44 protein-coding genes (2 of these 44 cut by a window edge) are annotated in these 57,671 nt (G+C 61.9%); 28 read left to right on the top strand and 16 right to left on the bottom strand.

Translation table 11 applies throughout. The annotated features are described in order from the left end of the window. Both rpiA and phoU read left to right on the top strand, forming a co-directional pair. On the top strand, nt 1-75 hold the 3' end of the coding sequence (gene rpiA / locus DNK49_RS09300; protein ID WP_110524065.1) for a ribose-5-phosphate isomerase RpiA. Its footprint begins 588 nt before the window's first position; only the last 75 of its 663 coding nucleotides appear in the window; its start codon lies beyond the left edge, outside the window; the stop codon is at nt 73-75. A gap of 60 nt (nt 76-135) precedes the next feature. Continuing rightward, nucleotides 136-837 (top strand): phosphate signaling complex protein PhoU, encoded by a 702-nt coding sequence (gene phoU / locus DNK49_RS09295; protein WP_110524217.1) that lies wholly within the window; start codon nt 136-138, stop codon nt 835-837. Nucleotides 838-916: 79 nt separating this feature from the next. On the opposite strand, the gene DNK49_RS09290 is transcribed toward phoU, so the two are convergent. From DNK49_RS09290 to DNK49_RS09270, 5 genes are all read right to left on the bottom strand, one after another. Next, nucleotides 917-1,189 carry an oxidative damage protection protein gene (locus tag DNK49_RS09290; protein ID WP_110524064.1) on the bottom strand — a complete coding sequence of 91 codons (273 nt, stop codon included), beginning with the start codon at nt 1,187-1,189 and terminating at the stop codon, nt 917-919. A gap of 143 nt (nt 1,190-1,332) precedes the next feature. Then, entirely contained in the window at nt 1,333-2,724 is a 1,392-nt protein-coding gene (locus tag DNK49_RS09285) for a sensor domain-containing diguanylate cyclase (RefSeq protein WP_243632294.1), read from the bottom strand. Nucleotides 2,725-2,779: 55 nt separating this feature from the next. Beyond that, nucleotides 2,780-4,102, bottom strand: coding sequence for an amino-acid N-acetyltransferase (argA, locus tag DNK49_RS09280; RefSeq protein ID WP_243632293.1), 1,323 nt, complete (start codon nt 4,100-4,102; stop codon nt 2,780-2,782). Nucleotides 4,103-4,341: 239 nt separating this feature from the next. Continuing rightward, a complete protein-coding gene (gene pap, locus DNK49_RS09275) occupies nt 4,342-5,829 on the bottom strand; it encodes a polyphosphate:AMP phosphotransferase (RefSeq protein ID WP_110524061.1) in 1,488 nt (495 codons plus the stop codon). A 45-nt stretch (nt 5,830-5,874) separates the two neighbouring features. Continuing rightward, nucleotides 5,875-6,597: a 16S rRNA (uracil(1498)-N(3))-methyltransferase gene (locus DNK49_RS09270; RefSeq protein ID WP_110524216.1), complete on the bottom strand. Its 723-nt coding sequence runs from the start codon at nt 6,595-6,597 to the stop codon at nt 5,875-5,877. A 162-nt stretch (nt 6,598-6,759) separates the two neighbouring features. On the opposite strand from DNK49_RS09270, the gene DNK49_RS09265 reads away from it, so the two are divergent. The 8 genes from DNK49_RS09265 (at nt 6,760) to DNK49_RS09230 (ending at nt 15,909) form a co-directional block, all read left to right on the top strand. Further along, entirely contained in the window at nt 6,760-7,569 is an 810-nt protein-coding gene (locus DNK49_RS09265) for an inositol monophosphatase family protein (RefSeq protein WP_110524060.1), read from the top strand. Nucleotides 7,570-7,636: 67 nt separating this feature from the next. After that, nucleotides 7,637-7,891, top strand: coding sequence for a hypothetical protein (locus tag DNK49_RS09260; protein WP_110524059.1), 255 nt, complete (start codon nt 7,637-7,639; stop codon nt 7,889-7,891). A 23-nt stretch (nt 7,892-7,914) separates the two neighbouring features. After that, nucleotides 7,915-8,790, top strand: coding sequence for a phosphoribulokinase (locus DNK49_RS09255; RefSeq protein WP_110524058.1), 876 nt, complete (start codon nt 7,915-7,917; stop codon nt 8,788-8,790). Between the two features lie 91 nt (nt 8,791-8,881). Further along, nucleotides 8,882-10,882, top strand: coding sequence for a methyl-accepting chemotaxis protein (locus DNK49_RS09250; protein ID WP_110524057.1), 2,001 nt, complete (start codon nt 8,882-8,884; stop codon nt 10,880-10,882). 138 nt (nt 10,883-11,020) lie between these two features. Beyond that, nucleotides 11,021-13,042 (top strand): transketolase, encoded by a 2,022-nt coding sequence (tkt, locus tag DNK49_RS09245; protein WP_110524056.1) that lies wholly within the window; start codon nt 11,021-11,023, stop codon nt 13,040-13,042. A gap of 98 nt (nt 13,043-13,140) precedes the next feature. Then, entirely contained in the window at nt 13,141-14,154 is a 1,014-nt protein-coding gene (gap, locus tag DNK49_RS09240) for a type I glyceraldehyde-3-phosphate dehydrogenase (RefSeq protein ID WP_110524055.1), read from the top strand. Between the two features lie 21 nt (nt 14,155-14,175). Next, nucleotides 14,176-14,664, top strand: a complete 489-nt coding sequence (locus tag DNK49_RS09235) for a hypothetical protein (RefSeq protein WP_207806930.1) — start codon at nt 14,176-14,178, stop codon at nt 14,662-14,664. A 60-nt stretch (nt 14,665-14,724) separates the two neighbouring features. Further along, the gene (locus tag DNK49_RS09230; RefSeq protein ID WP_110524215.1) at nt 14,725-15,909 is read left to right on the top strand and encodes a phosphoglycerate kinase; all 1,185 of its coding nucleotides are present in this window, start codon (nt 14,725-14,727) and stop codon (nt 15,907-15,909) included. Between the two features lie 96 nt (nt 15,910-16,005). Here the strand turns inward: DNK49_RS09230 and aqpZ are convergent, their stop codons facing one another. From aqpZ to DNK49_RS23915, 7 genes are all read right to left on the bottom strand, one after another. Next, complete coding sequence (gene aqpZ, locus DNK49_RS09225; protein ID WP_110524214.1) at nt 16,006-16,701, bottom strand: aquaporin Z; 696 nt, start codon at nt 16,699-16,701, stop codon at nt 16,006-16,008. A gap of 64 nt (nt 16,702-16,765) precedes the next feature. Then, a complete protein-coding gene (locus DNK49_RS09220) occupies nt 16,766-20,935 on the bottom strand; it encodes an OmpA family protein (RefSeq protein WP_110524053.1) in 4,170 nt (1,389 codons plus the stop codon). Further along, on the bottom strand, nt 20,932-28,827 hold the full coding sequence (locus tag DNK49_RS09215; RefSeq protein WP_110524052.1) for a DUF7933 domain-containing protein: 7,896 nt from the start codon (nt 28,825-28,827) through the stop codon (nt 20,932-20,934). The genes DNK49_RS09220 and DNK49_RS09215 overlap by 4 nt, the downstream gene beginning before the upstream one ends. A 408-nt stretch (nt 28,828-29,235) precedes the next feature. Next, nucleotides 29,236-30,069 carry a response regulator transcription factor gene (locus tag DNK49_RS09210; protein WP_165843297.1) on the bottom strand — a complete coding sequence of 278 codons (834 nt, stop codon included), beginning with the start codon at nt 30,067-30,069 and terminating at the stop codon, nt 29,236-29,238. 114 nt (nt 30,070-30,183) lie between these two features. Next, nucleotides 30,184-32,220: a CHASE2 domain-containing protein gene (locus tag DNK49_RS09205; protein WP_165843296.1), complete on the bottom strand. Its 2,037-nt coding sequence runs from the start codon at nt 32,218-32,220 to the stop codon at nt 30,184-30,186. Continuing rightward, a complete protein-coding gene (locus tag DNK49_RS09200; protein ID WP_165843295.1) occupies nt 32,181-33,755 on the bottom strand; it encodes a FecR domain-containing protein in 1,575 nt (524 codons plus the stop codon). Before DNK49_RS09200 ends, DNK49_RS09205 begins: the two co-directional genes overlap by 40 nt. A 238-nt stretch (nt 33,756-33,993) precedes the next feature. Next, the gene (locus tag DNK49_RS23915) at nt 33,994-34,404 is read right to left on the bottom strand and encodes a hypothetical protein (protein ID WP_133255099.1); all 411 of its coding nucleotides are present in this window, start codon (nt 34,402-34,404) and stop codon (nt 33,994-33,996) included. 223 nt (nt 34,405-34,627) lie between these two features. On the opposite strand from DNK49_RS23915, the gene pyk reads away from it, so the two are divergent. The 4 genes from pyk (at nt 34,628) to DNK49_RS09180 (ending at nt 38,514) form a co-directional block, all read left to right on the top strand. Next, nucleotides 34,628-36,082 (top strand): pyruvate kinase, encoded by a 1,455-nt coding sequence (pyk, locus tag DNK49_RS09195; RefSeq protein WP_110524048.1) that lies wholly within the window; start codon nt 34,628-34,630, stop codon nt 36,080-36,082. Between the two features lie 175 nt (nt 36,083-36,257). Continuing rightward, complete coding sequence (gene fba / locus DNK49_RS09190) at nt 36,258-37,322, top strand: class II fructose-bisphosphate aldolase (protein WP_110524213.1); 1,065 nt, start codon at nt 36,258-36,260, stop codon at nt 37,320-37,322. A 104-nt stretch (nt 37,323-37,426) separates the two neighbouring features. Further along, on the top strand, nt 37,427-38,092 hold the full coding sequence (locus DNK49_RS09185; RefSeq protein ID WP_110524047.1) for a hypothetical protein: 666 nt from the start codon (nt 37,427-37,429) through the stop codon (nt 38,090-38,092). After that, entirely contained in the window at nt 38,089-38,514 is a 426-nt protein-coding gene (locus tag DNK49_RS09180) for a gamma-glutamylcyclotransferase family protein (protein ID WP_110524046.1), read from the top strand. Before DNK49_RS09185 ends, DNK49_RS09180 begins: the two co-directional genes overlap by 4 nt. A gap of 20 nt (nt 38,515-38,534) precedes the next feature. Here DNK49_RS09180 and DNK49_RS09175 read toward each other — a convergent pair whose 3' ends face one another. Continuing rightward, complete coding sequence (locus DNK49_RS09175; RefSeq protein WP_110524045.1) at nt 38,535-39,455, bottom strand: LysR substrate-binding domain-containing protein; 921 nt, start codon at nt 39,453-39,455, stop codon at nt 38,535-38,537. Between the two features lie 92 nt (nt 39,456-39,547). Here DNK49_RS09175 and DNK49_RS09170 point away from each other — a divergent pair, with 92 nt between their 5' ends. From DNK49_RS09170 to DNK49_RS09125, 10 genes are all read left to right on the top strand, one after another. Continuing rightward, nucleotides 39,548-41,014 carry a form I ribulose bisphosphate carboxylase large subunit gene (locus tag DNK49_RS09170; protein WP_110524044.1) on the top strand — a complete coding sequence of 489 codons (1,467 nt, stop codon included), beginning with the start codon at nt 39,548-39,550 and terminating at the stop codon, nt 41,012-41,014. Nucleotides 41,015-41,098: 84 nt separating this feature from the next. After that, nucleotides 41,099-41,524, top strand: coding sequence for a ribulose bisphosphate carboxylase small subunit (locus DNK49_RS09165; RefSeq protein ID WP_110524043.1), 426 nt, complete (start codon nt 41,099-41,101; stop codon nt 41,522-41,524). A 31-nt stretch (nt 41,525-41,555) separates the two neighbouring features. Continuing rightward, complete coding sequence (gene cbbX, locus DNK49_RS09160; RefSeq protein WP_110524042.1) at nt 41,556-42,521, top strand: CbbX protein; 966 nt, start codon at nt 41,556-41,558, stop codon at nt 42,519-42,521. 16 nt (nt 42,522-42,537) lie between these two features. Then, nucleotides 42,538-43,629 carry a class 1 fructose-bisphosphatase gene (locus DNK49_RS09155; RefSeq protein ID WP_110524041.1) on the top strand — a complete coding sequence of 364 codons (1,092 nt, stop codon included), beginning with the start codon at nt 42,538-42,540 and terminating at the stop codon, nt 43,627-43,629. A gap of 11 nt (nt 43,630-43,640) precedes the next feature. Then, nucleotides 43,641-44,519 (top strand): phosphoribulokinase, encoded by an 879-nt coding sequence (locus DNK49_RS09150; RefSeq protein WP_110524040.1) that lies wholly within the window; start codon nt 43,641-43,643, stop codon nt 44,517-44,519. A gap of 65 nt (nt 44,520-44,584) precedes the next feature. Next, nucleotides 44,585-46,612: a transketolase gene (gene tkt, locus DNK49_RS09145; protein WP_110524039.1), complete on the top strand. Its 2,028-nt coding sequence runs from the start codon at nt 44,585-44,587 to the stop codon at nt 46,610-46,612. Between the two features lie 26 nt (nt 46,613-46,638). Then, entirely contained in the window at nt 46,639-47,646 is a 1,008-nt protein-coding gene (gene gap / locus DNK49_RS09140; protein WP_110524038.1) for a type I glyceraldehyde-3-phosphate dehydrogenase, read from the top strand. 1 nt (nt 47,647) lies between these two features. Further along, nucleotides 47,648-48,700, top strand: a complete 1,053-nt coding sequence (fba, locus tag DNK49_RS09135) for a class II fructose-bisphosphate aldolase (protein ID WP_110524037.1) — start codon at nt 47,648-47,650, stop codon at nt 48,698-48,700. A 192-nt stretch (nt 48,701-48,892) separates the two neighbouring features. Beyond that, nucleotides 48,893-49,198 carry a hypothetical protein gene (locus DNK49_RS09130; RefSeq protein WP_110524036.1) on the top strand — a complete coding sequence of 102 codons (306 nt, stop codon included), beginning with the start codon at nt 48,893-48,895 and terminating at the stop codon, nt 49,196-49,198. Nucleotides 49,199-49,296: 98 nt separating this feature from the next. Next, the gene (locus tag DNK49_RS09125; RefSeq protein ID WP_110524035.1) at nt 49,297-50,346 is read left to right on the top strand and encodes an RNA methyltransferase; all 1,050 of its coding nucleotides are present in this window, start codon (nt 49,297-49,299) and stop codon (nt 50,344-50,346) included. Here DNK49_RS09125 and DNK49_RS09120 read toward each other — a convergent pair. The 3 genes from DNK49_RS09120 to DNK49_RS09110 all read right to left on the bottom strand — a co-directional run bounded on the left by DNK49_RS09120 (nt 50,343) and on the right by DNK49_RS09110 (nt 55,097). Beyond that, complete coding sequence (locus DNK49_RS09120) at nt 50,343-52,904, bottom strand: hybrid sensor histidine kinase/response regulator (protein ID WP_110524034.1); 2,562 nt, start codon at nt 52,902-52,904, stop codon at nt 50,343-50,345. The two genes, DNK49_RS09125 and DNK49_RS09120, sit on opposite strands and share 4 nt — an antisense overlap. Next, entirely contained in the window at nt 52,901-54,055 is a 1,155-nt protein-coding gene (locus DNK49_RS09115; RefSeq protein ID WP_110524212.1) for a response regulator, read from the bottom strand. Before DNK49_RS09115 ends, DNK49_RS09120 begins: the two co-directional genes overlap by 4 nt. Before the next feature lie 139 nt (nt 54,056-54,194). Next, a complete protein-coding gene (locus DNK49_RS09110) occupies nt 54,195-55,097 on the bottom strand; it encodes a LysR family transcriptional regulator (RefSeq protein ID WP_110524033.1) in 903 nt (300 codons plus the stop codon). A 272-nt stretch (nt 55,098-55,369) separates the two neighbouring features. On the opposite strand from DNK49_RS09110, the gene DNK49_RS09105 reads away from it, so the two are divergent. From DNK49_RS09105 to DNK49_RS09090, 4 genes are all read left to right on the top strand, one after another. Continuing rightward, complete coding sequence (locus tag DNK49_RS09105; protein WP_110524032.1) at nt 55,370-56,230, top strand: DODA-type extradiol aromatic ring-opening family dioxygenase; 861 nt, start codon at nt 55,370-55,372, stop codon at nt 56,228-56,230. Next, a complete protein-coding gene (locus tag DNK49_RS09100) occupies nt 56,227-56,763 on the top strand; it encodes a cytochrome b (protein WP_110524031.1) in 537 nt (178 codons plus the stop codon). The genes DNK49_RS09105 and DNK49_RS09100 overlap by 4 nt, the downstream gene beginning before the upstream one ends. Before the next feature lie 26 nt (nt 56,764-56,789). Beyond that, nucleotides 56,790-57,428 carry a YceI family protein gene (locus DNK49_RS09095; RefSeq protein ID WP_243632292.1) on the top strand — a complete coding sequence of 213 codons (639 nt, stop codon included), beginning with the start codon at nt 56,790-56,792 and terminating at the stop codon, nt 57,426-57,428. Between the two features lie 120 nt (nt 57,429-57,548). After that, a protein-coding gene (locus tag DNK49_RS09090) for a DUF3422 family protein (RefSeq protein WP_110524030.1) crosses the window boundary here: on the top strand, nt 57,549-57,671 show its 5' end (the start). It continues 1,170 nt past the right edge of the window; only the first 123 of its 1,293 coding nucleotides appear in the window; its start codon is at nt 57,549-57,551; its stop codon lies off the right edge, out of view.

Genomic DNA, 57,671 nt, shown 5'->3' with positions numbered 1-57,671 from the left:
CTTTTTGCACACCGGGGGGCTGACGTATTGCTGCTGGCCCGCGCCGACGGTGTCACACGGCTTGCTCGTGACTGAAACATTAGTTTAATGTTGCCCTGCTAGCCTGCGACCTTCATGGATACTGCAATGGCAAAAATGACCGAACACACTTACAAGCAGTTCGATACCGAACTGGAAAAGATCCGCTCGGGCGTACTGCGCATGGGCGGCCTGGTCGAGACTCAAGTCGCCAATGCGCTGGAAGGTCTCAAAACGGGCAACATCGGTCTGCTCGAACGCGTCATTGAGGGTGATCATCGCATCAACCTGCTTGAGATCGAGCTCGATGAAGAATGCAACCAGATCATCGCAAAACGCCAGCCGGCAGCGGTCGACCTGCGCCTGGTCATGACGGTGATCAAGGCCATTGCCGATCTCGAGCGCATCGGCGACGAAGCCAAGAAGATTGCCAAGGCAGCCAAACGCCTGCACTCGGGCGAGATGCCCTTCTCCTTGCGCGTCGACCTCAGCTATGGCGCCGGCCTGGCGCTGGACATGCTGCGCAGTGCGCTGGACAGCTTTGCCCGTGCAGACATCTCTGCCTGGGCAAGGATCGAGAAGCAGGACGAGGAAGTAGATGCCTGCTTCAAGGGCACCATGCGCCAGCTGATCACTTTCATGATGGAAGATCCGCGCACCATTTCCAACAGTCTGGAAGTCCTGTTCATTGCCAAGGCAATCGAGCGCGTCGGCGATCATTCGAAGAACGTCGCCGAATATGTCGTGTTCCTGGTCCAGGGACGCGATGTGCGCTACGCGAAGTCTGTCGCAGCCGAGGGCGGCACCCCACAGAGCTGAACAGCCGGGACACGGCAACAAAAAAGGATGGCCTCAGCCATCCTTTTTTGTTGGGTCACACACGACCATCAAGCCAGGATTACTGGGCCGGCGGAACAAAACCACCAATCTGATCCGCCCCACCTTCAAAGAAGTGCTTCTCCATCTGCTCGGCCAGATACTTGCGCGCGCGAGCATCCATCAGATTGAGACGGTTCTCGTTGATCAGCATGGTCTGGTACTTGACCCATTGCTGCCAGGCTTCCTTCGACACACTTTCAAAGATGCGCTTGCCCAGCTCACCAGGCACCGGCGGCACATCCAGCCCTTCGGCCTCACGTCCAAGCTTGATACAGTTGACCATATGGGCCATCGTTCGATCCTCTCGATTAGGGTTAGCGACACTCCAGACCCGCATTTTAGCAGCCTGTCGGACTTGACACCGAGCAACTACGCAGACGAAAGACGTCATGCACGGCATTCGTCCAAACCCGGCAGCGTTAGCCGCCCAGGCAATCAGCGCTCAGCCAAGGTCCAGCAATTACGGCCCGCCGCCTTCGCGCGATACATCGCCGCGTCGGCCGCTGCCATCAATGACTCACCATCCACGGCGTGCAAGGGATAGCAGGCCGCACCGATGCTGGCGGTGACGCTCGCTGCCTGGCCCGAAAAATGGAACTGCAAGGCGCCGACCCCCTCCACCACCCGCGCGGCGAGTTCGGACAGCGCCTCCGGGGTCGCATCCGGCACCAACACGGCAAACTCGTCTCCCCCCAGGCGGAAGAACAGTTCGTTTCTCCGGATGATGCGTCGCACCCCTTCTGCAAGACCAATCAGCACCTCATCCCCGGCCTGGTGACCGTAGCGATCGTTGATGGGCTTGAAGCCATCCAGATCGAAGGTCAGCAGCCCCACGCCCGAGTCGCGACGCTCACCGTCCGCCAGCAGGCGCTCAAGCTCCTCGTGGAAGCGCCTGCGATTGAACAGGTTGGTCAGGGGATCGCGCTCAGCCAGTGCAATCAGTTGCCCTGCAACACGCTTGCGCTCGGTGATGTCTTCATAAATCCACACCCGCCCAATACCCTGCCCGCCCTCGTCCCCCTCGACCTCGGCTGACAGATCGGTCACCACCCGTTCATCGCGGAACACGATCTCGTAGGGTTCGCTGACCGCCGTCGTGGTCATGACCTGCTCGACATGGGCAAAATAACTTGCCGGGTCGGCCAGCAGCGGAGCCACCCGGCTATGCAGGACCACATCACGCATGCCGATGAGATTCTCGCCGGGTGGAAACCCCCACATGTCGAGCATCGCCTTGTTGTAATAGAGAACGCGATGATCGCGGTCAATGAACAAGATGCCAAGCCGGATGACGTTGAGCAACGCGGAAAGTCGATGACGCTCGTCATTGCTGCGCGTCAGGTAGTGTTCACGCAGCGCCTGGGCACGCCGCAACTCGGCCACCGTTTCGAGCAGCGTGTACTCGGTTTCCTTACGGACCTGGATATCCTCCGCCGACAGACGCACGCCCGATACCACACCGGCGTCGTCGAACATCAGCCGCCAGTGCCCCGCGACCCAATTGATTCTTCCGTCCTGATGCTGGAGACGCAACTCGAAATCACGCCCTACCTGGGTAGAAACGATTTCCTCGATCACCCGCCGACAATAGCTCAGATCCGCGCTATGGACCATCAAGGACAAAGGGTCGTCCGCACACAGGTACTCTGCTGGCGCCCGGGCAGTCAGACGTTCAATCGACGGACTGATCCACTGCAGCCGGCCATCCCGGGTGAAGATCGCCTCGATGCCATGAATCCCTGCAGTCACGTTGCGCAACAAGGCCAGCTCACTTGCCTCGGCTGGCGCCAAGCCCACCGGCGGCTTCCAACGTCGCAGCCAGTTCACGCGTACCACTCCCGGACTTCGGATGACAAGAGCACGCGAATGAATGCTTGCCCAATCATAGACTTTTGATAAATACCTTGGACCGGCGCTGCAAGTTGTACAGATCACGCTTGCGCTGCGGCAATGCATCCGGCCCGGCTTCGCTGAATCCCCGCTCCCGGAACCAGTGGGCAGTGCGGGTGGTCAGCACGAACAGACGTTCGAGTCGCTGCATCCGGGCTCGACGCTCGATACGCCGCAGCAATTGATCACCCAGACCAGCCCGACGGTATTCAGGTACAACCGCAAGGCACGCCAGTTCTGCCACATTTTCTTCACCAAAAGGATACAACGCGGCACACCCCACCAGCATGCCATCGTACTCGACCACGGTGAAGCGTTCGATCTCCTGCTCGAGCAACTCGCGCCCTCGCCGCACCAGGGTACCATCCGCCTCCATCGGCGAGATCAGCGATACCAGCGCGGCCACATCGTCGATATTGGCTTCACGCAACCGGAACAAGGCGTCGCGGGCAACCACGGTGCCGACACCGCTGTGAGTGAAGAACTCCAGCAACAACCCACCATCCTTGTCACGATCGATCAGGTGGCAGCGCGCCACCCCCTTGCGCACTGCGCGGATCGCACACGGCAGGTAGAGATGCAGATCCTCGGTCAGGCCCTCACAGGCATCCAGTTGCCGCTGTGCCTCGTCTGCCGTGACGGACTCGATCAACCGCCCGTCAGCATCGAGCAGGCCGGGCGCATCACACAGATAGATGAGCTTCTCGGCTTTCAGCGCCACCGCGACGGCCTCGGCGACATCTTCCATGCAGAGATTGAAGATTTCACCTGCAGGCGAGACGCCGAGGGGGGTGATCAGCACCACGTTCTGCTGATCGAGATCAGCATTGATCTCTTCGGCAATGATCTTTCGCACCGCACCGGTGAATTGGTAATCCACCCCATCGACCACACCGACCGGACGCGCGGTGATGAAGTTGCCACCGGTCACCCGCATGTAGCTGCCGGCCATGGGCGTATTCGGCAGCCCCTGCGACAACAATGCTTCGACCTCGAACCGGGTGACGGCCATCGCGGCCTTCACGCACTCGAGCGTGGCCGGATCGGTCACCCGCAGACCATTGTGAAAACGGGGCTCCAGCCCACGTCGAGCCATCTCGGCATCGATCTGGGGCCTCGCGCCGTGCACCAGCACCAAACGGATACCCAACGCAGCCAGCAAGTTGCAGTCGTAGGCCAGGCTCTGTGCAAGTTCGCCACCAGCGACCTCGCCGCCAAAGCCCACAACGAAAGTCTTGCCCCGGAAGGCATGGATGTAAGGCGCGGCTCCCCGCACCCAGGCAACGAACTGAGTCGTGGAATCGAACGCCGTCACCACCGGCGGCTCGGGCTCCGGCGACGCGATTGGAGAAGACGAATTGGAAGGCTCTGCAGTCAAGGGGTCACCGCTCGTTCTATGAAGCATGTCATACGCTGACGCTTCATCATGATGTATGTCAGGATTCTAGCGGATAAGCCGAGTCTTTCGTCATAGACAATCGTTTCAGCTTGCCACCGCGCAGTTTAATTCGCACACCATGACAAGCGCCGTCGGCAACCGACCGACGGCAGCATTCAGGCTCCGAGCGCAGACTCCAGCGCCTGACAAAGTGTGCGCAGGATCTTGATCCGGGCAAAATACTTGTTGTCCGCCTCCACCAGCGTCCATGGCGCGATCTCGGTGCTGGTCCGATCAACCATATCGCAGACCGCTCGAGCGTAATCGTCCCACTTCTCGCGGTTGCGCCAGTCCTCCTCGGTAATCTTGAAGCGCTTGTGTGGCTCGGCCTCGCGCGCCTGAAACCGCTCGAGTTGCTCGTCCTTGCTGATCGCCAGCCAGAACTTGACCACGATGGAGCCCGAACGGACCAGTTGATCCTCGAAATCATTGATCTCGGCGTAGGCCCGCATCCAGTCTGCCTCGGAACAGAACCCCTCGACGCGTTCGACCAAGACCCGCCCATACCACGAACGATCAAAGACCACTGCCTTGCCGTGGCCCGGTAGATGGCGCCAGAAACGCCACAAGTAGGGCTGCGCACGCTCCTCCTCGGTCGGTGCCGCAATCGGCACGATCCGATACTGGCGGGCATCGAGCGCACTGGTGATACGACGGATCGCACCGCCTTTGCCTGCCGCATCCGCCCCCTCGAACACCAGCACCAGCGAACGTTGCGCAAAAGCCTCGTCCCGCGTCAGCAGCGCCAGTCGCCCCTGAAGCCGTTCGAGCTGATCGGCATAACTGCGCTTATCCATCTCCTGACGCAACTGCAGCGCGTTGAGCAGGTTCAAGTTGTCGATCTGGGGCGGCAGCGGCGCGGCGGTCTGGCGCGACACCCAGTTGCGCTGAGCGATCGCCAGACGTTTCTGCAAGGCCTCGAGCAGGGTGCGGCCCACAAACAATGCGCGAAAGCGCGGATCACTGCCATCGACGATGGTCCACGGGCAATCCCCGGTGCTGGTCAGGCGCAGGGCATGGCCTGCCACCTCACGATAGCGCTCGTAGAGATCGTAGAAGCGCCAGTCACGCTCGGTCACCCGCCAACGGGTCTTGGGGTCTTTCTCCAGATCCTTGAGGCGCTTCTTCTGCCCGGCACGCGACAGGTGAAACCAGAGCTTCACCACCAGCACCCCCTCGCGCACCAGCATTTCTTCGAAACGCAGGATCTCGGCCAGATGCTGATCAAACTCGCCCCGTTTGCTGCTGCGCTCGACACGCTCGCGAATCGGCTCGGTGTACCAATTGTTGAACATCACGCCAATCTTGCCCTTGGGTGGCAAGGCCCGCCAGTAGCGCCACATGAAAGGCCGTGCGGACTCTTCTTCGGTCGGCACATCGAACGCCCAGGTCTGGATATGACGCGGATCCATCCATTCGTTGAGCAGGTTGACCGTCTCACCCTTGCCCGCGCCATCAATGCCATTGATGAGCACCACGACCGCAAAACGGCGCAGATCAAGCAGTTCGAACTGTGCATCCAGCAGGGCGGCACGCAGCGCTGGCACTTCGGACTCGAATGTTGCCTTATCGGTTTGATGGCCCAGTTCAGCAGATTCGAACATCTGGCATGTCTCCGTTGACTCCACTCGAAGAGCGGAAAAACTGCGTCAGAAATCACCCCAACGCGCCTGAAGTGCGGCGAGGGCCGCCAGCCCGGCGGTTTCGGTACGCAGCACGCGTGGCCCCAATCCCACCGCATTCACCCCGGCGCGACTGAACATCGCCATCTCGGCGTCACTCCAGCCCCCCTCGGGCCCGATCAGCAGGTGTAGCGCGTCCGCTGGGCGTGGCACCTCGGTCAGCGCAGACGAAGCCTCCGGTGCCAGCACACAACGCGCCACATCGACCGACACCTGCAGATAGGTTGCCAAGGGAAGGATGGGCTCGATCTGCGGCACGACATTGCGCCCACACTGCTCGCACGCCGCAACGGCGACCTGCTGCCAGTGCGCGTGGCGCTTGTCTGCTCGCTCACCGGTCAACCTGAGCACGGAGCGCTCGGCTTGTACCGGGATCACGCCAGACGCACCCAGCTCAACCGCCTTCTGCACGATCCAGTCCATCTTGTCGCCACTGGCCAAGGCCTGTACCAACACCACCTTCAATGGCGACTCGCGCTCGGGACAACGCCGCGTTCCGAGCCGGGCAAACCCCTGTTTACCGCGGACAACAAGCGTCGCATCGACCTCGACACCCGAGCCATCGAACAGCACCAGCGCGTCACCGTCGTGCAATCGCAAGACCCGCAGCGCATGGTGGGCAATCGACTCGGGCAGGGCGAGCTCGCCACCATCCGGTAATACGTCAGGAAAATGAAAGCGTGAAATCATCGTAAGATTATAGGCACGCATTGCCTGCCGGCCTATCGTGGCGCCGCATCGAGGTTGGCACGGCGCCGGCATGACGCCGGGCACACGAAGATCGCAGGCACACGTCGGTCGCCTCACAGGCACCCGGCAGCATTCATCAATTTCAAGCAAGGGGGCTCTGAGATGCCGACAGCAGCGCAACGTCTGGCCCGCGCACGCGCACTCGAATCCATGGTGCGGGACATCGCGCGGGAGGAAATCCTGCCGCGTTACCTCAAGTCGGCGCGCAACCGCAAAGCGGATGGTTCGCTGTTTACCGAAGCCGACGTCGAATCGCAGCGCCGTTTCACCGATGCCTTGCCCCAACTCATGCCCGGTCCGGTGCTGGGCGAGGAAATGAGTGCGGAGGAGCAGGCCCGCCTGTGGAGCGAGGGTCAGCGTGGCCTGTGGTGCATCGACCCGATCGACGGCACCACCAACTTTGCCAACGGCATTCCTTTCTTCGCGGTCTCGATTGCCTATCTGGTCGATCACGAGCCACGTTTCGGCGTGGTCTACAACCCGATCACCGATGAATCCTTCTATGCAGCGAAGGGCGCAGGCGCCTTTCTCAACGGTACCGAACTGCCCCTGCGTGGCGGCGCCAGCCAGTTGAAGGACGCAGTGGCAGGCGTGGACTTCAAACGCATCAGCCATCACCTGGGCGACGAGCTGGCGGTACGCCCGCCGTACTACTCTCAACGCAACTTCGGCTCCAGCGCGCTCGAATGGTGCTTCGTCGCCGCCGGCCGGCTTGATGTCTACCTGCATGGCGGACAGATGCTGTGGGATTACGCCGCGGGCCAGCTGATCCTGTCCGAGTCTGGCGGCCAGGCGATCGCGCTCGACGGCGGCACGCTGATGGCTGGCCCGGCGGTCAAGCGTGGCGTCATCGCGGCTGCCAGCCCGGCCCTGTTCGCTGAATGGCGAGCCTGGCTGCAGGCACACTCCTGACAGGGTCAATTTCCGCATCGCACCATCTCCAGCTATCATCACGAAAGACTCAGCCATTGCCAACGCCATGACTTCGCCCTCTCCAGCACAAACCGCACAGGACCAGCCGGACCGGCGCCAGTACCATCGCGTCCGCGAGATCTTTGAAGAGGCTTACGTCATGATCGAGCCGTTCTTCGCCAAGGAAAACCGTTGGGCCAACGTTTCCCTCGATCACCTCGCCTACCGCGTCGTGCGTGACCACTACCCGGAACTGTCCGCGATCGAAGTCCACGTCCTGGTGATGGCAGCACACCGGGTCTATGTCGACGACACTCGCTAGACCGCAAGCAATACGGATTCGACATGTCGCTCAAGCATCCCATCATTGCAGTCACCGGCTCTTCTGGCGCGGGCACGACCACGGTCAAACACACTTTCGAGGCGATCTTTCATCGCGAAAACGTCAATGCAGCCATCGTCGAAGGCGACAGCTTCCACCGCTATACCCGGTCGGAGATGAAGACCCTGATCGAGGAGGCAGAGCACGCAGGCAAGCGCGGCATCAGTCATTTCGGGCCAGAAGCCAATCTGCTTGAAGAACTGGAAAGCCTGTTCCGCGCCTACGGCGAGTCGGCCACCGGACGGCGGCGCTACTATATTCACAACGAAGCCCAGTCGATGCGCTGGAACCTGCCAATGGGGACCTTCACCGAATGGGAAGACCTGCCCGTCGGCACCGACTGCCTGTTCTACGAAGGGCTGCACGGCGCGGTGGTTTCCGAGCGGGTCGATGTTTCCCGTCATGTCGATCTGCTGATCGGCGTGGTGCCAACGATCAACCTCGAATGGATCCAGAAACTTCATCGCGATACCCGCGTACGCGGCTACTCGGCCGAGGCCGTGCAGGACACCATCCTTCGCCGCATGCACGACTACGTGCACTACATCGTGCCCCAGTTCTCCCGCAGCCACATCAACTTCCAGCGCGTTCCTGTGGTGGACACCTCAAACCCCTTCATCGCACGCGATGTTCCGACGCTGGATGAATCCATGGTGGTCATCCGCTTCAAGGACCCGCGCGGGGTGGACTTCCCTTACCTGTTGCGCATGATCCACGATGCCTTCATGAGTCGAGCCAACACCATCGTGATTCCGGGCGGCAAGCTCGACCTGGCGATGCAACTGATCCTGACCCCGCTCATCTGGAAGCTGATGGAACGTCGCCGCCAGTGGGTGTGACGCCGCTAAAGTCCCGCCCCACCGTGCCGTTAGCAGGCTGAACGAAGCCATTCACGGGGCTCGCGCCCCGAAAAAACAGGATCGACCTGCCATGCCCGGAATGTTCTCCAGCCTTCGTGCAAAACTGTTGACCGCCACCCTCGCGGTGGTGGCCACCGGATTCACCGTCACCATCGGCGTCATGTCGTACCAAAGCTACAACGCCGTGCTCGAGCAAGGCGACATCCGCGCCAAGCGCACAGCCGAACTCGCAGCCAAGACCGTATCGCAACACCTCGACCAGTCGATGACGACAGCGCTCGGCCTGCGCCATGTGCTTGAAGGCCTGCGCAGTCACGGCACGGCTGATCGCGACTCGGTCAACGCCATCCTGCGCCGCCAACTCGATGGCAATCCTGCCTTGCTGGGTCTCTTCACCGGCTGGGAGCCGGGCGCCTTCGACGACAACGATGAGCAATTCGCCAATACCCCGGGCCATGACGCCAGTGGCCGTCTGGTGCCCTACTGGAACAGGGGCGACGGCAATCTGAAGGTCGAACCGTTGGTCGACTATGACCAGACCGGCGCCGGTGACTATTACCAGGTCCCCAAGCGCACTGGCCAGCCATTTGTCTCCGACCCCTATGAGTACGAGGTCGGTGGCCGCAAGATGCTGATCGCCTCGCTGGTGCAGCCCGTGATGATACGGGGGCGCTTCTACGGCATCGCCGGCGCCGACATCGCACTTGACGCAATGAGCCAGTGGCTTGGCGACATCAAGCCATTCGGTGTCGGCTACGTCACCATCCTCAGTCAGTCGGGCCTTGTCGTCTATGGCCCTGAGCGCAATGCGGTGGGCAGGACAGCCAGCACACTGCCCGCCCCGGCACTGGCCGCACTGGCCCGTGGCGAGGAGTACAGCTGGCTCGACGACGAAGGCATCAGCCACTTCCTCGAGCGCATCGAGATCCAGGGCGCGGAACACGCCTGGGGTGCCATCGTATCGGTGCCCCGCGAGGTCATCACCGAATCGGCAGATCAACTGCTGCGCACCGCGATCGTGCTCGGCCTGCTCAGCCTGGTTTTGACCGCAGCGGTCATCTTCACGCTGCTGACCGCACTCACCCGTCCGCTCAATCAGCTCGCAAAAGCCATGGAAGACCTTGCCGGCGGCGAGGGCGACCTTACCCGCCGCCTGGATATCCGCAGCGACGACGAACTCGGTCGGGTCGCGGGCAGCGTCAATGCATTCCTGACGTCGCTGCAACGCATGTTCCTTGAGGTACGCGACCAGAGCAACACGCTTGAACACGGCTTGCGCACTGTGACCAATGCCACCCAGCAGGTGGCCGGCAGCTCACGCACCCTCGCCGACACATCCAGCAGCAATGCCGCCACGGTCGAACAAGTCACCGTTTCCATCGGGCACATCGCCGAGCACGCCCGCGAGGCGGACGAAACCATGCTGCAGACCAGCGCCGTCTCACAACGCAGCGCGGCAGCGGTGCGCGCCATGGAGCAACAGATGCAGGGCATCGGCAGCACCATGGAGGGACTGGCAGGCTCGCTTGGCGGGCTTGAACAACGCTCCGGACAGATTGCCGGCGTCGCCCAGGTCATCCGCGAGATCGCCGACCAGACCAATCTGCTCGCGCTCAATGCTGCCATCGAGGCGGCCCGGGCCGGTGAACAGGGCCGCGGGTTTGCCGTAGTCGCCGACGAGGTACGCAAACTGGCCGAACGCACCGGCTCGGCCACCCTGGAGATTCGCGCCACCATCGAATCCATCCGCAACGAAACCCAGGCCGCGGTCGACGGCATGAAACAGGCACGTAACGCGGTTGACGCCGGCATGCTGAAGGCACAGGAAGTGGCCGGCGAAATCGGATCCATCGAAGCCCAGATGGATCAGGCCGCCGGTCGCGTCCGCGAAATCGCGGAAGCGACCCAGGAGCAAAGTTCGGCCACCACCCAGCTGGCGCAGTCGATCGAACAGGCATCATCCATGGTACAGGCAACCGATGCCGCCATTCAGGACGCCTCCAGCACCATCGACGAACTCGGGCGTACCGCCGAACGCCTCGGCCAGCTGGTAGGACGCTTCCGCCTGTAACATTCTCGCGACATATTCCCCTGCAGTGCGCCGCATTCGGCGTCATTGCAGGGCTGGAATTCCTGATCTACCAAAAAGGCCGGGTTTTCAGCGATAATTCTGGTTTTTTCCAGCCGCCCCGGCGGCTTCGAGGCAACCATGTCGCAGTCCAGAAACGTCAAGCCCCCGGTTTTCAACCCGCTCACCGGCGCCATCCGTGCGTTGGCGATGGATGCGGTACAACAGGCCAACTCCGGCCATCCGGGCGCCCCGATGGGGATGGCAGAAATTGCCGAGGTGCTGTGGCGGCACCACCTCAAGCACAATCCGGCCAACCCCAAGTGGGCGGACCGCGACCGCTTCGTGCTCAGTAACGGCCACGGCTCGATGCTGATCTACGCACTGCTGCACCTCAGCGGCTACGACCTGCCGATCGAAGAGATCAAACGTTTCCGCCAGCTGCACAGCAAGACGCCGGGCCACCCGGAATACGGCTACACGCCGGGCGTCGAGACCACGACCGGCCCGCTCGGCCAGGGCATCACCAATGCGGTTGGCATGGCGCTTGCCGAAAAGGTGCTCGCTGCCGAGTTCAACCGTGACGGCCACACCATCGTCGACCATCACACCTACGTTTTTCTCGGCGATGGCTGCCTGATGGAGGGTATCTCGCACGAGGCCTGCTCGCTGGCGGGCACCTGGGGCCTGGGCAAGCTCGTGGCCTTCTACGACGACAACAACATCTCCATTGACGGCCACGTCGAGGGCTGGTTCACCGACGACACGCCGAAGCGCTTCGAGGCCTATGGCTGGCAGGTCATCCGCGATGTCCAGGGCCATGATGCCGCCGAGATCGACGCTGCCATCAAGCAGGCGCATACCAACACCAGCCAGCCCACCCTGATCTGCTGCAAGACCGTGATCGGCGCCGGCGCCCCCAACAAGCAGGGCGGACACGACGTTCACGGTGCCCCGCTGGGCGCTGCGGAAATTGCAGCGGCACGCGCACACATCGGCTGGGATCATGCCCCGTTCGAGATTCCCGCCGACGTCTACGGGGCCTGGGATGGCCGCAGCAAGGGCGCGGCGGCTGAAGCCGACTGGAACACCCGCTTCGCCGCCTATACCGCGGCTTTCCCCGAACTCGCCGCCGAGTTCCGCCGTCGTGTCATCGACAACGCGCTGCCAGCCGACTGGTCGGCGCATGTCGACGCAGTGATCGCCAAGGTGAACGACAAGGCCGAGACCATCGCCACCCGCAAGGCCAGCCAGAACAGCATCGAGGCCTTTGCACCCAAGTTGCCTGAACTGCTTGGCGGCTCCGCCGACCTGGCAGGCTCCAACCTGACGCTATGGTCTGGTGCCAAGGGTGTCAGCCGCGAGACCGGCGGCAACTATGTTTACTACGGTGTGCGTGAATTCGGCATGGCCGCCATTGCCAACGGTGCTGCCCTGCACGGTGGCCTGATCCCCTACACCGCCACCTTCCTGATGTTCAGTGAATACGCACGCAATGCGCTGCGCATGGCGGCGCTGATGAAGCTGCGCCAGATATTCGTATTCACCCACGACTCCATCGGCCTGGGCGAGGATGGTCCCACCCACCAACCGGTGGAGCAGATCGCCACTTTGCGCCTGATCCCCAATATGGATGTATGGCGCCCCTGCGACACCACTGAATCGGCCGTCGCCTGGGCCTGTGCAATCGAACGCAAGACCGGCCCTTCCTCACTGTGCTTCTCGCGTCAGAACCTGCCGTTCCAGAACCGCAGCGCCGAACAGATTGCCGAGATCCGCCGCGGTGGCTACATCCTGTCGGAAGCCGCAGGCGGCAAGCCGCAGGCCGTGATCCTGGCCACGGGTTCGGAAGTTGCGCTGGCCATTGCGGCGCAGAAGTGCCTGCTCGATGACGGTATCGCCGTCCGCGTCGTCTCGCTGCCCTCAACCAATGTTTTCGACCGCCAGGATGCCGCCTACAAGGCCGGCGTCCTGCCTGCCGGCCTGCCGCGAATCGCGGTCGAGGCTGGTGTTACCGACGGCTGGCGCAAGTATGTCGGCCTGGAGGGAGCGGTCATCGGCATCGACACCTTTGGCGAGTCTGCACCCGCAGGCGAATTGTTCAAGCACTTCGGCATCACGGCTGAAAGCGTGGTGCAGGCCGTCAAGCAACGCATTCACTGATTAAAACGTCGTCGTGCCCGGGCCGGCGTTCGATGCCGGCGCCGCGCGCGTCGGCATCGATTTCCAGTTCATCTACGTCCAGTCAGGGAGACTTTTCGATGACCATCAAGATCGCCATCAACGGCTACGGCCGAATTGGTCGCTGCACCGTCCGCGCCCTCTACGAACTCGGTCTGCGCGACCAGTTCGAAATCGTTGCCATCAACGCCTCGGGTGACCTCGCCACCAACGCCCACCTGACCAAGTACGACACCACCCACGGCCGCTTTGCCTTCCCGGTCGAGACCGAGGGTGAAAACACCATCATCATCAACGGCGATCGCATCCCCTTCTTCTCCACCAAGGATCCGCTGGCGATCAACTGGGGCGACCTGGGCGTCGATGTGCTGCTCGAATGCACCGGTGCCTACACCGCCAAGGCCAAGGCCGAGGTGCATCTGAAGCAAGGCGCCAAGAAAATCCTGATCTCCGCCCCGGGTGGCGACGATGTGGATGCCACCATCGTCTACGGCGTCAACCACGACGTGCTGACCAGTGCCATGACCGTGGTTTCCAACGCCTCGTGCACCACCAACTGCCTGGCCCCGGTAGCCAAGGTTCTGCAGGACAACATCGGCATCGAAAAGGGCCTGATGACCACCATCCACGCCTACACCAACGACCAGGTGCTGGTGGATGTGCGTCACAAGGATCTGCGCCGCGCCCGCGCTGCCGCACAGAACATCATCCCTACCAAGACCGGTGCGGCCAAGGCCGTCGGCCTGGTGCTGCCCGCACTCAAGGGCAAGTTCGACGGCTTCGCACTGCGCGTGCCGACCATGAATGTGTCGCTGGTCGACCTCACCTTCACCGCCAGCCGCGCCACCTCGAAGGAAGAGATCAACAGCCTGATGATCGAAGCCTCCAAGGGTGCCCTCAAGGGCGTGCTGGCGGTCAACGAAGCGCCGCTGGTGTCGATGGACTTCAACCACGACCCGCACTCCTCGGTATTCGATGCAACCCAGACCCGCGTCATGGACGGAAACCTGGTCAAGGTGCTGGCCTGGTACGACAATGAATGGGGCTACTCCTGCCGCATGCTGGATGCAGCCAAGGCCCTCGCCAACGCCTGACAACCTTCGGAGTCCATGACCATGAACCGTCTTCTGCTCGCCCTCCTCGCCGCATCGTCGCTGATCGCGTCCGGCTGCGTCTCCAACCCGCTCAAGTCGGACAGTTCGGCGTCCTCCAACAGCGAAAAGCAGGCTGCTGCCCCCGCCAAGGAAGCGGAAAAGCCCGCCACCAAGACCACTGACGGCAAGGCCCACCGCTACGTCAAGTCGCGCGACGGCAGCTTTGATGGCGAGATCTGGGGTACCCCCGCCAAGAACAGCAAGTTCACCGCGCTGCAGATCGGCATGTCCCAGGGTGAAGTCGAGAGCAAGATCGGCCAGGGTAGCGACATGCGGACCTACATGACCGGCAAGGCTTGGATTCCGTTCTACTTCGGCACCGACGGTCATCGCTTCGAGATCTTCTACAAGGGCCAGGGCAGCCTGATCTACACCGGCGGCGGCGTCGGTGGCGGTCGTGGCGTGCTGGTCGGCATCAACCACGACGCCACCGAAGACGGTTACCAGTAACCTTCCCCGGGGTCAGGCCAAGACCTGGCCCCGCTCATTTCCGGAAGCCTGAACATGCCCCTGCAAGTCAAGAAGCTCGCCGAACTTGATGTTCGCGGCAAGAAAGTCTTCATCCGCGCCGACCTCAACGTCCCCCAGGATGATGCTGGCAACATCACTGAAGATACCCGCATCCGCGCCTCCATCCCGTCCATCCAGTACTGCCTGGACAACGGTGCTGCGGTCATGATCACCTCTCACCTGGGCCGCCCTACCGAAGGTACGGTGGGACCGGACGATACCCTGGCACCGGTCGCCGTGCGCCTGGGCCAGCTGCTGCACAAGCCGGTCAAGCTGGTCACCGACTGGGTGGACGGCGGTTTCACCGTCGAACCTGGCCAGGTCGTGCTGCTGGAGAACTGCCGCTGCAACAAGGGCGAGAAGAAAGACAACGAAGAGCTGGCCAGAAAGATGGCCGCGCTGTGTGACGTCTACGTCAATGACGCCTTCGGCACCGCCCACCGGGCCGAAGCCACCACCCACGGCATCGCCCGCTTTGCCCCGGTGGCCTGCGCCGGCATGCTGATGGGTGCCGAGATCGACGCCCTGTCCAAAGCGCTGCACAGCCCGGCACGCCCGCTGGTCGCCATCGTTGGCGGCGCCAAGGTGTCGACCAAGCTCACCATCCTCAAGACCCTGGCAGACAAGGTCGATCAACTCATCGTCGGCGGCGGCATCGCCAACACCTTCCTGCTGGCTGCGGGCAAGCGCATTGGCGAGTCGCTTGCCGAGCCCGAGATGGTGCGCGAAGCCCAGCAGGTCATGGACATCATGAAGGCACGTGGCGCAGAGGTACCGCTGCCGGTCGATGTGGTCGTGGCCGACGAGGTCTCGGCGCTGGCCCGCGCCAACCGGATCTCGGTGGACGAAGTCGGCCCGCACGACCGCATCCTCGACTTCGGCCCGAAATCCTCCGCCAAGCTGGCCGATATCATCGCCCATGCCGGCACCATTGTCTGGAACGGCCCGGTCGGCGTTTTCGAGCACGCCCAGTTCGCCGGCGGCACCAAGATGATGGCATCGGCCATCGCCCACTCCGAAGCCTTCTCGATCGCGGGTGGCGGCGATACCCTGGCGGCCATCGCCAAGTTCCACATCGCCGACGATGTTGGCTACATTTCCACCGGTGGCGGCGCCTTCCTTGAGTTTCTGGAAGGCAAGACCCTGCCAGCGATTGCCGCGCTGGAGGCACGCTTCAACGACTGATGCAGTCGTGTTGCCGTCATACAAAAAGGCGCCATGCGGCGCCTTTTTTTCAATTCAAGGCCCGTTGCCGCCAGGCGGGCATTCGAAAATGCCGGCTCAGTCCCGCGGTGCCGGCCCCCCGATCAGACGATAGGCCAAGGCGCCCAGCACTGCTCCAATGATCGGCGTCAGCCAGAACAACCACAGTTGATCGACTGCCCAGTCACCCACATAAAGCGCAACACCGGTACTGCGTGCCGGATTGACCGAGGTATTGGTGACCGGGATGCTGATCAGATGAATCAAGGTCAGGCACAAGCCGATGGCGATCGGTGCAAACCCCGCAGGGGCTCGGCGATCAGTCGCCCCCAGAATGACGATCAGGAAGAACGCGGTCATCACGATTTCACATATCGCGGCCGCAACCAGGCTGTAACCCCCCGGCGAGTGCTCACCATAGCCATTCGACGCAAATCCACCCGTGACGTCAAAACCCGGCTGGCCCGACGCGATCAGATAAAGCACACCCCCCGCCACCAAGCCACCCAAGACCTGAGATGCGATGTAAGGCAGCAACTGCGCAGCCGGAAAACGCCCCGCAGCCCACAGGCCAACCGATACGGCCGGGTTGAAGTGCCCCCCCGATACATGTCCCACAGCGTACGCCATGGTCAGCACGGTCAGGCCAAACGCCAGCGATACGCCCATCAAGCCAATGCCAACCTCCGGAAAGCCGGCGGCAAGCACCGCACTCCCGCACCCTCCCAGCACCAACCAGAAAGTACCAAAAAACTCCGCGAACAGTCTTGCCATCATGCGCTCCCTGCAAACTTCCTATGAGACTGACGAGAACGGCGACCTTCCGGTCACCCCTTGATCAGAACGTTGCCAGCACGTTCAAGAACCAGCCCCGACTGTTGTACGACAGGTCGGTCAGATCATCGGAATAGTCGGTAAAGTTGTAGCCAGCGCCCACCTTCACGTGCTGGCCGACATGCCTGTACACCGCGACCAGCGCGCCAGCACGAGCATCCTTTGCCTCGGTTGCACGGAGATTGCGCCATTCCAGCAAAGCATCCCACTCCCGCACGAAGTGCCAGTCGGCACGCAACACCAGCAAATCAGCGCGACTCCGGAACCATTCACTGTCCGGATTGGTGAACTTCAAGTCACCGATGCGCAGACCGTACTTCGCACCCAGTGACAGCCAGGGCCAAGCATCCCAGATGGTATCGACCGAGAACACCTGGCTACGTTGAGCATAGTCGGCCGTGCGGCCACTTGCCGACAATTGCCCCGACGACGGCACGTTGTGATAGTTGGTGTACTTGATCAACGTATTCCAGCGATCGTTGTCAATCGGTCGGTAGGCTGCGCCGATAACAAGCTCGTGAAAATCACCATCCCAGAACATCCCTCCACTGTTGCTGCTGCGTGAAATATTGAATTTGCTGATCAGACGCCACGCAGGATCAACCTGATGTCCAAGTGAGTTACGCATCAACCAGGTACGTCCGGTGCCACTCTCGGAAGTGTCACGACGAAATTCAAGACTGCCTGCATAGCGTGTTTTGTCATGTCGATAGCCCAGTGAAAAGCCCACAGCCTGACGCTTGAAATCCCCACCCAAGGGATCCGCGATGCGTCCCAACTCCACCTTAGACCCAACGGTCCACCTATCAGTTGGAGCAAGATCAACGCCAAAGGCTTGCGTCAGCCCCTGCGGACCAGCGCCATGAGTTAACCGGTTCTCACCGAAGATGCGAGCGGTTTCACTAACCCTGTAATCGGCACCAGTCACCCAGACACCATGGCGCCCCCGATAAGCGGACTCCGGGGCTTCGGTTTCCAGCACGTAGTTCAAATATGCATTACTGCGGTCCGAAATCCGGTACTCCCCTCCGAGTAATCCGCCCGGCCCCCCGTTGCCACCCGATGCTTCGGCTTTCAGGCCGAGCCGGTCATGGATCTGATAGCGGCCTCCCATGCCAAGACGATTGTTATCCCGGCGTTCTCCAGAGCGCGAAGCCGTTCCCTGAACAAAACCATAGACATCCCAGTCCTCCGGGCCGCCATCCTCGCGAACGGGGAGATGGTCAATGCGAACAGCGAGATCGGTGCGCTGCCCTTCCTCGCTCAGCGCTGAACTCGCAATACGGCCTGATATGGAGTCACTGCGTCGATCCGTTCTTACTCCCGCCGTCACGGCCCATTGCTCGGCTACCTGCCGGCGCCATGCCAACTCCGTATTACTGCGGTCTTGCAAGTCTCCCTCCCGAACATCCGCCTTAGCGATCAGGCGGTCACGCACCGACAACTCGATGTCGGCGCGTACGCCAGACTGTGTCACCGCCTCGCCATCGATCGAGATTTGGCCTGGCCCGCTAAAACCAGCCTCCCTGTCCTGCCAATAAGCAGACAACTTGCCCTGAGTACCATCAGTCAACTCTGCGAGATCGACCGTCGCCTCAATCCGACGCGCACTGGCCGCGCCGCCCCCCGTTGCACGCTGACTGAAACCGAATCCTCCATCGATCGAACTGACCAGATCATCGCCTGCCCCCCTTGAGCGAGCAAACTCGGCGTGTAGCGTTGTCCCCGGGGCCAGACGCAAGAGTACGTCTGCGCCCTTGAGTGTCTGTCGGGTGGCCTCCTCCCCTTGGCGGAAACCTGTCAGCCCAAGTCGGAGATATTCGTTCAGCCAATGTGTTGCACGCCCCCCAGTCGCAAAGCTGTCCACACGCTCGAAGCCCGGTACGTACTCGTAACTGACCACGAGGTGCAACGGATTTCCGGACAAGGCCGAAGTGTGCAGCAAGCTGCTACCTACCGCGGTTAAAGGCAGCGGCGCACGAAGCAGAATACGCCCCTGAATGTAGTTGACGTCGTAGTCCTGCGCAGGTGTCAACATGTGCCGCTCAAGCACCAGCCCGGAATCCACGTCCCTCACTTCGAGCCAAACGCGCTCGGAGCCCTGCGTGATGTCCTGATTGCGCAGGTAGTACAACGAACCACCCGTCCCACGGAACTCTTCGCGAGCCGACAACGTGCCCGGGTCGGCAGCGAAAACTTCAGCAACTGTGCGACGCTCGCCAAACGAAGTGGCATCATCGGACACGTAGCGTCCTTTCGCGCCATACAGGCCGCGCGAGTACTGGACAAGCTCAGTGCCAGTCCAGCCTGTCCGGAAATTTCCCCACATCACATGTGAGTCGCCTTTCTCGAGCCGAACATAGAACTTACCTTGGGTGGGCGCATCATCCACCGTAGTGCTATCGTCGCCATACACGGGGTAATAGGCGTCGGGATCGATATTCCGCAAAAGGTAACGAGGGTCCTTGGATGAGAAATTGCTGAAGAGATCCTGGAGCGGTTGCTCACGTGTATCGGCAGCCGCAGTCAGCAGCCACTTACCCTTGATCTTACCCTTGAGGTAGAACGCACCTCGTCCATCCACCTGAGTTTCGTTCCGATAGTGCTCCTCGTCGGCGCTGACCATTCTGGCGTTCAGCGGCTTATTCACTGCATTTCGGCCGATGGTCAGATCCGCGATGGCGACATAGAACCAGTCGGTATCCGGAATCGAGACATTACGACGAAAGCCCGCGATGCGACCATCCCCCCCCTCTACCCGAACAGTCACCTCATGCGGTCCAGCGGGCAGGATCTGACGTAACACGAAGCGGCCGTCCGCATCGACCGGCGCCATCATGCCCAGAGCTTCAACCTTGCTACCGGCAGCGAGTTGCCTGCCACTTACGGTGATGGTGCCGCCCTGCACCCCGATGTTGCGCAGCGCGAGCGCATTCTCCCCCCAACCAGTGAGCGCCTCGCGCTCGGACACCTCTCGATCAGCCAGCGGCCGCGGCCGGGCTACTACCGTAAGGGTTTTCAGCGCAGTTTCGTCAAAGCGTCCCTGTTCGTCATATACCCTCAACACATAAAGATAGTCACCTCGATAATTGCCGTCATCGGCCGGAATCTTCCACTCGGTTGACGCCTCCCATGTGAGTGGCAACGTCGCAAGGGGCGTCAACTCCGGTAATTCACCTGTGCGGAAGATGCGCACCTCTGCCTTGCGGATCCAGGCGATATAGTTTGAGTAGCCACGAAAACGCACTACCGAGCCGCGTACCCCGACGTCCTCCTCGACCCATACGTTAAGAGCGGGACGGACGGCCAGATCATCGTACTTGACTTGAATGTCGGCCCGTTCAAGCGCCACATCCGCACAACGCTGACGATCTGCCTCATTCACCCCAACATCCGGGTAGAGGACCTCACCATCTACCGTGACACGGAAGGGCAACGCCTCGGCCTCGCCCAAACTCGCACAACGCTGCGGATCTGCAACCACAAGTGGCGAATCCAAGGCCACCAAGGGAGTCACGTCATACCAAGCACGAATCTCGACCCGGCGATTTCTGGCCATATTCCCGGACGTACTATTGTCAGCCAGCGGCACCCCAGCGCCATGCCCGGAAATTCGGACAGCATCCGCTGTCAACCCCAGTCGCTCACGGAGATATTGTCCCACCGTCAGAGCGCGCGCTTCGGACAACCCCTGGTTGTCGCCAAACAGCTTGGCGGCCCGAGCAGACAACCGCTGACTATCGGTATGACCGACCACCTCGAGACGAATCCCCTGCTTCCCCCGCAGCATACTCGTGAATGCATCCAAGGCCTGTATCGCCGCGACGGTCAGATCCGCCTCACCTGACGCGAACAGCGCACCCACTTGAGCCTCGTTCAATTCGCGCATCGTTCGGGCAGGGACCGTTGGTGCGGCTACTGCCTTCATCTGCAGCAATTCCGACTGTGTCACACCTGAAGGTAACGGGTAAGCCAGTACCGGCTGATACTCCCCTGTAGGAGGCACCATGCGAACCTCGCTTCGGGCATTGTCAATACGCTTGCCGCTCTGATCATCGACAGTCTCCGCGGCCTGCCCGTGAGATACCGGAAACAGCAGCGCGAGTGCGGCCAGCGTTGCCACCCGCAAGTGCGTCAGCTCAGTTGCAGGATGCTTGTTGGGACGCTCGCTCATTTCCGTTCTCCCTGCGCGCCAGCTGCGACAGTCATCGTTTCCATTTCAATCACCAGAGGTGGTCTATCCTCCTTCTCCTGTGTGTGATCGCCCCCACTCGCCGAGTCGCGATGGATGCCGATCAGCTGAGCTTTCGCCTTCTCCAGACGACGAGCAGCAGTTGCTGCGTCCTCACCTGCAGTCAGCCTGTAAGCCAACCTTGCTACGGCTGGCCGTTCGGCCAACCGCGGCGCTAACGCGTGTAGTCGTGCTGTCCACTCCGGCAGCAACTCATCCTGACCATCAAAAGCTCGCATATCGAGTTCAACGCGAAATACCCTGTGTACCGTCGCGCCAAAATTGAGCTTGCTCATCTTTCCTCGCGTCAACCGCACGTCGCGGGGGTTCTCGGTAGTGACTCGGTATCCCGATGGCAAGGTTCGCTCGTCCAGCTTCATCACGAAGTTGCTTCCACGATCCGCATTTGGTACAGCTGCACACGGCACATGGAAACGACCTTCAACATCACTGGTGATAAGCAGACCACGAGCGCTAACCACACGTACATTTGGAATACCCTGCTCACCGTCGTCTTGATATCCGTTGGCATTACGGTCATCGAATACCTTACCGATCAGATCTGCACAGTCGAATACAGGCTCGGGAATGATCCGTACAACGGCCGAAGCAACATTTGAGATCGCTTGATTGCCGAGATGACGTGCGGCCCAGGCGAGGTTGGTGTACTCACCCTCACTGACACCGGCGCCAACCACCAGCACAACCCGAAAGACCTTCTCCTCACCAGGCAAAAAGGTATAGGTGCCCCACCGCAGTTCACGCCCGGCCAACAAAGGCTCAGCGGGCTGAAATGCCTGACTCCCTCCATGGCGTACGCTGCCACTGCCCGAACGGTACTGAAAGCCCGGCGGCATCAGATCGCGCACGTCGACCGCGGTCACGCTGGCACCCAAAGTATTGGTCGCGGTAATCGTGTAAGGGACCAACCCGCCCTTCCCGACGTTTACCAACGGAGTGCTCTTGGTCACAACAATCGCCCCTGTGAAGGGGTCGAGCGGAATGTGGTTATTGATCAGGTCCGCAGACCCGCCGTCCAAATTAAAGCTAAACCAGTACTGAGTGCTTCCGCTCCCTACGGTCAGCTGGGCCGAGGACCCCGGGCAGCTCCCAGGATCATGTACAGGGGTACTTCCCGCCGGCGCCTGGCTACTGCTCTGCACCAGCGCAGGGTCAGGCCATGGTCCAACTTGAAGGGGCGCCACGCAGGCAGGAATCAAGGAAGACGGTCCCGGCAGATAGCCCGAGGGGGAGGTTACAGAAATGGTGTATATCCCGGCGGGAGCACCGGGCAGCAACATAAACTGGTAACGCCCATCAGGCCCTGTGGTCTGAGCAAGTACGCCGCCGACAACCTGCTCGGACGAAAAACCGTTAGGGCCGGAAATTTCCACGACTGCACCTTCGACCGGCAAACGGGTGACGGCGTCATACACCACACCTGCGGGGTCAAGCGGCAAGCTTTGCTCGACGACGTTGTGCCCAGGCAGGATCATTCCACCGAGCGTGCCACCTCCATTGTCTGCGCCTGCAGGGTTGGTCGTGCCATCAACAACCCCTCGCTCGTAGGGAAGACCACGTTCATTTGGCACTGCACGACCATAGATAGCGCCAGTGTCAGGGTCCCGGAAACGCACTTCATACCCACCTCCTGGAATCAGGTCGATGAAAATGTAGTGACCGTTTTCATCCGTGGTTTTGGTGTCAATCACGCGACCATTAAGTAACAGCTCCACGATCCAGCCCGGCAAGCGGGGTTCATCCTGATCCAATCTTCGGTCATGGTTGAAATCGCGCCAGACATGCCCTTCGAGCGTGATGCGCCCACCATCGACCGGGGTCGGATCTGTAGTACTGTTATTGCCTACGGCCTCAGGAGGCTCGCCCCCACCCGACACGGACGCGTTGTTCACCACCATCTGACCGCTTAGCGTGGAGGCCACCGCTACCGGAATGACGATCGCCTGTCCCTGGGCGCCAGCCTCGATTGTTTCCGTGCTGCGGCACGTCACCACCTGTAAGGCAGACGTGCACGTCCAGCCTTGTCCAAAAGGCACCTCCGTCACCTGAAGCCCAGTCGGCAGGGTATCGGTCACGACGATCTCACCACTGCTACTGACCGTACCGACGTTCCGCACCAACAGCGTATAGCTTCCGGTTGCACCGGCGACGAAGCGGGCCGGTGTGTGAGTTTTGCTAACGGTAAGATCGGGGGCCGCAATTACCGGTGCCGGAATCTCGGCGAACAGATTATTGGCGGAAACCGTGGTGCCCCCGCTCAAGTCGATCCCGCTAACCCTACTGGGCAGCACGTTTCGCGCACTGCCCACGCCCCCGGCGGAACCCTCAGTGGTAAGGCCGTTCACAGTACCCGGCGGCTGATTGGGTTGGGTCAAGGCATAGTTATTCCCTTCGGGCACATTCGTGAAGACGAAACTGCCGTCTGCCGCCGAGATTGTCGTCAGATTAACCGGGTTATTATTGATATCGAATCCGACCAAGGTAAAAACCTGACCCCCGAGCCCATAGTCGGCCCCGTTCGCAACCCCATCGTCATTCCAGTCCAGGAACACCCGTCCAAACACACTGCGCCCAGCTGGAATTTCGCCGAAGTTGTTATCAATGGATGCGACATTCGGCGAAAGCACGATCCCGTCGATCACATCGGGCGCTTGGATGGTCGCAACTGCGGGGTTTCCGACTGTAATGCCTCCAATGGTGCCGGCAGTAGTCTTGCCATTGGCCGTTCCTGCTGGCTGTACAGGCTCGGTCAGCACATAAGTGCCGGGCGGCACACCAGCGAATACATAGCTGCCGTCCGATGTGGTGTGCACGGTGGCGCTATAAGAAAGCCCCAACCAATCGACGCCGGCAAGACGAACTTCCACGCCAGCCAGGCCCGGATCTCCTCCCTGCTGCAGGCCATCATTGTTGATGTCCATGAATACCTTGCCGGCAATCGAGGACGGCATCACCTCAGGAAAATTGTTCCCAATCGAGCCACTGACCTTTGGATCGGTCGGATGGCCATCCGAAGTGAGCACGATGCCGGTAATCTGACTGGTGGGAGTCCCCGAGACAGGGTTTGCCGGTGTGCCACCCATCCCGTTACCCGACGCGCCGACTGCAACCCCCGTTCCCGCCACGGGCAACGCATTTAGCGTACCTCCAGGCTGGCTCGGCTGGCATACCGAGTAGCTACCTTCAGGCAAGCCGGAAAACAGATAGTTACCCGCCCCATCCGATACAGCCGATGCCAACAGCGCACCACCGCAACTGGAACCAACTCGGAGCTCCACAACAGCGCCCGCGATGGGTCCATCAGTACCGGCCTGAAAGGCCCCACCATCATTGAGCACATTGTCCCGATAGACCTTCCCCGAGATGTAACCCAAAGTACTGATGGTCAGCGACGCGTCAGCTGGCCCCAGGTTGGCGCCGTAATTGGTCTGCAGCGCTCCCGTCGGAATGTTGTTGTGGTAGGAGCCCGGATCAGTGCCGCTCACCATGACTGTGACCTGGCACCCGCCTGCCTGCACCACTGTGCCACTACCTAGCACCACGCTACGATTTGCCGTGCCAGACACGGTCCCCAGCGTCACACTCCCTGAGGTGCAATTGTGAGACTGGGTACCCGGAAGTGCCGTAATCGGGCTTGCCTGAGTGGGCAGGATATCGGTCAGCGCAGCCGACAGTGTCATCGGGCCATCATTCGGATTGTCAATGAAGATCGTCAGCAGTGAAGTTCCCGCGGGCGGAATCACCGCGGGCTCGAACTGCTTGCTGACTTTAGGCGGACTGGCTATGACGATGCGCGCACGAGTCGGCTCCTCATTGCTCACCCCTTCCAGAGAGCTCACCGCACCCGCTCCGATCGTGTTGGAGTAAGTACCTGGAATGTTACTCAAGACCGATACGTTGATCTGGCAGGTGCCACCGCCCGCGATCCCCCCTTGCGTGAGGCTCACGACAGTCCCCGATGGCTCGGCTGACACCACCCCAGATCCGCATCCGGACATTGCCACCCCGGGAATCGGAGCCACCACCAGCCCTGCCGGGAGCGCATCGCTGAATGACAGCGCCGTCAGTGCCGTTGCGTTCGGGTTATGCAAACGGATCGCCAGTGTATAGGCCACTCCTGCGTCACCATTGGCAACTGAATTCGTGCTGAAACCGAATGTCGACGATGCGTCCAGCGTTTGCCCCGCAATCGCTTTCTGTATCACCAACGGAGACTTGACGCGCAGCGTATCGCTGGTCGGCTGACCATTGCTGACGGGTGAGCCTCCCTGAAGTGCAGTCAGCTCCCCGGCATTGATCACGTTCTGATAGTCACCCGCCGCCGAGGCTGTCACGTCCAGTTCGACATAGCAGCTGGCAGGACTCCCTGAGGATCCCCCGGTAAGCTGGCCTGCACTCAGCGCAACTACACCCACATCCGAGAGATCAACCACCGCGCCGCAGGTATTGGCCAGATTTGCAGGGGTAGCCACAATCAGACCCGCCGGCAGAGTGTCGCTGAGAGCGACATTACTGACGGGCTGTGATGTCGGATTGTAAAGTGTGATGCGCAGCCGGGATCTGCCCCCCGGCTCGATCACCCTGGGGGAGAACTGCTTGACGATACCGATGCTCGCCCCGGTCTGCAGCGAAGTCTGAACCTGGTCGCCGTTACTGACCCCCTGGTCACTGCTAATCGCACCGGCGGGCAGGATCGCCGCCACGTTGCCCGCGTTGAGCATGGTGACATCCACCGTCATCATGCATGTGGCACCAACCGCCAGACTGGCACCCGACAGGGACCAGGATGTCGCACCGGAACCCGCACCGACCAATCCACCAGTACATGTTGTCGTTGCATTCGCGACATTGGCGATGCGCTCACCTGTCAGCGAACCCGTTGCCAGTCCATCGTTAGTAAACCAGTTGGTCAGCCCCAGATTCGTGAGCTCAAATGCACTGTTGTTCTGGATGGTGATCGTCAATTGCGTGACCGCTCCAGGTGCCGCAATCGATCCCGAGGCATGGGCGATCGCAACGGCCAGCCCCCCACCAGACAAACGCCCCAATGTGGCACCAAAAGGCGCCTGATTACGTACCGCCCCATCGGCCTCCAAGCCGCCGATCGGAATAGTGTTGGTCCACGCCGCCCCACCGGTTGCGGTGACATCGAACAGGAAATCACAGCTTCCGTAGGCCGGAATGACGCCCCCGCTCAGGGTCGCCTGAGAACTGCCCGCCACCACGTCAATCACAATCGGGCCGTTGCAGGTACTGTAAGCGTTAGGCGGGTCCGCCACTACCATCCCGGCAGGTAGCACGTCATGCGCCCTGACTCCGCTGAGCACACCTGCCTGAGCATTCTGCAATGACATGCGCACAGTCGATCGGCCACCTTCCTGAATGCTGGCTGGTGTAAAGATCTTGCTCCCACTCAAGGCGGACTGGAAAACCACCGACGCGGAAGTCGACGCGACATTACTGACACTATCCGGACTTCCATCCGGAAGAGTTTGTGTCGCGGACCCCACGCCCGCGGCGAGCTCGTTCACATACGTCCCTGCGGGTGCAGTAACGTTGAAGGTCACTGTGCAGCGGCCATAACTACCAAGGCCACCGTTTTCACGTGCCGGAACGGTAGCGTTACTGACGGAGAACATCCGGCGGTCCGATGCGACAGAGAGCGTTGCGCCCACGCATGTGCTGGACATATTGGGAGGATCAGCCACCAGCAACTGCGCTGTCGGATCGACATTGGCGACCGGTAGCGAATCGACCACCTGCGCCGACGTCAATGGATTTGCCGATAGATTGACCAGTGAGATCGTCACCGTCGCGGGTGTCCCTTCGGGTTTGGTCGGCGCGTCAAATCCTTTCTCAAGCACCAGAGCGCTTCCGGCAACATCGAAGCTCACATTGGAGCTCGCCGCATGGTTGCAAATCAGACCATCACATACGCCACCTGCCGGAATCTGGTTCGAGATGGAGGCAGGAGCCCCGCCCTCAGGGACCTTTGCCCAGAAAACCAAGACGCATGTGGTGGCTGTCGCTCCGGTATTGGCCAGCATGCCAAACGTGAAGGTTGGATCACTGGAAGTGCCCCCCAGCGTGACACCTCCTGGTGCAACGCATCCTGCCCCAGACACGGAGGGATCCGGCTTTGACGAATTGCCAGAGGTCAGTAGCATCATCCCGCCCTGCAACTGATCTGAAACTGTGATCGTCCTCCCTGCATTTGAGAAGTTGTTGACAGTCACGGAGAATCTCACCGGATTGCCCGGCGCGACAACGGCAGGACTCCGCTCCTTTTCGACCAAAAGTTGATTGACAACGTTGACCGAGTGTTCGACAAAATTACTAACCACACCAGCAGGACTGGTAACCGCAACACCACTCTCGAGAATTCGATTGATGAACGACTGCTGGATCCCCAGAACATCCTGTGCACCGCGGTAAGTCACCGTAATCGTGCAGCTTGTTCCAGGAGCGAGCACACCTGACCCGTAGGACACTGCCTGACCGTTGTGCACCAGTCCTGACAAGGCTGAGCCTGCACCACAGGACTGCGCCACACTCTGGATCGTCAGCCCACCAGGGCCCGCATGCCCGTTGTCAATATCATCCGAGAAAGCGCCTAAGGTCAGCGTCGACAACGGGCTTTCGTTGTTCAGCACAATCGTTAGCGTTGCATCCATGCCTTGAGCAATGGTTTGCGGCGCAAACATCTTAGAGACCCGTAGCGGGCCATTTACGGTGAGTTGGCGCGATGCGTTTACGGCGCTCTGCTGTCGCCGATTGTGGAAATCCGTGCTGCCATTGATGACATTGGTCTGGCTTTGGGAATAACTGACATCAGACCCAGTGGCCAGGACATTCACCGCCAGAGTACACGAGCCACCTGCTGCGACAACGCCTCCACGGGCCTGGATCAGCGTATCGTCAGGCGCGGGAACATTCACCCACGTCGGCGCAACACCGCTACCCGTGCAGGAGATGGCGGGGTCAGGCGCGGTCGTTCCACCACTCCCGGACACCTTGAGCCCATAGTCTCCCAAACGGTCCTGAATCGCCCAGGCAGGGGCGTCGCCCGTTCCATTCAAGGCCAGCGCCTGCGCGGATGGATTGCTGATCGTCACGGTCAGTCTGCTGTGCTGATCAGCCTTGACGATGGTGTTTGGACTGAAGTTCTTCGAAAGCGTCGGCGCCGCCAGGGCCTGAAAACTCAATGACTGGGAAGCTGGAACAACACCGCTGCCAGTAACCGGCATTGCCTCGTGCATGCCACTGACTGCAGATTGCGCAACCGTATTGACCAGGTTTCCAGCCACATAGGACGTAACGGGTACGGTGATGACACACTGCCCTTGATTGACACCCCCATTGCGGGGAGGAACGACCCCATTGCCAACCACGATACGCTGCTTATCAGCACCCAAACTCGACAGCAAGATGTTCCCGCCAAACGCAGTCGGTGCGCCGTTTCCATCCGTACAGTTCGTCGTGATTGCTCCTGCACCGCCGACCACCTGCCAACCATCCGGCATGTCATCATTGAAGGCGAGATCGGTGATGTCACCGGTATCAAAGTTGTTGCCGACAATCAGCTGAAAGGTCTGCGTATCACCGATATAACATGACGTCGCACCACATCCGGTATCAACCCGAGTCTTGCTGAGCGTCAACTGCGCACTCGCCAGCCCTGGCAACAGCAACCCGACCGACGCCGTTACCGTGACCAACCATCGAGCCAACGACGAACTCGCCGACCGCGGCCCCGCGACAGAAGGCGCAAGACAATCGTATTCATTTGAACTTTCCAGGCACGTCTCTTTCATGGCTTCTCAATGACATCCGGAAGCCCCGAAGACACGAGTCTGACACTGAAGACAGACAAGAACACCTGCGCTCACGGGACTCCGAGATGACCTTTTATTGATGGTCAACACGGCCGTGAACTCTACTGACGCTGACTCTACGACGTTGTCACACTCACTTTCAAATACCTAACATCAAGCATGAAAACTCACCAGAAAATCACTTTCATATGGGATAAGAAATCAAAATACCCATATCAGATAATCGGGTGCGTACGAAAACTGATCAGCGGCCAATAGGGGAGCAACGAGCACCATTCTCACATGACAAACTGCTACCGTTTGATACCATTTGGAATGGGCGATAATGACAATCGAAAAAAACTCGAAACCACAGAGCCACTCAATACATGGACGCTGACTGACTCGTTAGGCGAGAGACAGAATGAAACCTACGCCCCTCACCACGCGCAAGGGCAACGCTTGTCCAACATGCTTCGACACCTTGGCACGCAGCCGGCTGACAACCATGTCGAGACGGTGATTCAGGTAATAGTCCGCGCGATGCCCAAGCGCCTCGACCAAGAGATCCCGCTCGACAACCTGATTCAAATGCGCAAACAGACAGGTCAGAAGCAGACGCTCAGCGGATGTCAGCTGAACAGATCGACCATTGCAATATGCCAAAGTCCAACCTTCCTCCGATAATGACCACGCAGGTCCCACACTCGAGGACGCACTACCAAGCAATACAGCATCATCACAGAGGGCAGGTAGCGTACCCCCACTTCTGCCAGGAGCACCGACACGACGGTGAACTGCTCTGATGGTCGCCACCAGCTCCCTTAAGTCAACAGGCTTCAGCAGGTAGGCGTCGCCCCCAACAGTCAGCCCCCTGACACGATCCTCAATTGACGTTCGGGCAGTCAGAAACACTACACCGATCCCGGGAAGTGACTCAAGCGTAGTCGCAATCGAAAAACCATCCTCTCCGGGCAATCCGACGTCGATGACTACAACATCACACTGTTGCCGCAGCAGGGCGCGATATAACTCCCGCGAGCCTGGAAAGCCCACGACCTCGAATGCCTGAGCGGTCAGGCCGAACTCAAGCTCATCGCGCAGATCGGCATCATCCTCGACCAGAAAGACACGAATTCGATTTTCCACAACGGGGGTGCCGCCACCATGTTCACTCGCCTCGCGGGATTGCGCAGCATCGCATCGAGGGTCGTCAGCTTGACCACCTTCGAATTTGCTCAAGATAGGATTCGACATGCTACCGAGTTTAACTCGAGAATTAGAACGGTTCTAATAACCGATATTCCGTTTCACCAAGACTCACTACGAAAAGTGACACACGTCACAACTTGCGCTTTAGCCGTTCGCCACAACATTGGCCGCTTTGGCGCCATATCGAGGATCATCACGCACCCTCGGCAAGCTCAGGATCGCGGTGGTACCCATACCCGGCTCACTCTGCAAGACGACCTCGCCATCATGGGCGCGCACGATCTCACGAACCATTGCAAGACCCAGCCCACTACCCTCTGCGACCACTCCGCGCGCGCGGAAGTAGGCCTCGAAGACGTGAGGTAGGTCATCCTCACAAATGCCCTGCCCCCGATCGATCACCATCACATTGACCCACCGCACTTCCATATGCAGCACAACATCGACGGGCGCGGTATCGGACGAGTACTTACGGGCATTGTCGATCAGGTTCCTCAAGGCGATACGCAACAGCGTTGAATCGCCCTCAACCCATGCAGGAACGTCCGCACAGGCCGCAAGCCGGATCGCCGGATCGCAGCGTTCGGCCACCACTTCACGCCCCAGCCATAGAAGATCCAGCGGATGCCGCTCTGGTGTCCTGATGCGCCGGTACAGACGATCCTCGTCCAGGTTGTGCGTGATCATGGCCAGTAATCGCTGACTCGCCCGCTGTATCTTCTGATGCCGGGCCTGTACCGCTGGCGGCAGATCGGCAGCAAGTCCGAGATTCTGCAAGGTCATGTCAATCGTCGCCAATGGCGACTTCAACTCGTGCGAGAGCATTGCAATCGCGCGTCGTTGCCTTTCGGCAAGTTCGTCTGCCGCAGCCATCGACGTACGGATGGCATCCCGCTGAGCAACGACCCCCATGGCACCCATTGTCATCAGCAAGATCAACAGGGGTGCCAGCAAGCTCGTCTCAAGGCCAACAAGCAACAACCCGCCATGAAGCAGGATCAGGGCAACGAATACGGCCACGCCGATACCGACGCCCCGTTTCCATGACACACGCCCCTCCTGACGTGGGGATCGCGCCGCAAACATACCCGGCATCACACCGAGCATCACCATCAATACCGCCCAGGCTGGACCTGCACTGGCAAAATAGTCCCTCTCGGCCAGCGCGGCATAGGTGAGGGCGAGCACATGCACGCCACTCATCACACCCTGTGGCGTATTGACCTGATCGGCGAACAACGAGGTCTTGCCCATGATGACGACCCGGTCGCGAAAATGCGCTGGATCGACCCACCGTCCTGGTATGCCGAGCGCGCCACCAATCAGATCGACAAAGGAAAAACGCGCGAACGGCACCGGGTTCGCGGGGTAACGAATCCCCAGACTTGAAGTCGCATCGACCGGTAGTGCCTGACCCGCGACAGTCAGCACACCCTGTTCCACCGCCACGGCCGAGGGTGCGGACGCACGCATCAACGCAAGCGCCGCAGACGGCAGGTAGTCCTTGCCCACTTGATGCAGTAACGGAAAACGCCGCAACACGCCGTCAGGATCATACTGGAACGAAATCAGTCCAATACGCTGCACCGGGTCATCGAGAAAAGGGCCGGGCAAGACCGCTCCTGCCCACTGCAGCGCCGGAGGCGGCACGGAAGATACTGGCCAGACGACACCGGATGGAATCTCGTCGCTCCCGTCCGTAGCGCCGCCAACCGTATCATTCACCGCGCTTGCGGCGAGCACGACTGGCATATCAGGATACCGGCGTAGCGATCTGCGCAGGGACTCATCCCCCTCACGCTCGTCGCTCAACAACACATCGACGAAAACGGCTCGAGCCTGCAACTCGGCCAGATAGTCGAGCGCCACGGCATATGCATCGCGAGGGAATGGCCACGGACCAATCAGGGAACGCAGCTCAACCAGCGAGTGCTCGTCAATCTCAAGCACCACGACATCATCAAAATACCGTTCAGCAGCCAGCAGCGCCTTGCCATGATCCAGCAGCCACGCATCCACACGCGAATAGAGCGACCCGTGCGCCAACAGCCAGACCGCGACAACCGGCAAGCCAACCAGCCACGCCATGCGCGCCAGCAGCGCCGGACGCAAGCGCCTGGATGCGAGTTTCGCCCCCAGATTCACAGCAGCAACAACAAAGGCAGCAGCATCAAGGGCCACCAATGGCGTGTCGCCGGCACCTCGATACGCTGAGGCTGACTGAAGGGGCCGGTGAGTCCGTCCCGCGTGCGCACCTGGACCCGGATGTAGAACACACCGCCCTCGCCTCGCGGCAACTCAAGCTCCGCCGACGTCTGATCGCGGTCAAGGACCCGCTCCTGAAAGGACTCGTCGCGCGCGACCTGTACCCGGTAGTCAAGATCCGACTCACTGGCATGCCAACGCAAGGTCACCACTTCACTCCCGGTCACCGGCGCACCCAGCGCCGGAGCTGCAGGCAGCGGCCGCAAACGGAAGGACTGCACGACGCCGAAGGGCCCTTGCCGGCCCTCCGGGGTGATGCTTGCCAGGCGCCAGAAATAGTCACCTGGCGGCAGCGGAACGCGCTGACCGATGTCCTCAGCCCCCACCACGTCCAGCACCATCGGATCGAAATCGGCTTGTGTCGACACCTGCAAGCGATACTGCATACCGCCCAATGGAACCGTCCAGCGGAAAGCCACATGCTCACCGCCCAGCGTTTCATCTGCCCGCGGCGTCAGAATGAACGGTGCCTCCGGACGAGCGGCCAGTTCGAACAGATGTTCAGCGTCCATCCCTTCCAGACCACCAGGCGATATCGCCCGCACTCGCAGTCGATAGCGGCCGTCGGGCAGATCCCCCCAACGTACGGCGGTCTCTTCCACGGTACCGTCCAGCAGCATGACAGTATCGTCAGCAACGGACACCACCTGTGCCCGCCACTGAGAAACCCCCTCGACTGCCGGCCATTCGATACGCAAGGGCAGATACTCAAAACGCAACGGCAGGCCAGAAAGGTCCGGTGGCGGGGCAAGCGCAACGGGCACCCCGAGTTGCCCGCCCGCCTCAACAGCAGCACCAAAGCCTGCCGCCATCATGCGACGCACCCTGCCGCTATCCGCGAGTACCCTGCCGCTGAGCACCTCGCCCATGCCCAGACCTGCTTCGGTAAGCGTCATGCGGAAATCGGTTCCACGGACACCGAGGTTCAGAACAGGCGACTCGACCCTATAGTTCGACAACGGCCTCTTTTGTGGCACGACCCGACTCTCGAGTTCGCCTTGATGCAGCCTGATTGTCGTCTCCGCCATGCCGGTGCGTCCGTACTGGCGCATCTGGGCCAGCGTCAATTCACTACTGGACGTCACCAAGAGTCGAGATCCATCTACAAAACGCAGACTGGCATTACTGTCTGCACCCGTCACAAGTGTGGTGCCAGCAGGCAGGCGAGCGCCCGACGCAACCGGCAGACGATCACCGCCACTGACGACTTCTACCCGCCCACGGACATGCACGACCTCAGCAACTGCAGCCCCACGCTTGAGCAATGCAACCGGCACGCTCAAAGGAGTACCCGGCTTCAGCCGCAAGGGGTCCTCCACCGCATTGTGGGCTTGCAGCCTTACCCAGTCCTCCTGTCGCTGCAGGTAATTCGCCGCCAGTTCATAGAGCGTGTCTCCAGACCGAACGACATAGACCCATTCGTGCGCTTGCACCGAGGCCGACAAAAGCACGATGCCACACGACAAAACACGCAGAAAACCTCGCAAAACCTTCAGTCCCCATAAACCTGGATAGACGCTCGAACACGCGCTGCAATGACAATCCGTCATCCAGCCCGGCACCGGAAAACATGACGCGCGAGTCTAAACCAATGTTTATCGGGAACCCCCATCAGGGAGGAATGAATGTGAGAATTTGTGACAAATTCATCCTGCCCATTCAAGCGGGCTTATGACACCACTACTGTCCTCAGCTCAACAGGATCACATCAGACGCCCGCCGCCCGACCCGAACCCGACGCTCCGATCCAGCCTGACCATCGCCCCGGACCGGTGTCACATGCACATGCCTGCGTTGTCTTACCCGTCGATCGGAGAAATGCACGTACACACAGCTACACACCGAACGACCGCAGTTTGGCAATGGCAGGGGCGGTGCCTCTGCCGACAGGAAACGGCGCCCCTTTAGCGCACGAACCTCGGCACAACCACGCTCATTCGTCGCCCGCAGTTCCACTGCATGGTAGGAGGGGAGGTGAACGGCCCCCTCCCCCGGATGCGCAGGCGCCTTACCGGAGTTCCCTCGCATCCCGCGGCGCCAGGCAGCCAGCAGCAACACCAGCAAGGCAGACACCAGAAGCAGGATACCCAGATACGTCATGTCTCTCTCCATGGGGCTTTCTATCCAGCATAGAACATGATCACAGCCCTGTGTTGATCCGACCAATCACGAACCCGATAGAAGGATCAGAAACCTCACTTGCCGAGAACCTGTGCAACGCTGCACAAGCGACCGCCTGTCCCCCCTATTGCGACTCAGCTAGAATCCCCGGTGCGCCTGGGGCCACCCGCGTCAGGCGCCCAATACAACACCAGGAGACCGCATGTCCCGCCACACCAAGATCGTTGCCACCCTCGGTCCATCCTCAACCGACGCCCACGTCCTGGAACGGATGGTGCATGCGGGTATCGACGTTGTCCGCATGAACTTTTCCCACGGCAAGGCCGAAGACCACATTGCACGGGCCAATGCCATCCGCGAGGCTTCGGCCCGCGCCGGACGCCCGGTGGGCATCCTTGCCGATCTGCAAGGACCGAAGATCCGGGTTGGCAAGTTCGAGAACGGACGCATCACCTTGAGCCGCGACCAGAGCTTCATCCTCGATGCGCGCTGCGAACTGGGCAATGGGCAACGCGTCGGTCTGGACTACAAGGATCTACCCAAGGACGTCAAGCCGGGCGACGTCCTGCTGCTCGATGACGGTCGTCTCAAACTGCAGGTCGAGCGCGTCCTAGGACACGAGATCCACACCCGGGTCCGGGTGGGTGGAGAACTGTCGAACAACAAGGGCATCAACCGCCAGGGCGGCGGCCTGACCGCACCGGCACTGACCGCCAAGGACATGGATGACATCAAGACGGCGGCGCAGATCGGCGTTGACTTCGTCGCAGTGTCCTTTCCCAAGAGCGCGGCAGACATGTACATGGCCCGCCAGTTGATGCGTGCCGCAGGTGGCGAGGCGCTGCTCATCGCCAAGATCGAACGTACCGAAGCGGTGGCCAACCTCGAGGAAATCCTGGATGCCTCGGACGGCATCATGGTGGCGCGTGGCGATCTCGCAGTGGAAGTCGGCGATGCGGCGGTACCGGCGTTGCAGAAAAAGATGATCCGCGCCGCACGGGATCGCAACAAGCTCACCATCACCGCGACGCAGATGATGGAGTCCATGATCACCAGTCCGGTGCCAACCCGTGCAGAAGTCTCCGACGTAGCCAACGCAGTGCTCGACGGCACTGACGCGGTGATGCTGTCTGCCGAAACCGCGTCCGGCAATTTTCCGGTCGAGGTGGTCGAAGCGATGAGCCGAGTCTGTTTGGAGGCGGAAAAATCTGCCGAAGTCAGCCTCGACCGGGAAGTCCTGAACCGCGTATTCACCCGTATCGACCAGTCGATCGCCATGGCCGCGATCTGGACTGCCTATCACCTCAAGGTGAAGGCGATCGCTTCGCTGACCCAGACTGGCTCCACCGCGCTGTGGATGAGCCGACTCAACAGCGGGGTGCCCATCTACGCCCTCACCCCGGAGATTGGTGCTCGCAACCAGATGACGCTGTATCGCGAGGTCTATCCCCTGCTGATGAGCCAGACCCATCTCGACCGCGACGTGCTGCTGTGGGAAGCCGAGCAGATCCTGCTCGACCAGGGCGTGGTGCAATATGGCGACCTGATCGTGCTGACCATCGGCGAGCCCATCGGCGCCTCTGGCGGAACCAATACACTGAAGATCGTGCGTGTCGGTGACCACCAGGCGCCACAGATGGTCAGCGACATGACTTGATCCATGCCGGTGGCGAACTGCGTGCGGAACATCCCCAAGGTGCAAAATTGCCAGCCCGCACGCATTTCGTCACCCGAACCCGCTTCATGACACATTCAAGCGCTGGCCGGCTCGCGTTACAATGGCGGTCTTCATTCAGACCTACCCCGGCTTACCGCCCCGTACGGAGATCACCATGCCCCTCGTATCCATGCGCCAGCTGCTCGATCATGCTGCTGAAAACGGTTACGGCTTGCCCGCCTTCAATGTCAACAACCTCGAGCAGGTCCAGGCCATCATGGAGGCTGCGGCCGAAACCGACAGCCCGGTCATCATGCAAGCCTCGGCTGGCGCCCGCAAATACGCTGGCGAAGCCTTCCTGCGTCACCTCATCGACGCGGCAATCGAAGCCTACCCCAACATTCCCATCGTGATGCACCAGGATCACGGTCAGAGCCCGGCGATCTGCATGGGTGCAATCCGCTCCGGTTTCTCCAGCGTGATGATGGACGGCTCGCTGATGGAAGACGGCAAGACCCCTTCCTCTTACGAGTACAACGTTGCGGTCAGCCGCGAAGTGGTCAAGTTCTCCCACGCCATCGGCGTCACCGTCGAAGCCGAACTCGGCTGCCTCGGTTCGCTGGAAACCGGCATGGCGGGTGAAGAGGACGGCATCGGCGCAGAAGGCAAGCTCGACCACAGTGCGCTGCTGACCGACCCCGACCAGGCGGCCGACTTCGTCAAACAGACCGACTGCGACGCCCTCGCCATCGCCATCGGCACCAGCCACGGCGCCTACAAGTTCACCCGCAAGCCCACCGGCGACATCCTCGCCATCGACCGCATCAAGGCCATCCACGCCCGCCTGCCCAACACCCACCTGGTGATGCACGGCTCCAGCTCGGTGCCGCAGGAGCTTCTCGAAATCATCCGCCAGTACGGTGGCGACATGAAGGAAACCTACGGCGTGCCGGTCGAGGAAATCGTCCAGGGCATCAAGTACGGCGTACGCAAGATCAACATCGATACCGACATCCGCCTGGCAATGACTGGCGCGGTGCGCAAGTTCATGTTCGAGAACCCGTCCAAGTTCGACCCGCGCGAGTTCAACAAGCCCGCCCGTGAAGCGGCCAAGCTGGTGTGCAAGGCGCGGTTCGAAGCCTTCGGCTGCGCGGGTCAGGCATCGAAGATCAAGCCGGTTTCGCTCGACAAGATGGCCGCCCGCTACAAGGCCGGTGAGTTGTCGCAGATCGTTCGCTGATCCATTCATTCTTCCGGACCAAGAGCGCGCCCCATCGGCGCGCTTTTGGTATCGGGACACGGCTCGCTCTGCGCCCGTCACTCAGGGCGTGTTCTGGAGAAAAGATGGCCACAGCCAGATTGAAGCTGCGCATTACCTTCGACTTCGAGGTCGACGCACCGACCAGCCTCGCCCAGACCGAACACACCGAACTTTGCAGACGGATCAGCGATTTGCTGGGTCCCCTGGTGCTGCAGGGCATGCCCACCATCACCGCCAAGCAGCTTGCCAAGGCTGGCGCCATGCTGGCAGGCCATCATCATCATCTTGAGGTGGGCAACCTTGCAGCACCGGCAATCCCCCGTGAGACCCTGGTCAGTGCTGCCCCGCATCTGACCGATGATGAGCTCGAACAACTGGGCCGCCGTGCCGCACCCAAGGCACCAGCGGGTGGTGACGAACTGCTGCGCTACCTGCGTCGTCAAGCGCTGGCGATGATCAACGAATACCGCCTGGTGCCCTGTAATGTCGAGGCAAAACTGAAGTCCGGTGGCGATGTGCGCCTCAATGCCACGCTGAACCTGACCAACGGCAGTGTCATGGTGAGCGAGCGCGATCGCCAGCACCGCATCCAGGCAGAACCCATCACCGTTGTCGCCGCCGAGGGTTCGGCACGCCTTCCGGCCAGCAGTGCCGGACACACCCTGAGTGGACCGGTCATCGAAGTCGCCGTCCACGCGCTTGCCCAGCATCGCGACCCACTCATCCAGAGTTGGTTGAAACAACCATGACGGCTTCCGGACGCCATTGCTTCACCTACGGCTCGCTGATGGTGCCGGAAATCATGGCTGCGGTCTGCGGCTTGCAGGTGCAGGCCGTCACCGCGCAACTTCCGGGCTACAGCCGGCACCCGGTTCGCGGCGAGGAGTACCCCGGCATGGTGCCGAATGCCAACGCCACGGTGGATGGCATGCTTTACCTGGATCTACCACCGGACGCCCTTGCCCGTCTCGATACCTTCGAGGGTGAGCAATACACCCGCAGCACGGTCATCGTGCTGGACGCCAGGCAACGTTCAATCGAGGCTGACACCTACATCTTCCGCCCGAGATACGCCGACCTGCTGCTGCCGGGCGACTGGGACTATGCAGCATTCCTGCGTGAGGGCCGACAGCGCTTCGAGCAGCGTTACATGGGTTATCAGCGCATCTGAGCCCATCACCGGCAAACCGGCTAGACCGTCCGCGCCCGCATCATTGCCGCGCCATCCGCCTGCAGAAAATCCAGCAAGGCCTCAAGTGCAGGTGTCATCGGGCGTTCAGCGTGCACCAGTACATTCCACTCCCGGATTACGGGCGTGTCCTGCACATCCAGCCGCAGCAGGCGGCCACTTTCCAGCTCCATCGCAAAGGTGTGATGCGACAGGAAAGCGACCCCCATACCCGCCATCACCGCCTGCTTCAGCGTTTCATTGCTGCCCAGTTCATCGGCAGCCAGCGGCTGTACCCCATGGACACGGAGGAAACGTTCAAGATTGGTCCGCGTGCCCGAACCGCGTTCACGCAACAGCAGTCGCTCCCCGGCCAGTGCGGCCGGCGGAATATGCGGACGCCCGGCCAGCGGATGATCCGGACGCGCCACAAAGGACAGGCGATGAGGGGCAAAGGGAATCCTGCGCAGGGCAAAGCCTCGCGGTGGTTGGCCCATGATCGCCAGATCCACCCGCTGATCCTGCAGCAAGGCATGCACCCGCTCGCGGTTTTCCACCGTGAGGCGAAACTTGATGTCCGGATGGCGGCGGCCAAATTCAGCCAGTAGGTGCGGCACAAAGTACTCGGCAGTCGTGATCGCCACCACCTCGAGGGTGCCGGACGCCACTCCACGCATCGATTTCAGCTCCACCTCCGCCAGATCCAGCGCGGCCAGGGCTTCCCGGGCACGCCGCACCAGCGCCTCGCCCGCTGCGGTCAGCCGAATCTCGCGGCGGCCATCGACCAGCACCTGCCCCACGACCGTCTCCAGCTCCTTGAGCTGCATCGATACCGCCGGCTGGGTCAGGTGAAGCAAGCGGGCTGCCTGAGTAAAGCTTGCCGTTTCGGCCACCGCAACCAGGGAACGCAGTTGTTTCAAGGTCAGACGCTGCGCGAGCTTCATCAGAAAACCTTATCTCAAACTCACAATATTCATCATTGGAGCTTATCTCAACAAAACCTTAATGTCTCCTCACCACAGCGAAGGAGACCACCATGGGCGCACCCGACACCCCGCAGCAAATCCTCGATCCCCGCAAGCGCTACCAGGCCGGCGTGCTCAAGTATGCACAGATGGGCTACTGGAACGCAGACTACGAGCCGAAGGACACCGACGTGCTCGCCGTCTTCCGCATTACCCCACAGGAAGGCGTGGATCCGATCGAAGCCGCTGCGGCAGTCGCGGGCGAATCCTCCACTGCAACCTGGACCGTGGTGTGGACCGACCGTCTGACCGCCTGCGACAAGTACCGCGCCAAGGCCTACCGCATCGAGCCGGTGCCGGGACAGGATGGACAGTATTTCTGCTGGGTGGCCTATGACCTGGACCTGTTCGAGGAAGGCTCGATCGCCAACCTCACCGCATCGATCATCGGCAATGTGTTCAGCTTCAAGCCGCTGAAAGCCGCACGTCTGGAGGACATGCGCCTGCCGGTGGCGTATGTGAAGACTTTCCGTGGCCCACCGACGGGCATCGTGGTCGAGCGCGAGCGCCTGGAGAAGTTCGGCCGCCCCCTGCTGGGCGCCACCATGAAGCCCAAGCTGGGCTTGTCCGGCAAGAATTACGGCCGGGTTGTCTACGAGGCGCTGCGCGGCGGACTGGACTTCACCAAGGACGACGAGAACATCAACTCGCAGCCCTTCATGCACTGGCGCGACCGCTTCCTGTACTGCATGGAAGGGGTCAATCAGGCCGCAGCGCAGACCGGCGAGTCCAAGGGCCACTATCTCAACATCACCGCCGGCACCATGGAGGAGATGTACAAGCGTGCCGAGTTCGCCCGCGACCTCGGCTCGTGCATCGTCATGGTCGACCTCATCATCGGCTGGACCGCGATCCAGTCGATCAGCAACTGGTGCCGCGACAACGACATGATCCTGCACATGCACCGTGCCGGCCATGGCACCTACACCCGGCAGAAGAACCATGGTGTCAGCTTCCGCGTCATCGCCAAATGGCTGCGTCTGGCCGGAGTGGACCACCTGCACGCGGGTACCGCTGTGGGCAAGCTCGAGGGTGATCCGATGACGGTGCAAGGCTTCTACAACGTGTGTCGCGACATGGTCACCCGGCAGGATCTGCCACGCGGTCTGTTCTTCGACCAGGACTGGGCCAGCATCAAGCGGGTGATGCCGGTCGCCTCCGGCGGCATCCATGCCGGACAGATGCATCAGTTGCTGGATCTGTTTGGCGACGAGGTGGTGCTGCAGTTCGGCGGCGGCACCATCGGTCACCCGATGGGCATTCAGGCGGGTGCCACCGCCAACCGGGTCGCGCTGGAGGCCATGGTGCTGGCTCGCAACGAAGGCTGCGACATCCTCAACGAAGGTCCGCAGATCCTCGCCGATGCGGCCCGTTGGTGCCAGCCGTTACGCGCAGCGCTCGATACCTGGGGTGACATCACCTTCAACTACACCAGCACCGACACCTCGGACTTCGTCCCCACCGCCAGCATCGCCTGAGCCGCACTCGCCTCACCACGGGTCTGCTACCGCTCCGCTGGAGCGGTGGCTGGCCACCTGCACACCGCACGAGGAGACACCATCATGCGCATCACCCAAGGCTGCTTTTCCTTCCTGCCCGATCTCAGCGATGCCCAGATCACCGCACAGGTCCACTACTGCCTGCGCCAGGGTTGGGCCGTGGCGATCGAGTACACCGACGACCCACACCCGCGCAATACCTACTGGAACATGTCGGGGCTGCCCATGTTCGACCTTCAGGATCCGGCCGGGGTCATCTCCGAGCTGAACGCCTGCCGTCGCGCCAATCCCGGAACCTACATCCGCATCAACGCCTTCGACCCTACCCAGGGTTGGGAGACGGTGCGCATGTCCTTCATCGTCCAGCGCCCCGACAGCGAACCGGGCTTCCGCCTCGTGCGCCAGGAAACCCGCGGCCGCAGCCTGCATTACACGATGGAGAGCTATGCCGTCGCCCGCCACCCCGAAGGCACGCGCTACCGCGCCTGAGCGCCCATCGACGACCGCAGGAGGATGCACCATGAATGCTCCCGAAAAAGCCCGGATCGACACCATCGATCTAGGTGCCGAGTTTCGCGACGCAGGCATTGCCGAAGTGCTGGAAGCACTTGAACACGACCTCGTCGGCCTTGCCCCGGTCAAGCGCCGGGTACGCGAGATTGCCGCCCTGCTGCTGGTCGACCGCGTGCGTCAGCGTCTGGGCCTGAGCACCCAGGCACCTTCGCTGCACATGAGCTTTACCGGCAACCCCGGCACCGGCAAGACCACCGTCGCCCTGCGCATGGCCGAGATCCTGCATCGCCTGGGCTATAGCCGACGCGGCCATGTCGTGGCAGTAACCCGCGACGACCTCGTCGGCCAGTACATCGGTCATACCGCCCCCAAGACCAAGGAAGTGCTCAAGCGTGCGATGGGGGGCGTGCTGTTCATCGATGAGGCTTACTACCTCTACCGCCCGGAAAACGAGCGCGACTATGGTCAGGAAGCCATCGAGATCCTGCTGCAGGTCATGGAAAACCAACGTGACGATCTGGTGGTGATCCTCGCCGGCTACGCCGACCGCATGGAGCACTTCTTCGCGTCCAACCCCGGCATGAAGTCGCGCATCGCACACCATGTGGATTTTCCCGACTACCACGACGGTGAGTTGGGCGATATCGCCGAGCGCATGCTGGCGCAGTGGAACTATCGCTTCGATCCCGCGGCGCGGCTCGCCTTCGCCGAATACATCACGCTGCGCCGGCAGCGCCCGCACTTTGCCAATGCCCGCTCGATCCGCAATGCACTGGACCGCATGCGTCTGCGTCAGGCCCTGCGCCTGTTTGAGCAGGGCAACCCGCTTGATGCCGACGCACTGATCACGCTGACCGAGGCCGATGTGCGTGCCAGCCGCCAGTTTGCCTCCCCGCTGCCCGCGACGGAGTCCGACGACGTCCGCGACCTCGACTTCGATCCCGAACGCGATACCGACCGCATCGACTACTGATCCCCCGGAGGCCACCATGTTCGGCATCGACCGCAGCACCCTCACCGAGTACCTGATCGCGCAACGCCGCCAGCACCCCGGAGCAACCGGCGAGCTCAATGCACTGATCCTGCAGGTCGCCCAGGCCTGCAAAGCCATCTCGCGCGCAGTCGCCCACGGTGCCCTCGCCGATGTGCTTGGCGATCACGGCCAGACCAATGTGCAGGGCGAAACGCAGAAGAAACTCGACGTGCTCGCCGACGAAATCTTCCTGCGCGCCACTCACTGGGGCGGAGACCTTGCCGGCATGGTGTCGGAAGAGAATGCGTCACCCATTCCGCTGCCGGCTGGCCACGCCCGCGGCAAGTACCTGCTGGTGTTCGACCCGCTGGATGGCTCGTCCAACATTGACGTGAACGTCGCCGTCGGCTCGATCTTCTCGATCCTGCGTGCGCCGACGCCGGGCGAGGATGCTGCCGCGGCGGATTTCCTGCAAGCCGGCCGCCACCAGGTTGCGGCCGGTTACGCGATCTACGGCCCGTCCACCATGCTGGTGCTGACGGTCGGCCAGGGGGTAGCCGGCTTCACCTTCGACCCCATTCTGGGTGATTTCTTTCTGACCCACCCCGACATCCGCATTCCAGAGACCACCCGAGAATTCGCCATCAACGCCTCCAATGCCCGCTTCTGGGAGGCACCGGTACGACGCTATGTTGACGAATGCCTGGCAGGGCGAAGCGGCCCGCGCGAGGCCGATTTCAACATGCGCTGGATCGCCTCGCTGGTGGCCGAAACCCACCGCATCCTGATGCGCGGCGGCGTCTTCCTCTACCCGCGCGACCGCAAGGAACCCATCCGTGCCGGTCGCCTGCGCCTGCTCTACGAATGCAACCCGATCGGCTTCCTGGTGGAGCAGGCCGGCGGCCGCGCCTCCACCGGCACCGGCCCGGTGCTGGAGGTCGCACCCGAAGCGCTGCACCAGCGCATCGGTTTCGTGTTCGGGTCGCGCACAGAGGTCGAGCGCATCGAGCGCTACCACGCCGAGCCCCTGTTCGGCGGCAGCGAACGTCCGCTACCGCTGTTCAACAGCCGTTCGCTGTTCAGCACCGAAGCCGCCTTCTCACAGTAAAGGGGGACATCATGTCCGAACGTCATCCCATTGTTGCCATCACGGGTTCGTCAGGCGCGGGTACCAGCACGGTGCAGCGTACCTTCGAGGAGATCTTCCGCCGCGAAGGCGTCACTGCCGCCGTCATCGAAGGTGACAGCTTTCACGCCCTCGACCGCAAGGCGATGCGCGCCCGCCTGAACGAAGCCGAAGCCGATGGCACGCTGTCTCACTTCAGCCACTTCGGCCCCGAAGCCAATCTGTTTGCCGAACTCGAGCAGTTGTTTCGCAGCTACGCCGAGACCGGCAGCGGCCATCGGCGCAAGTACCTGCACAGCCTCGAAGAAGCCAACGTACATCACCAGGAACCGGGCACCTTCACCCCATGGGAAGAGATCCCCGCGGGCACCGACCTGTTGTTCTACGAAGGTCTGCACGGCGCGGTGCAGCACGAGGGCATCGACGTCGCCCGCTTTCCCGATCTGCTGATCGGCGTGGTGCCGGTCATCAACCTGGAGTGGATCCAGAAGCTGCACCGCGACAAGAGCACCCGCGGCTATTCGACCGAAGCGGTGACCGACACCATCCTGCGCCGCATGCATGACTATGTGCATTACATCTGCCCACAGTTCGCCCGTACCCATGTGAACTTCCAGCGCGTACCGATGGTGGACACCTCCAACCCCTTCATCGCCCGGGCCATTCCCACCGCGGACGAGTCGATGGTGGTGATCCGGTTCGCCAACCCGAAGGGCATCGACTTCCCCTACCTGCAGAACATGATCCACGGCAGCTTCATGAGCCGCGCCAATACCATCGTCGTGCCCGGCGGCAAGATGGAACTGGCCATGCAGCTGATCTTCACCCCCTTCATCTGGCGGCTGATCGAACGGCGGCGAAAGCTGCTTTGACGACGCGCCAAGGCGTCGCTCCGTGCCCGCCTTCATCCAGCCTCCCCAAATCTCCGGAGTCCCTCATGAACATGCGCCTCTCCCAGACCGCCCAGGACACCCTCTGCGCCAACGCCTTGCGCTTTCTTGCCATCGACGCCGTCGAGGCCGCCCAGTCCGGCCATCCGGGCATGCCGATGGGCATGGCCGAGATCGCTGTCGCGCTATGGACCCGTCACCTCAAGCACGACCCCGCCGACCCGGCCTGGCCCGACCGCGACCGCTTCGTGCTCAGCAACGGCCACGGCTCCATGCTGCTCTATGGCCTGCTCCATCTCAGTGGCTATGACCTGCCACTGGACGAACTCAAGCGCTTCCGCCAACTCGGCAGCAAGACCCCGGGGCATCCCGAGTACGGCCATACCCCGGGCGTGGAAACCACCACGGGCCCGCTGGGTCAGGGCCTGGCCAACGCAGTCGGCATGGCCCTGGCGGAGAAGCGTCTCGCGGCAGAGTTCAACAAGCCTGAGCACACGCTGGTCAATCACCACACCTGGGTCTTCCTGGGCGATGGCTGCCTGATGGAAGGCGTCAGCCACGAAGCAGCCAGCTTTGCCGGCGTGCAACGCCTGTCGAAGCTGATCGCGCTGTGGGACGACAATCGCATCTCCATCGACGGCGACGTCGCCGGCTGGTTCGGCGACCACACCCCGGCGCGCTTCCGCGCCTACGGCTGGAACGTCATCGAAGCGGTCGACGGACATGACATCGACGCCATCGACCGCGCCATCCGCGAGGCACGTACCCATGCCGACAACGATGCCGGCCCCACGCTGATCTGCTGCCGCACCACCATCGGCCGCGGCAGTCCCAGCCGGGCCGGCACCGCCGGCATCCACGGCGCACCGCTGGGTCCGGACGAGATTGCCGCCACCCGCGAAGCGCTGGGCTGGGATCACCCGCCTTTTCATGTGCCACAGGAGGTCCGCACCAGCTTCGACGCCCTCCGCATTGGAGCCAGCCAGCGCGCCACGTGGCAACAGCGACTCGACGCCTACCGGGCAGCCTGGCCCGAAGAAGCCGCAGAGTTCGAACGTCGTGTCAGCGGTAAGCTGCCCACCGGCTTCAAGGTACTCGCCGACGCCATCCTGCGCGGTGTCAACAACGAAGGCGCCACCCTGGCCAGCCGCAAAGCCAGCCAACAGGCCATCGGCCGCCTGGCCCGGGCCCTGCCCGAGCTGATCGGCGGCTCGGCCGACCTCACCCACTCCAACCTCACCGACTGGCCCGGCTGCGGCGCCATGCGGGCCGATGCCAGTGGTCGCCACATCAACTGGGGTGTGCGCGAATTCGGCATGGCCGCGGCGCTGAACGGCATCGCGCTTCATGGCGGCCTGCTGCCTTTCGGCGCCACCTTCCTGGTGTTCTCGGACTACGCCCGCAACGCCATCCGCATGAGCGCGCTGATGCGTTTGCGCACCATCTACGTGATGACCCACGACTCGATCGGCCTCGGCGAGGACGGCCCCACCCACCAACCCATCGAACATCTGCCCAGCCTGCGCCAGATTCCCGGCCTGGACGTCTGGCGGCCCTGCGATGCAGTGGAAACCCAGGCCGCCTGGAACAGTGCCGTGCAGCGCACCGATGGCCCCAGCCTGCTCGCCCTGTCACGCCAGAACCTGCCTCACCAGTCCCGCGATACCGGCCAGCTTGGCGACATTGCGCGTGGCGGCTACGTGTTGGCCGAAGCCACGCACGGTCCTGCAGCCGTCGTGCTGATCGCCACCGGCGCCGAGGTCGCGCTGGCGATGACCGCCCGCGACCGCCTTCAAGCCGACGGCATTCCCACCCGGGTGGTGTCGATGCCCTGCGCCAGCGCCTTTGACCGCCAACCCGCAGCCTGGCGCGATGCAGTGCTCCCACCAGGCTGCGCCCGGGTCGCAGTCGAGGCGGCACAGCCGGACGGCTGGTGGAAATATCTGGCTGGCGCGCCACGGGCCGCCGTGATTGGCATCGACCGGTTCGGCGAATCGGCACCTGCCGACGAGTTGAACGCCTTGTTCGGGTTCACCGCCGAACGCGTGGCGGACACCGCACGTCGCCTGCTGTGAATTCCCCCACCCCACGAGGAGACAGCATGACCATCAGAGTCGCAATCAACGGCTATGGCCGCATCGGGCGCAACGTGTTGCGCGCCCACTACGAGTCAACGAGACGGCATGATCTGGAGATCGTTGCCATCAACGATCTCGGCAGTCCGCAGACCAATGCCCACCTGACCCGCTACGACAGCGTGCATGGGCCCTTCCCGCATGCAGTAGAAACAAGCGATGGCGGGATGCAGGTGGCGGGCGACCCCATCCGGGTGTTCGCCGAACGCGACCCGGCACGCTTGCCCTGGGCTGAGTTGGGCATCGATGTGGTGCTGGAATGCACCGGCCTGTTTACCCGCCGCGACCAGGCGGCGGCCCACCTGGAGGCAGGTGCCCGCAAGGTGCTCGTCTCGGCCCCAGCGGAGGATGCCGACGCGACCGTGGTCTACGGTGTCAACGATCAGACCCTGCGCGCGCGCCACCAGATCGTGTCGAATGCCAGTTGCACCACCAACTGCCTCGCCCCGCTTGCATTTGCACTGCACCGGCCACTAGGCATCGTACGTGGGCAGATGGTCACCATCCACTCCTACACCAATGACCAGGTGCTGATCGACGTTCATCACGCCGACCTGCGTCGCGCCCGCTCGGCCACCCAATCGCTGATCCCCACCCGCACAGGTGCCGCCGCCGCGGTCGGGCTGGTGCTTCCGGAACTGGCCGGACGGCTGGACGGCTATGCGATGCGGGTTCCGACGCCCAATGTATCCTTCACCCACTTCACCTTCGTCGCTGCGCGCGAAACCTCGGTCGACGAGGTCAACGACCTGGTACGCGAGGCCGCCCACGGCGCGCTGCGCGGCATCCTCGGCGTCAACACCCTGCCGCTGGTGTCCTGCGACTTCAACCACAACCCGCACTCCAGCCTGTTCGATAGCACCTTGACCAAGGTCGACAAGGATCTGGTCACGGTCACCGCCTGGTACGACAACGAATGGGGCTTTTCCAACCGCATGCTCGACACCGCCTGCGCCATGATGGAGGCCGACTGACATGGCCCTGATCGCACTCCGCCCGCTGCTGGACCACGCTGCCGCCCACGACTACGGCATTCCGGCATTCAACATCAACAACATGGAACAGATCCAGGCCATCATGCAGGCCGCGGCCGAGACCGACAGCCCGGTCATCCTGCAGGCTTCGGCCGGTGCACGGGGCTATGCCGGTGCAGCCTTCCTGCGCAAGATGGTCGAAGCCGCGGTCGAACAGTGGCCGGACATCCCGATCTGCCTGCACCAGGACCACGGTGCCAGCCCGGCCGTGTGCCAGCAAGCCATCCGCAACGGTTTCACCAGCGTGATGATGGACGGCTCGCTGCTCGAGGATATGAAAACCCCGGCCAGTTACGACTACAACCTGACGGTCACTCGTCGTGTGGTCGACATGGCACACGCGGTGGGTGTATCGGTAGAGGGCGAACTCGGCTGCCTCGGTTCGCTGGAGACGGGTGAAGCCGGTGAGGAAGACGGCGTGGGTGCGACCGGCATCCTGGCGCACGGCCAGATGCTGACCGACCCGGAGCAAGCGGCGGATTTCGTTGCCATCACTGGCGTCGATGCACTGGCGGTGGCCATCGGCACCAGCCACGGCGCATGGAAGTTCAGCCGACCGCCTACCGGTGACATCCTGGACATCGACCGCATCGCGGCCATTCATCGCCGCCTTCCCAACACGCATCTGGTCATGCATGGCTCATCGAGCGTGCCGCAGGAGTGGCTGCGCATCATCCGCGAGCATGGCGGTGATATTGGCGAAACCTACGGCGTGCCGGTCGAGGCCATTGTTGCGGGCATCCGTCACGGGGTGCGCAAGATCAACATCGACACCGATCTACGCCTGGCAATGAGTGGTGCAATCCGCCGCCTGGCCGACACCGACCGGTGCGAATTCGACCCGCGCAAGTTCTTCAAGGCGGCTCGCGACGCCGCAGCCGGCATCTGCAGGGAGCGCTTCGAGGCCTTCGGTTGCGCGGGCCAGGCCAGCCACGTTGGATCACAAAGGCATCACATCCCGCACGCGAATCGTCACACCCAGCGCATCGCCTGATCTCATTTTCGACTCCCTGCCCCTTGCGGGCCCTTTTTGCCGCCGCCGGGTTCCGGTGGCGGTTTTTTCTTGCGCACTAAACCTGTAATGTCAGGACAGCATGATTCATCAAAAAAGCATTGACACAGCAGTGAATTAGGGTAAAGTGCGAGTCATTGTGCACTGCAACATCACCACCAAAGGAGTAATACCATGGCCGCCATGCCCGAATTCAAGAACCCGATCGAAACCGTCCAGGCCCTGATGGCCATGCAGGCGGAAACCATTGGCAAGTCCATCGAACTGCAGAAGAAGTCCGGCGAAGAGCTGATGGCCTTCTTCCAGACCGAAGCCCAGAAGGCCGCCAAGCTGAAGACGCCGGAAGAAGTCGTGCGCTTCAACGTCGATGCCAACACCGCACTGTTCAAGCTGCTGCAAGCTCAGGGCGAAGCCTTCAGCGCACTGGCCACCGAAGTCAGCCAGACCGCCATGTCCAAGCTGCAGAGCCTGGCCAAGTAAGCACCCGCTTCAAGCCTCACACCAAAGCCCTGACGGCAGACCGCCGTCGGGGCTTTTTTCATGCTGGCGGGCCGACTCGGTGCTAGCATTCCGACCCCATGCGAATCGAAGAACTTCTCCAGCGGCTGCAGGCACTGGGCGCCAAACCAACCCACCAGGCGCGGGTGATGCGTGCCTGGTTGCAAGGGCAGCCCCTCGACAGCGGCCCTCGCGCCGCCGAAAACGTGCTGCCGCTCGCCCTACGCCAAGCCCTGCCTGAGCTGAGTGCCGAGTTGAGCGCGCTGGCCGCGCTCGGCTCCGAGCACCCCGCCGAAGACGGCTCGGCTCGCCTGCTGGTCCGGCTGACCGATGGTCAGATGGTGGAAAGCGTGCTGTTGCCGCGCGATGGCGTGTGCATCTCGTCCCAGGTCGGTTGCGCGGTCGGCTGCGTGTTCTGCATGACCGGACGTGACGGCCTGCTGCGTCAGCTCGGCAGCGCCGAGATGGTGGCCCAGGTCGTGCTGGCACGCACTCGCCGCAAGGTTCGCAAGGTGGTGTTCATGGGCATGGGCGAGCCCTCGCACAATCTCGACAACGTCATCGAGGCGATCGAAACCCTGGGCACCTACGGCGACATTGGTCACAAGAACCTGGTGCTGTCCACGGTGGGTGACCTGCGGGTGTTCGAGCGCTTGCCGCAGATGCAGGTCAAGCCCGCGCTGGCCCTGTCGCTACACACGACCAAGACCGAGCTGCGCGCCCGTCTGCTGCCCAAGGCACCGCCGATGACCCCCGAGGCGCTGGTCGAGCTCGGCGAGCACTACGCACGTGCGACCGGCTATCCGATCCAGTATCAATGGACCCTGCTAAAGGGCATCAACGACGGCATGGACGAGATGGAAGGCATCGTCCGCCTGCTGTCAGGCAAGTTTGCGATGATGAACCTGATCCCCTACAACACCGTGGAGGAACTGGATTTCCAGCGCCCCGACTGGGAGCAGGCCTCCGAACTGGGACGCTGGCTGCATCGCCGGGGCATCCTGACCAAACTGCGGCACTCGGCCGGTCAGGATGTGGACGGCGGCTGCGGTCAGCTGCGCGCGCGCAGCATCCGGCTGCATCCGCGCAAGCGCCGCAGCGATACGCTACCGGGCGCACCGTCAGCTTAGGTTTCTCCCCCGCCCCACCGATCCGACAAACTGGACATCGGGGTGGGCATGTTCCCCAGCACCTCATCCAGCGTTGCCAATGCCTCCGGATAGCGGAAATCGCCCACCTGCCGAGCGAAGATAGCGTAGTACCGGCCCATGCACGCACGGAACAGCGCAGCCTGCTCACCGAGCAACTGGTTTGCCCGCATGTTCGAAGCGGAGAGCAGATCCCTCATGCTGGCAGCACATCGTCGCCAGTCATGTTCATCCACGGCCATGGCGACATCAGGCAAGCTGCTCACCTGCACGACAGGACTGTCTTCAGCAGGCGCATGCGGCAGCCACCTGAGCAGGGTGTCATAGAGCACCGCCGGATCGACCGGTTTGGGCACAAAGTCATCCATCCCCGCGGCCTCGCACGCCTTGCGATGCTCTTCGAACACCCCCGCGGTCATCGCCACGACCGGCGTCTGCCGGTTGCGCCCCGCCTGCCGTATCGCCCGTGCCGCGGTCAGGCCATCCATGACCGGCATCTCGATGTCCATCAGGATCAGCTCGAAGGGCTCACTGGCGCACAGCGTAACGGCTTCCGCTCCATTGCCCGCAGTCGCAGCATCAAGACCCACCGCGCGCAACAAGGCACTGGCGACTTCCCGACTGACCGGGTTGTCCTCAACCACCAGCAGGCGCGCGCCAGCCCGCGTCCGCTGCAACAACTCACGCGCGTCGGCCTGAGGTGATGCTGCACCCACCGCGACACCGGAAGCACGCTCCAGTCGCGCAGTAAACCAGAACAAGCTGCCACGCCCGGGTGTGCTGTGGAGCCCAACCTCACCCCCCATCAGGCCGGCAAGACGGCGGTTGATCGCCAGTCCCAGGCCGGTCCCCCCATAGCGTCGAGTGGTTGAAACGTCGCCCTGCTCAAACGCCCGGAAAAGCTCACCGTGCTTCTCCACCGGTATGCCGATACCGGTATCCTCCACCTCGAATCGCAGCAGCACGGTCTCTCCCTGCGCCCCCACGACCTTGACCCGGACCGCGACACGCCCCCGCTCGGTGAATTTGACCGCATTGCTGACGTAGTTCAGCAATACCTGACTGATCCGGGTCGGATCGCCGATCAGCCCATCAGGCACATCCCCTGCGCTGAAACCGAGCTCGATGCCCTTGTCCGTTGCCTGCGCCACGACGAGGGCACGAACGTGCTCGAGCACCCCTTGCAGCGAGAATCGCGTGTGCTCCAGCACCATACGCCCAGCCTCGACCTTGGACAGGTCAAGAATGTCGTTGATGATCGACATCAGGTGGCGGGCTGCCTGCTCGATCTTGTCCAGCCGCTCGACCTGCCGCGGCGCGGGAGCGTCGGTCTGCAGCAAGTGGGTCAGCCCGAGGATGGCATTCATCGGCGTACGGATCTCATGGCTCATGTTGGCCAGAAAGGCACTCTTTGCGCGGCTCGCTGCCTCCGCTTGTCCAATGGCGACCGTCAGTTCAGTCGTACGACTGGAGACCAGTTCTTCCAGACTCTGACGGTAGCGTTCGAGCTCTGCCTCGGTTTTCTTCTTCTCGGTGATATCTTCCTGAATGGACAGATAATGCGTCACCTGGCCGTTGGCTTGAAGGATCGGGGCCACCCGGGCGAACACCGTGTAGGGACTGCCATCCTTGCGCCGATTGACAAACTCCCCTGCCCAGCACTCGCCACGTGCCAACGCTGCCCACAGCGCATCGTAAGTTTCGCGCGGCGTATCCTCACTTCCCAGGGCCATCGCGGGGCAGCCGACCACCTCGTCCCGAGTCATGCCACTATGGGTGAAGAAAGCCTGGTTGGCGTATTCGATACACCCCTCAAGGTCGGTGATGATGACGCTCTCCGGGCTCTGCTCAACAGCCAAGGACAGCTTGCGCAATTCCATCTCGCGGGCGCGCGCCTCCGTGATGTCGCGCGCAACGCCAAACAGGCCAACAACCTGACCACTTCCGTCACGCAGCGGCCCCTTGGTTGACGCATAGACGACCGTTCCATTAGCGGTGGAGAGCGTCTCCTCAAACGCGATGATCTTGCCAAGCACCATCGCCCGGCGGTCGTTCTCCATCACCAGCTTGGCCTGTTCAGGCGGAAACAGCACCCGATCGTCGTGCCCCAGCACCTCGCTTACCGACTTTCCACTCGCCTCTGCCGCCGCACGATTGAACAACAGATAACGCCCTTGCAGATCCTTGGCAAAGATCGCATCGGTTGAACTGTTGGCCACGGTGTTGAGCAGCTCCAGGGCACGCAGACGGCGGGACTGCTCGACCCGTTGCCGGTGACTCGCCTGCTCGACCTGGGTCAGCAATCGATGCACCAGACCGTATAGCAGCACAGTAGTGAAACCCACAAAGGCCAAGCCCTTGAAGGTCTGAATGCGGGCCTGATCCGCCGCACCACTGAAGAACATATCGACAACACGATCGGACAACACGATCCACAGCACCGCAAACCCCAGGTAGGGCAGCACGACGCGAAGAACCGAGCGATGGACCCGCACTGGCGGAAATCCCTCAAGGTGCTCCGGATGCTCGCGGTCACTCATCGGACGTCCAGCACATCATCATCGGCGTCGCGATAGCGCTCGGCCACCGCCACAAACTCGGCGTAAGTCTCGATAAAGGCACCAACGACATCCGGATCGAAATGTGACCCTCGCCCGGCCTCAATCAACCCTTTTGCCCGCTCCAGCGAAAACGCCGGCTTGTAGGGCCGGGGGGTGGTCAATGCGTCGAACACATCGGCGACCGCCATCAGACGCGCAGAAACCGGAATTGCATCGGCCACGAGCTGATCCGGATAGCCCGTACCGTCCCAACGTTCGTGATGCCAGCGCGCGATCTCCTTGGCCAGCGCAAGAAAGGGCACGGGCCGCTCGATGTCACGCTCGACCAGTCCGATCGCGTCCGCACCAAGCCGGGCATGGGTCTTCATGACCTCCCACTCTGCCGGGGTCAGCGAGCCCGGCTTCATCAGGATATGATCCGGCACGCCCACCTTGCCGATGTCGTGCAGGGGCGCCGAGCGCACCAGCAACTGAACATATTTGTCGGTCAGGATGTCCGCAAAGCGCGGATGCGTGCGCAAACGCCCCGCCAGCAACCCGACGTAGGCCTGTGTCCGCATGATGTGGTAGCCGGTGTCCGAGTCGCGGGTTTCGGCCAGATGCGCCAGCGCACGGATCGTGACCAACTGGGTGAGATCGTTCTCCTCCATGCGACGCGCAACTTCGCGTTCGAGAAAGGCATTCTGATGCTGCAACCAGTCACGCGCACGCTTGAGTTCCAGCTGGTTACGCACCCGGGCCAGCACCACTGCCGGCTGCAGCGGTTTGGTGATGTAATCCGCAGCACCTTGCTCGAGGCCACGCTCTTCGTCACCGGGGCTATCCAGCGCGGTCAGGAAGATGACGGGAATGTCGCAGGTCCGCGGGTTGTCCTGAATGCGCGCGAGCACCTCGTAACCATCCATCTCCGGCATCATGATGTCGAGCAGCACGAGATCGGGCAGGGATTCACCCGCCAGGATCTCCAGCGCCCGCGGCCCGGACGGTGCAGCCAGCACGTTGTAGGACGGCTGCAACAAGGAACCCAGCACCAGCAGGTTGTCGGGCACATCGTCGACGATCAGGATGGTGCTTGCCGCATCGGCCAACCCCACCGCCTGCGCACGTTCTCCTACCAGATCTGCCGGCATTGTCAGCAAGCCATCCTGGACCATTGTCTCTCGCACCACGCTGTTATCGCTTTCATTCCGCACCCCGCTTGCAAGGATACTGGCAATCCGGTGCGGACGCCCACTGGCACCGCCAGCCGCCTGACAGCACGAGTGGAAATCAATGTTCCTGCCAGCCGGGACGCTCGAACGCGGCGACGAGGTAATCGACCAGCACACGAATCTTCACCGACAAGTGCTTGCGCGACGGATATACCGCGTAGATCCCCAATTCAGCCCCGCGACTGTCGGGCAGCACCTCTACCAGGCGCCCGGCAGCCAGATCACGCCCCACCAGGAAATCCGGTTGCAGTACCAGTCCCTGATGCGCCAGCGCCACCGCACGGCAGGTATCCCCATTATTGGTCTGCATACGCGGCCGGGTCAGCACCTCGCGGGGCCCGTCCGGCGTATCGAAACGCCAGACATCGCCCTGTGCAGCATAGCTGTAGGCAATGACTGGATGGCGGGCAATGTCTTCCACGCTGGCAGGCCGACCGTGGCGCGCCAGATATTCCGGACTGGCGCAGAGCACGATGCGGGTCGTCGCCAGGCGCCGATGAACCAGCGAGGAGTCCTGCAGCCGGCTGATACGGATCACCAGGTCATAGCCTTCCTCGACCACATCGACGAGCCGGTCGGAAAGCGTCACCTCGAGGTCGACATCCGGATAGCGCTCCATGAATCCGCCCCACTGCGAAGCAAGATGCAGCAGACCGAAGGAAAACGGTGCGTTGATGCGCAGACGGCCCACCGGGTGGCCGGTGACCTGTCCGACAGCACGCTCGGCCTCTTCAAGCTCGGCAAGGATCTGCTTGCAGTGTCCGTAATAGGCGCGCCCGGCCTCGGTCAGCGACAAGCGTCGCGTCGTGCGCTGCAGCAGGCGTGCACCGAGCCGGGCCTCAAGCTCCATCACCGCGCGGGAAACAGCCGCCTTCGATGCGCGCAGCACCTCGGCGGCGGCGACGAAGCTGCCGCATTCGACGACGGCGACAAAGCTGTTCATTTCGCGAAAGCGATCCATACCTTCATCCAGGGAAAAATCCTGCACTGCAAAGCGGATCTGACCGTAAGCGCCCCCAAGGCAAACATGCGCCTTTGTGCGGCACTGCGTCCCTGACCGGGATCCACAGCAGGCATCACGGCAGAAGTTGCGATCATTCGCGCCACAACGGCAACAATTGTCTCAAAAAACGAAACAGTCAATCATGGGATTCGATATTTATCACGCCAAGATCTATCAATAGAGTACGACCATCCACAGTCACAGCACAGAGACGTCATTCAGACCGCACCATGAGACAAGCCAGCCTGTTCATCTCCCACGGTTCACCGACCTTTGCCCTGGAGCCCGGCCTGCTTGGGCCACAACTGAGCAACCTGGGGTATCACCTGCCGCGGCCACGCGCAGTACTCGTGGTATCACCGCACTGGATGTCACGCCAGCTCGAGATTCTGGCCGCACCCGCGCTCGACACCGTCCACGACTTCGGCGGCTTCCCCGCCGCGCTCTACCGCCTGAGCTACGCGGCGCCCGGCGCGCCCGATATTGCGGTTGCCACCCGACAAGTACTGGCACGCGCCGGTCTGGATGCCGTACTGAACATGGAGCGCGGCCGCGACCATGGGGCCTGGGTGCCACTGATGCACCTCTATCCGGAGGCGGATATCCCGGTGATCCAGCTATCGCAACCGGCAACGCCCTCACCCCTGGCACTGTTCGAGCTGGGCCAGGCACTCGCGCCGCTACGCGACCAGGGTGTCATGATCATTGGCTCCGGCAGTCTGACCCACAATCTTTACGAACTGCGCCGGGACGAAGCCGCGCAGGATGCCGACGAAGGTTATGCCCGCCACTTTGCCGACTGGGTATGGACACAGATCGAGCAGGACCGCCTCGACGCCCTGTTCGATTACCGCCGACAGGCACCCGCGGCCCTCCGCGCACACCCAACGGATGAGCACTTCCTGCCGCTGTTCCTGGCACTTGGTGCCGCTCAAGGCGAACGCCGGCAGGCTCGTCGCCTGCGCGGTGGCACCACGTATGGCGTACTCTCCATGGACAGCTTCGTGTTCGGTGGCCCGTCATCCGGTGCTGACACATCGACCACGGCCACTGAAGCGCTTTCTGCCACCCCATCGGGAGCACCGCAATGAACACGCGCTACACCCGTACTGCAATCTCGCTGCACTGGCTGGTCGCGCTCGGTCTGTTCGGTGCCTTCGGGCTCGGGCTGTACATGACCGATCTGCCGCTGTCACCCTACAAGCTGAAGCTGTATTCCTGGCACAAATGGGCCGGGGTCAGCCTGTTCCTGCTGGTGCTGTTCCGGCTCGGCTGGCGTCTTGGCCACCCGCCTCCGCCCTTGCCCATGAGCATGCCCGCGATATTGCGCGTCATTGCCCACCTGACCCATGCACTGCTTTATGTGCTGATGATCGCCATTCCGCTCAGTGGCTGGCTGATGAGCTCGGCCAAGGGCTTTCAGACCGTCTGGTTCGGTCTGCTGCCGCTGCCTGATCTGGTGGCAAAAAATGCGGAGCTCGGCGACCAGCTGCAGTGGCTGCACATGACGCTCAACTACGTACTTGCCGCCCTCGTCATCGCCCACATTGGTGCCGCCCTCAAACACCGCTTCATCGACCGCGACGACATCCTGAGCCGCATGCTGCCGAGCGCCCGGAAGTGAAGCACCACTTTCAACAGGAGCCCCCAATGCACTCCGCCCCCACCTCCGATCGCAGCATCACACGCATGTCACGCCCCTTGCGCTCATGGCGCCTCCCCCTCATTGCCAGCGCAGCCGCTTGGCTGCTTGCTGGCGGGATGATGACCAGCAGTGCCCTGGCGGCCGAATTCACCCGGATCGATACCGTAGCCAGCCAGATCAGCTTCCACTACACCCAGATGGGAGTCGGCATGGACGGGCACTTCAGCGGCTTCACTGCGGACATCCGCTTCGATCCCGCCCGGCCCGAAACCGCCCGTGCGGTGCTTCAGCTCGAACTGTCAAGCATCGACACCGGCTCCACCGAGGCCAACAGCGAGGTCAAGGCCCCCACCTGGTTCGATACCGCCAAGCATCCCAAAGCGCATTTTGAAGCCAGCTCGATCAAGGCCCTGGGCGGCAACCGTTACGAAGCCACCGGCACGCTCACGATAAAGGGCCGTAGCCGCCCCGTAACCGCGCCCTTCACCTTCACCCCGCAGGGTCGCACCGCGGTGGTGGACGGCAGCTTCGTCCTCAAGCGCGGGGATTTCTCCATTGGCGAGGGCGAGTGGGCCGACTACGCCATCGTCGGAAACGAGATCCGCATCGGCTTCAAGCTGCATGCCCTGCAAGCGCTGCCCTGACCCTGTAAGCTTTGCCCCGCGTCGCAGCAGCGCAAGTCGCGATGCTTGTCACCATCGCACCCCTGGGCAAGAATGCGGCATTCCGTCCGAGCGAGGACGCCATCATGCCCGCCCGCCACCATGCCCGCATTCGACCAACACCCCTTGCGCCAGTCGCTCAACGACGAGGTCCACGCCCGACCTCCCGTGCCACTGGACACCCCTGAGTTCATCAGCTACCTGGCAGTACTTCACCACGAGGGC

It is taken from the genome of Parazoarcus communis SWub3 = DSM 12120, from assembly GCF_003226565.1.
GTDB classification, from domain to species: Bacteria; Pseudomonadota; Gammaproteobacteria; order Burkholderiales; family Rhodocyclaceae; genus Parazoarcus; species Parazoarcus communis.
This window is presented reverse-complemented; position numbering and strand designations above follow the sequence as displayed.

Bases quoted from the DNA above. Each gene is read 5' to 3' on its own strand.
- DNK49_RS09095 (WP_243632292.1), top strand. From the start codon at position 56,790: ATGCACTCCGCCCCCACCTCCGATCGCAGCATCACACGCATGTCACGC.
- DNK49_RS09215 (WP_110524052.1), bottom strand. From the start codon at position 28,827: ATGAAAGAGACGTGCCTGGAAAGTTCAAATGAATACGATTGTCTTGCG.
- DNK49_RS09220 (WP_110524053.1), bottom strand. From the start codon at position 20,935: ATGAGCGAGCGTCCCAACAAGCATCCTGCAACTGAGCTGACGCACTTG.
- DNK49_RS09100 (WP_110524031.1), top strand. From the start codon at position 56,227: ATGAACACGCGCTACACCCGTACTGCAATCTCGCTGCACTGGCTGGTC.
- DNK49_RS09290 (WP_110524064.1), bottom strand. From the start codon at position 1,189: ATGGCCCATATGGTCAACTGTATCAAGCTTGGACGTGAGGCCGAAGGG.
- DNK49_RS09260 (WP_110524059.1), top strand. From the start codon at position 7,637: ATGACTTCGCCCTCTCCAGCACAAACCGCACAGGACCAGCCGGACCGG.
- DNK49_RS09170 (WP_110524044.1), top strand. From the start codon at position 39,548: ATGGGCGCACCCGACACCCCGCAGCAAATCCTCGATCCCCGCAAGCGC.
- gap (WP_110524055.1), top strand. From the start codon at position 13,141: ATGACCATCAAGATCGCCATCAACGGCTACGGCCGAATTGGTCGCTGC.
- DNK49_RS09270 (WP_110524216.1), bottom strand. From the start codon at position 6,597: ATGATTTCACGCTTTCATTTTCCTGACGTATTACCGGATGGTGGCGAG.
- DNK49_RS09255 (WP_110524058.1), top strand. From the start codon at position 7,915: ATGTCGCTCAAGCATCCCATCATTGCAGTCACCGGCTCTTCTGGCGCG.
- DNK49_RS09250 (WP_110524057.1), top strand. From the start codon at position 8,882: ATGCCCGGAATGTTCTCCAGCCTTCGTGCAAAACTGTTGACCGCCACC.
- DNK49_RS09155 (WP_110524041.1), top strand. From the start codon at position 42,538: ATGTTCGGCATCGACCGCAGCACCCTCACCGAGTACCTGATCGCGCAA.
- DNK49_RS09150 (WP_110524040.1), top strand. From the start codon at position 43,641: ATGTCCGAACGTCATCCCATTGTTGCCATCACGGGTTCGTCAGGCGCG.
- DNK49_RS09125 (WP_110524035.1), top strand. From the start codon at position 49,297: ATGCGAATCGAAGAACTTCTCCAGCGGCTGCAGGCACTGGGCGCCAAA.
- aqpZ (WP_110524214.1), bottom strand. From the start codon at position 16,701: ATGGCAAGACTGTTCGCGGAGTTTTTTGGTACTTTCTGGTTGGTGCTG.
- DNK49_RS09130 (WP_110524036.1), top strand. From the start codon at position 48,893: ATGGCCGCCATGCCCGAATTCAAGAACCCGATCGAAACCGTCCAGGCC.
- DNK49_RS09115 (WP_110524212.1), bottom strand. From the start codon at position 54,055: ATGCCGGCAGATCTGGTAGGAGAACGTGCGCAGGCGGTGGGGTTGGCC.
- DNK49_RS09265 (WP_110524060.1), top strand. From the start codon at position 6,760: ATGCCGACAGCAGCGCAACGTCTGGCCCGCGCACGCGCACTCGAATCC.
- DNK49_RS23915 (WP_133255099.1), bottom strand. From the start codon at position 34,404: ATGACGTATCTGGGTATCCTGCTTCTGGTGTCTGCCTTGCTGGTGTTG.
- DNK49_RS09235 (WP_207806930.1), top strand. From the start codon at position 14,176: ATGAACCGTCTTCTGCTCGCCCTCCTCGCCGCATCGTCGCTGATCGCG.
- gap (WP_110524038.1), top strand. From the start codon at position 46,639: ATGACCATCAGAGTCGCAATCAACGGCTATGGCCGCATCGGGCGCAAC.
- fba (WP_110524037.1), top strand. From the start codon at position 47,648: ATGGCCCTGATCGCACTCCGCCCGCTGCTGGACCACGCTGCCGCCCAC.
- DNK49_RS09110 (WP_110524033.1), bottom strand. From the start codon at position 55,097: ATGGATCGCTTTCGCGAAATGAACAGCTTTGTCGCCGTCGTCGAATGC.
- fba (WP_110524213.1), top strand. From the start codon at position 36,258: ATGCCCCTCGTATCCATGCGCCAGCTGCTCGATCATGCTGCTGAAAAC.
- DNK49_RS09175 (WP_110524045.1), bottom strand. From the start codon at position 39,455: ATGAAGCTCGCGCAGCGTCTGACCTTGAAACAACTGCGTTCCCTGGTT.
- tkt (WP_110524039.1), top strand. From the start codon at position 44,585: ATGAACATGCGCCTCTCCCAGACCGCCCAGGACACCCTCTGCGCCAAC.
- DNK49_RS09180 (WP_110524046.1), top strand. From the start codon at position 38,089: ATGACGGCTTCCGGACGCCATTGCTTCACCTACGGCTCGCTGATGGTG.
- cbbX (WP_110524042.1), top strand. From the start codon at position 41,556: ATGAATGCTCCCGAAAAAGCCCGGATCGACACCATCGATCTAGGTGCC.
- pyk (WP_110524048.1), top strand. From the start codon at position 34,628: ATGTCCCGCCACACCAAGATCGTTGCCACCCTCGGTCCATCCTCAACC.
- DNK49_RS09165 (WP_110524043.1), top strand. From the start codon at position 41,099: ATGCGCATCACCCAAGGCTGCTTTTCCTTCCTGCCCGATCTCAGCGAT.
- pap (WP_110524061.1), bottom strand. From the start codon at position 5,829: ATGTTCGAATCTGCTGAACTGGGCCATCAAACCGATAAGGCAACATTC.
- DNK49_RS09120 (WP_110524034.1), bottom strand. From the start codon at position 52,904: ATGAGTGACCGCGAGCATCCGGAGCACCTTGAGGGATTTCCGCCAGTG.
- DNK49_RS09185 (WP_110524047.1), top strand. From the start codon at position 37,427: ATGGCCACAGCCAGATTGAAGCTGCGCATTACCTTCGACTTCGAGGTC.
- tkt (WP_110524056.1), top strand. From the start codon at position 11,021: ATGTCGCAGTCCAGAAACGTCAAGCCCCCGGTTTTCAACCCGCTCACC.
- DNK49_RS09105 (WP_110524032.1), top strand. From the start codon at position 55,370: ATGAGACAAGCCAGCCTGTTCATCTCCCACGGTTCACCGACCTTTGCC.
- phoU (WP_110524217.1), top strand. From the start codon at position 136: ATGACCGAACACACTTACAAGCAGTTCGATACCGAACTGGAAAAGATC.